The 54844-nt window shown below is 64.7% G+C and carries 53 protein-coding genes (1 of these 53 running past the window's edge); 29 read left to right on the forward strand and 24 right to left on the reverse strand.

Annotation, left to right across the window (positions count from 1 at the left end):
• The 4 genes from glcF to AC1DUB_RS09025 all read left to right on the forward strand — a co-directional run.
• Positions 1–33 carry the final stretch of a glycolate oxidase subunit GlcF gene (glcF, locus tag AC1DUB_RS09010; RefSeq protein ID WP_477729275.1) on the forward strand. Its footprint begins 1212 nt before the window's first position, so only the last 33 of its 1245 coding nucleotides appear in the window; its start codon lies beyond the left edge, outside the window; the stop codon is at positions 31–33.
• A gap of 187 nt (positions 34–220) precedes the next feature.
• The gene (locus tag AC1DUB_RS09015; protein ID WP_477729276.1) at positions 221–592 is read left to right on the forward strand and encodes a VOC family protein; all 372 of its coding nucleotides are present in this window, start codon (positions 221–223) and stop codon (positions 590–592) included.
• Complete coding sequence (locus AC1DUB_RS09020; RefSeq protein ID WP_477729277.1) at positions 589–1110, forward strand: EVE domain-containing protein; 522 nt, start codon at positions 589–591, stop codon at positions 1108–1110. Before AC1DUB_RS09015 ends, AC1DUB_RS09020 begins: the two co-directional genes overlap by 4 nt.
• Before the next feature lie 34 nt (positions 1111–1144).
• A complete protein-coding gene (locus AC1DUB_RS09025) occupies positions 1145–1837 on the forward strand; it encodes a helix-turn-helix transcriptional regulator (RefSeq protein WP_477720228.1) in 693 nt (230 codons plus the stop codon).
• 18 nt (positions 1838–1855) lie between these two features.
• On the opposite strand, the gene AC1DUB_RS09030 is transcribed toward AC1DUB_RS09025, so the two are convergent.
• The 3 genes from AC1DUB_RS09030 to lplT form a co-directional block, all read right to left on the reverse strand.
• Positions 1856–2341 carry a glutathione peroxidase gene (locus AC1DUB_RS09030; RefSeq protein ID WP_477720227.1) on the reverse strand — a complete coding sequence of 162 codons (486 nt, stop codon included), beginning with the start codon at positions 2339–2341 and terminating at the stop codon, positions 1856–1858.
• A gap of 36 nt (positions 2342–2377) precedes the next feature.
• Positions 2378–3268, reverse strand: coding sequence for a DMT family transporter (locus tag AC1DUB_RS09035; protein WP_477729278.1), 891 nt, complete (start codon positions 3266–3268; stop codon positions 2378–2380).
• Positions 3269–3465: 197 nt separating this feature from the next.
• The gene (lplT, locus tag AC1DUB_RS09040; RefSeq protein ID WP_477729279.1) at positions 3466–4746 is read right to left on the reverse strand and encodes a lysophospholipid transporter LplT; all 1281 of its coding nucleotides are present in this window, start codon (positions 4744–4746) and stop codon (positions 3466–3468) included.
• 203 nt (positions 4747–4949) lie between these two features.
• Between lplT and alr the strand changes: the two genes are divergently transcribed.
• Together alr and AC1DUB_RS09050 are read left to right on the forward strand one after the other, a co-directional pair.
• Positions 4950–6044 carry an alanine racemase gene (alr, locus tag AC1DUB_RS09045; protein ID WP_477729280.1) on the forward strand — a complete coding sequence of 365 codons (1095 nt, stop codon included), beginning with the start codon at positions 4950–4952 and terminating at the stop codon, positions 6042–6044.
• 284 nt (positions 6045–6328) lie between these two features.
• Positions 6329–6790 carry an N-acetyltransferase family protein gene (locus AC1DUB_RS09050; protein ID WP_477729281.1) on the forward strand — a complete coding sequence of 154 codons (462 nt, stop codon included), beginning with the start codon at positions 6329–6331 and terminating at the stop codon, positions 6788–6790.
• A gap of 17 nt (positions 6791–6807) precedes the next feature.
• Here AC1DUB_RS09050 and AC1DUB_RS09055 read toward each other — a convergent pair whose 3' ends face one another.
• The 5 genes from AC1DUB_RS09055 to AC1DUB_RS09075 form a co-directional block, all read right to left on the reverse strand.
• Positions 6808–7701, reverse strand: coding sequence for an NAD(P)-dependent oxidoreductase (locus AC1DUB_RS09055; protein WP_477729282.1), 894 nt, complete (start codon positions 7699–7701; stop codon positions 6808–6810).
• A gap of 104 nt (positions 7702–7805) precedes the next feature.
• Entirely contained in the window at positions 7806–8714 is a 909-nt protein-coding gene (locus AC1DUB_RS09060; RefSeq protein WP_477729283.1) for an EamA family transporter, read from the reverse strand.
• Positions 8714–9688 (reverse strand): 2-dehydropantoate 2-reductase, encoded by a 975-nt coding sequence (locus tag AC1DUB_RS09065; RefSeq protein ID WP_477729284.1) that lies wholly within the window; start codon positions 9686–9688, stop codon positions 8714–8716. The genes AC1DUB_RS09060 and AC1DUB_RS09065 overlap by 1 nt, the downstream gene beginning before the upstream one ends.
• 205 nt (positions 9689–9893) lie before the next feature.
• Complete coding sequence (locus AC1DUB_RS09070; protein ID WP_477720219.1) at positions 9894–10880, reverse strand: Bug family tripartite tricarboxylate transporter substrate binding protein; 987 nt, start codon at positions 10878–10880, stop codon at positions 9894–9896.
• An 84-nt stretch (positions 10881–10964) separates the two neighbouring features.
• Positions 10965–11378 (reverse strand): 5-carboxymethyl-2-hydroxymuconate isomerase, encoded by a 414-nt coding sequence (locus AC1DUB_RS09075; RefSeq protein WP_477729285.1) that lies wholly within the window; start codon positions 11376–11378, stop codon positions 10965–10967.
• A 147-nt stretch (positions 11379–11525) separates the two neighbouring features.
• On the opposite strand from AC1DUB_RS09075, the gene radA reads away from it, so the two are divergent.
• The 6 genes from radA (at position 11526) to waaF (ending at position 16794) form a co-directional block, all read left to right on the forward strand.
• Positions 11526–12896: a DNA repair protein RadA gene (gene radA, locus AC1DUB_RS09080; protein ID WP_477729286.1), complete on the forward strand. Its 1371-nt coding sequence runs from the start codon at positions 11526–11528 to the stop codon at positions 12894–12896.
• Between the two features lie 90 nt (positions 12897–12986).
• A complete protein-coding gene (locus AC1DUB_RS09085; protein ID WP_477729287.1) occupies positions 12987–13781 on the forward strand; it encodes a metallophosphoesterase family protein in 795 nt (264 codons plus the stop codon).
• Between the two features lie 135 nt (positions 13782–13916).
• On the forward strand, positions 13917–14351 hold the full coding sequence (locus AC1DUB_RS09090) for a glycerate kinase (protein ID WP_477729288.1): 435 nt from the start codon (positions 13917–13919) through the stop codon (positions 14349–14351).
• Between the two features lie 101 nt (positions 14352–14452).
• On the forward strand, positions 14453–15391 hold the full coding sequence (locus AC1DUB_RS09095) for a branched-chain amino acid transaminase (protein WP_477729289.1): 939 nt from the start codon (positions 14453–14455) through the stop codon (positions 15389–15391).
• Between the two features lie 29 nt (positions 15392–15420).
• A complete protein-coding gene (locus AC1DUB_RS09100; RefSeq protein ID WP_477729290.1) occupies positions 15421–15648 on the forward strand; it encodes a zinc-finger domain-containing protein in 228 nt (75 codons plus the stop codon).
• 81 nt (positions 15649–15729) lie between these two features.
• Positions 15730–16794: a lipopolysaccharide heptosyltransferase II gene (gene waaF / locus AC1DUB_RS09105; protein WP_477729291.1), complete on the forward strand. Its 1065-nt coding sequence runs from the start codon at positions 15730–15732 to the stop codon at positions 16792–16794.
• Here waaF and AC1DUB_RS09110 read toward each other — a convergent pair.
• Both AC1DUB_RS09110 and AC1DUB_RS09115 read right to left on the reverse strand, forming a co-directional pair.
• The gene (locus AC1DUB_RS09110; RefSeq protein WP_477729292.1) at positions 16766–17395 is read right to left on the reverse strand and encodes a carboxymuconolactone decarboxylase family protein; all 630 of its coding nucleotides are present in this window, start codon (positions 17393–17395) and stop codon (positions 16766–16768) included. The genes waaF and AC1DUB_RS09110 overlap by 29 nt on opposite strands.
• Positions 17385–18623 (reverse strand): YbfB/YjiJ family MFS transporter, encoded by a 1239-nt coding sequence (locus AC1DUB_RS09115; RefSeq protein WP_477729293.1) that lies wholly within the window; start codon positions 18621–18623, stop codon positions 17385–17387. The genes AC1DUB_RS09110 and AC1DUB_RS09115 overlap by 11 nt, the downstream gene beginning before the upstream one ends.
• Before the next feature lie 64 nt (positions 18624–18687).
• Between AC1DUB_RS09115 and AC1DUB_RS09120 the strand changes: the two genes are divergently transcribed.
• Entirely contained in the window at positions 18688–19548 is an 861-nt protein-coding gene (locus AC1DUB_RS09120) for a LysR family transcriptional regulator (RefSeq protein ID WP_477729294.1), read from the forward strand.
• A gap of 125 nt (positions 19549–19673) precedes the next feature.
• On the opposite strand, the gene AC1DUB_RS09125 is transcribed toward AC1DUB_RS09120, so the two are convergent.
• The 4 genes from AC1DUB_RS09125 to AC1DUB_RS09140 all read right to left on the reverse strand — a co-directional run bounded on the left by AC1DUB_RS09125 (position 19674) and on the right by AC1DUB_RS09140 (position 24760).
• Positions 19674–20720 (reverse strand): NAD(P)H-dependent flavin oxidoreductase, encoded by a 1047-nt coding sequence (locus AC1DUB_RS09125; protein ID WP_477729295.1) that lies wholly within the window; start codon positions 20718–20720, stop codon positions 19674–19676.
• A gap of 279 nt (positions 20721–20999) precedes the next feature.
• Positions 21000–22220, reverse strand: a complete 1221-nt coding sequence (locus AC1DUB_RS09130) for an ATP-binding protein (RefSeq protein ID WP_477729296.1) — start codon at positions 22218–22220, stop codon at positions 21000–21002.
• Between the two features lie 166 nt (positions 22221–22386).
• Positions 22387–23103 carry a response regulator gene (locus AC1DUB_RS09135; protein ID WP_477729297.1) on the reverse strand — a complete coding sequence of 239 codons (717 nt, stop codon included), beginning with the start codon at positions 23101–23103 and terminating at the stop codon, positions 22387–22389.
• Positions 23104–23299: 196 nt separating this feature from the next.
• Positions 23300–24760 (reverse strand): AmpG family muropeptide MFS transporter, encoded by a 1461-nt coding sequence (locus tag AC1DUB_RS09140; protein ID WP_477729298.1) that lies wholly within the window; start codon positions 24758–24760, stop codon positions 23300–23302.
• Positions 24761–24785: 25 nt separating this feature from the next.
• Between AC1DUB_RS09140 and AC1DUB_RS09145 the strand changes: the two genes are divergently transcribed.
• The 4 genes from AC1DUB_RS09145 to AC1DUB_RS09160 all read left to right on the forward strand — a co-directional run bounded on the left by AC1DUB_RS09145 (position 24786) and on the right by AC1DUB_RS09160 (position 30768).
• Complete coding sequence (locus AC1DUB_RS09145) at positions 24786–25628, forward strand: M48 family metallopeptidase (RefSeq protein ID WP_477729299.1); 843 nt, start codon at positions 24786–24788, stop codon at positions 25626–25628.
• A gap of 138 nt (positions 25629–25766) precedes the next feature.
• Positions 25767–26966, forward strand: coding sequence for an HPP family protein (locus AC1DUB_RS09150; protein ID WP_477729300.1), 1200 nt, complete (start codon positions 25767–25769; stop codon positions 26964–26966).
• A gap of 518 nt (positions 26967–27484) precedes the next feature.
• Complete coding sequence (locus tag AC1DUB_RS09155) at positions 27485–30379, forward strand: PAS domain S-box protein (RefSeq protein ID WP_477729301.1); 2895 nt, start codon at positions 27485–27487, stop codon at positions 30377–30379.
• A gap of 2 nt (positions 30380–30381) precedes the next feature.
• Complete coding sequence (locus tag AC1DUB_RS09160; RefSeq protein ID WP_477729302.1) at positions 30382–30768, forward strand: response regulator; 387 nt, start codon at positions 30382–30384, stop codon at positions 30766–30768.
• A 140-nt stretch (positions 30769–30908) separates the two neighbouring features.
• On the opposite strand, the gene AC1DUB_RS09165 is transcribed toward AC1DUB_RS09160, so the two are convergent.
• The 3 genes from AC1DUB_RS09165 to AC1DUB_RS09175 are packed head-to-tail and all read right to left on the reverse strand — an operon-like array spanning position 30909 to position 32744.
• Positions 30909–31145, reverse strand: coding sequence for a hypothetical protein (locus AC1DUB_RS09165; protein WP_477729303.1), 237 nt, complete (start codon positions 31143–31145; stop codon positions 30909–30911).
• Positions 31146–31203: 58 nt separating this feature from the next.
• Positions 31204–31821, reverse strand: a complete 618-nt coding sequence (locus AC1DUB_RS09170) for a DsbA family protein (RefSeq protein WP_477729304.1) — start codon at positions 31819–31821, stop codon at positions 31204–31206.
• Positions 31822–31877: 56 nt separating this feature from the next.
• The gene (locus tag AC1DUB_RS09175) at positions 31878–32744 is read right to left on the reverse strand and encodes an MBL fold metallo-hydrolase (protein WP_477729305.1); all 867 of its coding nucleotides are present in this window, start codon (positions 32742–32744) and stop codon (positions 31878–31880) included.
• Positions 32745–32866: 122 nt separating this feature from the next.
• Between AC1DUB_RS09175 and AC1DUB_RS09180 the strand changes: the two genes are divergently transcribed.
• Positions 32867–33757, forward strand: coding sequence for a LysR family transcriptional regulator (locus AC1DUB_RS09180; RefSeq protein ID WP_477729306.1), 891 nt, complete (start codon positions 32867–32869; stop codon positions 33755–33757).
• A 135-nt stretch (positions 33758–33892) separates the two neighbouring features.
• Here AC1DUB_RS09180 and AC1DUB_RS09185 read toward each other — a convergent pair whose 3' ends face one another.
• A complete protein-coding gene (locus AC1DUB_RS09185; protein ID WP_477729307.1) occupies positions 33893–34759 on the reverse strand; it encodes an exodeoxyribonuclease III in 867 nt (288 codons plus the stop codon).
• 11 nt (positions 34760–34770) lie between these two features.
• On the opposite strand from AC1DUB_RS09185, the gene pyrE reads away from it, so the two are divergent.
• Together pyrE and AC1DUB_RS09195 are read left to right on the forward strand one after the other, a co-directional pair.
• Positions 34771–35517 carry an orotate phosphoribosyltransferase gene (pyrE, locus tag AC1DUB_RS09190; RefSeq protein ID WP_477729308.1) on the forward strand — a complete coding sequence of 249 codons (747 nt, stop codon included), beginning with the start codon at positions 34771–34773 and terminating at the stop codon, positions 35515–35517.
• Between the two features lie 9 nt (positions 35518–35526).
• Positions 35527–36219: a DUF4124 domain-containing protein gene (locus tag AC1DUB_RS09195; RefSeq protein WP_477729309.1), complete on the forward strand. Its 693-nt coding sequence runs from the start codon at positions 35527–35529 to the stop codon at positions 36217–36219.
• Between the two features lie 63 nt (positions 36220–36282).
• Here AC1DUB_RS09195 and gatB read toward each other — a convergent pair whose 3' ends face one another.
• Genes gatB through gatC form a run of 3 tightly spaced genes read right to left on the reverse strand, consistent with a single transcriptional unit; the run spans position 36283 to position 39577 of the window.
• Positions 36283–37749 (reverse strand): Asp-tRNA(Asn)/Glu-tRNA(Gln) amidotransferase subunit GatB, encoded by a 1467-nt coding sequence (gatB, locus tag AC1DUB_RS09200; RefSeq protein WP_477729310.1) that lies wholly within the window; start codon positions 37747–37749, stop codon positions 36283–36285.
• Positions 37746–39281, reverse strand: a complete 1536-nt coding sequence (gene gatA / locus AC1DUB_RS09205; RefSeq protein WP_477729311.1) for an Asp-tRNA(Asn)/Glu-tRNA(Gln) amidotransferase subunit GatA — start codon at positions 39279–39281, stop codon at positions 37746–37748. The genes gatB and gatA overlap by 4 nt, the downstream gene beginning before the upstream one ends.
• Positions 39278–39577: an Asp-tRNA(Asn)/Glu-tRNA(Gln) amidotransferase subunit GatC gene (gene gatC / locus AC1DUB_RS09210; RefSeq protein ID WP_477729312.1), complete on the reverse strand. Its 300-nt coding sequence runs from the start codon at positions 39575–39577 to the stop codon at positions 39278–39280. Before gatC ends, gatA begins: the two co-directional genes overlap by 4 nt.
• Before the next feature lie 276 nt (positions 39578–39853).
• On the opposite strand from gatC, the gene AC1DUB_RS09215 reads away from it, so the two are divergent.
• From AC1DUB_RS09215 to mrdA, 4 genes are all read left to right on the forward strand, one after another.
• Entirely contained in the window at positions 39854–40897 is a 1044-nt protein-coding gene (locus AC1DUB_RS09215) for a rod shape-determining protein (RefSeq protein ID WP_007872262.1), read from the forward strand.
• An 84-nt stretch (positions 40898–40981) separates the two neighbouring features.
• A complete protein-coding gene (gene mreC / locus AC1DUB_RS09220) occupies positions 40982–41905 on the forward strand; it encodes a rod shape-determining protein MreC (protein WP_477729313.1) in 924 nt (307 codons plus the stop codon).
• Positions 41902–42420, forward strand: a complete 519-nt coding sequence (mreD, locus tag AC1DUB_RS09225; RefSeq protein ID WP_477729314.1) for a rod shape-determining protein MreD — start codon at positions 41902–41904, stop codon at positions 42418–42420. Before mreC ends, mreD begins: the two co-directional genes overlap by 4 nt.
• A gap of 189 nt (positions 42421–42609) precedes the next feature.
• Positions 42610–44691, forward strand: a complete 2082-nt coding sequence (gene mrdA, locus AC1DUB_RS09230; protein WP_477729315.1) for a penicillin-binding protein 2 — start codon at positions 42610–42612, stop codon at positions 44689–44691.
• A 70-nt stretch (positions 44692–44761) separates the two neighbouring features.
• Here the strand turns inward: mrdA and AC1DUB_RS09235 are convergent, their stop codons facing one another.
• The 3 genes from AC1DUB_RS09235 to AC1DUB_RS09245 form a co-directional block, all read right to left on the reverse strand.
• On the reverse strand, positions 44762–45520 hold the full coding sequence (locus tag AC1DUB_RS09235; protein ID WP_477720189.1) for a TSUP family transporter: 759 nt from the start codon (positions 45518–45520) through the stop codon (positions 44762–44764).
• 342 nt (positions 45521–45862) lie between these two features.
• Positions 45863–48115, reverse strand: coding sequence for a response regulator (locus AC1DUB_RS09240; protein WP_477729316.1), 2253 nt, complete (start codon positions 48113–48115; stop codon positions 45863–45865).
• A 120-nt stretch (positions 48116–48235) separates the two neighbouring features.
• The gene (locus tag AC1DUB_RS09245; protein WP_477729317.1) at positions 48236–49978 is read right to left on the reverse strand and encodes a GMC family oxidoreductase; all 1743 of its coding nucleotides are present in this window, start codon (positions 49976–49978) and stop codon (positions 48236–48238) included.
• Between the two features lie 303 nt (positions 49979–50281).
• On the opposite strand from AC1DUB_RS09245, the gene AC1DUB_RS09250 reads away from it, so the two are divergent.
• The 5 genes from AC1DUB_RS09250 (at position 50282) to AC1DUB_RS09270 (ending at position 54718) form a co-directional block, all read left to right on the forward strand.
• Positions 50282–51427, forward strand: a complete 1146-nt coding sequence (locus AC1DUB_RS09250) for an MlaE family ABC transporter permease (RefSeq protein WP_477720186.1) — start codon at positions 50282–50284, stop codon at positions 51425–51427.
• 268 nt (positions 51428–51695) lie between these two features.
• Positions 51696–52484, forward strand: coding sequence for an ABC transporter ATP-binding protein (locus AC1DUB_RS09255; protein ID WP_477720185.1), 789 nt, complete (start codon positions 51696–51698; stop codon positions 52482–52484).
• 23 nt (positions 52485–52507) lie between these two features.
• Positions 52508–53440 carry an MlaD family protein gene (locus AC1DUB_RS09260; protein WP_477729318.1) on the forward strand — a complete coding sequence of 311 codons (933 nt, stop codon included), beginning with the start codon at positions 52508–52510 and terminating at the stop codon, positions 53438–53440.
• Between the two features lie 68 nt (positions 53441–53508).
• Entirely contained in the window at positions 53509–54150 is a 642-nt protein-coding gene (locus AC1DUB_RS09265) for an ABC-type transport auxiliary lipoprotein family protein (RefSeq protein ID WP_477721708.1), read from the forward strand.
• A 13-nt stretch (positions 54151–54163) separates the two neighbouring features.
• A complete protein-coding gene (locus AC1DUB_RS09270; protein ID WP_477729319.1) occupies positions 54164–54718 on the forward strand; it encodes a Crp/Fnr family transcriptional regulator in 555 nt (184 codons plus the stop codon).
• Positions 54719–54844: the final 126 nt, after the last annotated feature.

The raw sequence follows: 54844 nt of genomic DNA on the forward strand, positions 1-54844 counted from the left end.
ATCGAAGTGCTGGACGCTGCGTTGACGCCCTGAGTTGAGTGGAACACCGGACCAGCCAGGGCCGCGGAACTGGCTCCGCCAGGCCGCAGGCGCAGCGCCCCCTCGGGGGGCAGCGCACCACGCGAAGCGGGAAGCGTGGGGGCCAACATCCCTACTGACACCACGTTGTCAGTAGCAGGTGCGCATCATCAAGGCTTCTTCCACACAACAGGAGCCTCCCATGAAAAACGCCATCAGCTGGTTTGAAATCCCCAGCACCCAACTGGACAAAGCCCAGGCTTTTTACGAAACCGTTCTCAATTGCAAGATGCGCCGCGAGGCCATGGGCCCGTCCGAGGGTGCGGTGTTTCCTTATGAAGGGGCGGGCGTGGGCGGCGCCTTGATGGCCGGCCCTACCGCGCCGGCGCTGGCATCCGGCGGTACGCTGGTCTACCTGGACGCCTCGCCTTCGCTTGATGCCGCCCTGGCGCGCGCCGTCAAGGCCGGTGGCAAGGTCGTCTTGCCGCGCCAGGCACTGCCGCCCGGCATGGGTTTTTTCGCCCACATCACCGACCTGGACGGCAACCGCGTCGGCCTGCACGCATTGGCATGAGCCGCAAGAACTGGATAGCGGTCGCCAGCGCCGAGCATGCGCGGCGTGGGTGCGCGACGCCGGACACCGGCTACATGCAGGTGTGCCACGGCAAGTGTGCGCCGCTCGAGCGTGCATCAGCGGGTGATCGCGTGGCTTATTACTCACCCACGCTGGTCATGGGTGGGAAAGACAAATTCCAGCGCTTTGTCTCCATCGGCGTGGTGCAAGCCGGCGAGCCCTATGCCTTCGACATGGGCGGCGGTTTTGTGCCGTTCCGCCGCGACGTGGCCTATGTGGCCGCGCGGGAGGCGTCCATACTGCCCTTGCTCGACGAGTTCGAGTTTGTGGAAAACCGCCAGCGCTGGGGCTACAAGTTCCGGTTCGGCCTGTTCGAAGTCAGCGACCACGATATGCGGCTGATCGCGCGGGCCATGCAGGTGGATCTGGCGGCGCTGGGCCTGCAAGCCGGCGCAGGCCAAAGCCAGGCCCGGCGTTCAGAGGGACCACTGCGCCGGGCGGCGAGACATTGCGCCTGAGGGCCACCCGGTGCTCCCCTATCATTCACACACCATGCGCCGCGCCGACCGCCTCTTTCACCTTGTGCAGCTGATCCGCGGCCGGCGTTTGAGCACGGCGGAATTCCTGGCGAAGCGGCTCGAGGTGTCGGAGCGCACGATTTACCGCGACGTGGCCGACCTGCAGCACCAGGGCGTGCCTATCGAGGGCGAGGCGGGCGTGGGCTACCGGCTGGGCGCGGGCTTTGACCTGCCGCCGCTGATGTTCACGCAAAAGGAAGCCAATGCGCTGGCCGCTTCGGTGCGCTTGGCCCAGGCCTGGCTGGACCCGGCCATGGCGGGCGATGCGGAGGCGGCCTGGAGCAAGATTGTCTCGGTGCTGCCGCCTGCCGCGCGCGCGGCGGCCGAGGGCGTGCCGCTGTACGCCGTGGTGATAGAGCCCGACGCGGCCACGCAGCGCAGCCTGCAGCTGCTGCGCGAAGCGGTGCATGCGCGCCGCAAGGTCAAGGTGCGCTACCTGGATGCGGGCGGGCGCGAAAGCCGCCGCGTGCTTTGGCCGCTGGGCTGTTTTTACTGGGGCAGTGTCTGGACGCTGGGCGCCTGGTGCGAAGCCCGGCAAGACTTTCGCAGCTTCCGCGTGGACCGCATGGCTGCGGTCGAAGTGCTGGACGAGCGCGTGGGCCATGAGGCCGGCCGCACGCTGGCTGACTACCTGCGGTCGGTGAAGGCCAACACCAGGCCGGCCTGAACCGCGAGCCAGGCCGCCTCAGGCCGCGAGCGCGGCCTCGATATCCTTGGCCAGATCGGCCGGTTTGTCGGTTGGCGCATAACGCCGGATGACCTGTCCGTCCTTGCCGACCAGGAACTTGGTGAAGTTCCATTTGATGGACTTGCTGCCCAGCAGGCCCGGGGCTTCGGACGACAGCCACTTGTACAGCGGGTGCGCGGCGGGGCCGTTGACGTCGATCTTGGACATCATCGGGAAACTCACGCCGTAATTGACCTGGCAGAACTCGGAGATTTCGCTGTCGCTGCCCGGGTCCTGCGAGCCAAACTGGTTGCACGGAAAGCCCAACACCGCCAGGCCCTGGCCGGCGTAGTTCTTGTGCAGTTCTTCCAGTCCGCCAAATTGCGGCGTGAAGCCGCACTGGCTGGCGGTGTTCACAATCAACATGACCTTGCCCGTGAATTCGGACAGGGGAACGCTTTGGCCATTGATCTGGCGGGCTTCAAAATCGTAAACGGTGCTCATGGGTTTGCTCCTTGTCGGAGCCGGCTTGGCTCACTGTCATTTTGCGCCAGTTTGCGGCGCGGGCGCCAGCGCGGCCAGCAGGGCGGCCAGCACAATCAGGCCACCACCGAGCAGCGTGCGTGGGCTGAAGTCGGCCACGCCCATCATCGCGGCGGACACGCTGGCGAACAAAATCTCCGTCAGCATCACGATGGCGGTGGTGCTGGCCGCCAGCCGCGCCGCGCCGTACTGAAGCGCCGTGTTGCTGGCGAGAAAGGCGATGCACAGGCCTACTGCCACGCCCAGCCCACCGGCCCCAAAAGCCGGAGCAGGAACAATCTGCCAGGCCATGCCGGCCAGCGCGGTTGCGCAGGCCATCAGCGCACCCCCGCCAAACATCGCCAGCATGCGCGACTCGCTCGGCGTTGAGCCGAGCCTGCGCAGCAGCACATTGGTGACGGCAAAGCAGAGCCCGCCCATCAAGCTGAGCCAGTCGGCCGCGCTTTGCGGCACGGGCCACGGCGTGCCGGGCGACTTCAGCACAATCACCACACCCGTGAGCGCCAGCGCCAGCCTGAACAGCGATGCCGCCGTCGGTTTTTCACCCAGTACGGCCCAGGCGATCAGCACAGACCAGGCCGGCATCAGATAAAACAGCAGCACCACCCGGACCACGTCGCCCACCGTCACGGCCCAGTTGAATCCGACGTTGGTCAGGCCCGCCGCTGCGAGCAGGAGCAGCAGCGCGGGGTACTGCAGCAGGCCACGCCAGGCCTGCGGGCGCCACGCCAACACGCCCAGGGTCGCCACGCTATAGATCAGCGTGGTGGCCCACAGCGGGTGCAGGCCATAGGCCAGCAGCTCGCGAAATGGCCACCAGGAGACGCCCCAGACAAAGGCGTTGATGACGAGTGCGCCGGCGGCTAATAGAGCCCCACGGTCCCTCACTGCGTGTAGCTCCCTGCCCCCGAGGGGCCGTCAGCTGGCTCGGGGCGGCCCTTCGCCGCTGGTGCCCCACGGTCGTTCACTGGGTGTAACTCCCTGCCCCCGAGGTGCCGCCGCTTGCTCGGGGCGGTCCTTCGCCGCGCGTGGTCCCACGGTTGTTCACTGCGGGTACCTTTCACCAAGGCTCGCGTCGGCCGGCATCAGTGGAATTTGTCGCTGCGGGCGATGCTGAGCAGGTGATCCACCTGCTCCTTGTATTTGATGCAATTGCTTTTGTGCCAGCGCTGGATCAGCCACATGAAGCCGGCCACCACCATGCCAAAGGCGGTGATGGCGCCAAAGGCCGACAGGCCCATGCCGGTGGACAGGCTGTAGAAAGCGCCCAGGCTCAGGATGCAGGCCTGTTCGTTGAAATTCTGCACGGCGATCGAGCGGCCCGCGCCCATGAGGTTGTGGCCGCGGTGCTGCAGCAGCGCATTCATGGGCACCACCAGAAAACCGCCCAGGCCGCCCAGCAGGATCAGGAAGGGCGCGGCGACCCAGACATTGCCAATGAAATTCATTAGGATGACCAGCACGCCCATGGCAATGCCCAGCGGCATCACGGTCGCGGCCTGGTCCAGGCGCATGCGCATCGAGGCCAGTATCGCACCGACGGCCGTGCCGATGGCCACCACCCCCACCAGCGAAGAGGCCTGCGTGGTGCTGTAGCCCAGGGCGGCCGCACTCCAGGCCAGGACGATATAGCGCAGGTTGCCCGACACGCCCCAGAACAGGGTGGTGGTGGCCAGCGAGATCTGGCCCAGCTTGTCGCGCCACAGCGCCGCGTTGCAGTTCCAGAAGTCGGGCAGCAACTCCAGCTTGTTGCGCGGCATGGGGCGCATTTCGACGCCGGTGTCGGGGATGCGCGTGTTGAACCAGGCGGCAATGCTGTACAGCAGGATCAGCACGGCAATGGCAGCTTCGGGGGGAGTGTCGACGCCGGTGTTGATGAGGGGGAAGTCAAACGACAGCAGCAGATGGGACACCGAATGGCCCACCAGCTGCCCGCCGAGCAGCACGCCCAGGATGATCGATGAGATGGTCAGGCCTTCAATCCAGCCATTGGCCTTGACCAGCTGCGAGGCCGGCAGCAACTCGGTCAGGATGCCGTATTTGGCGGGCGAGTAGGCGGCAGCGCCGAGCCCGACGATCGCATAGGCCAGCAGGGGGTGCGAGCCAAACAGCATCATCAGGCAGCCAATCACCTTGATGCCATTGCTCACAAACATCACCTGGCCCTTGGGCCGCGCGTCGGCGAAAGCCCCGACAAACGGCGCCAGCACCACGTAAAACAGCGCGAACATGGGAACCAGCGCCGCGGGCTGCCACTTGGGCGCCCCGCTGGTTTTCAGCAGTTCCACGGCGGCTACAAACAGCGCGTTATCAGCCAGCGAGCTGAAAAACTGGGCTGCCATGATGGTGTAAAAACCGCGCTTCATTAAATTATGTTGGTCACTGCCTGAATTGCATCAGCCCGGCTGATACCGCAAGATAAGGGTGAATGTCTCCGAATGATTCCGGTTTATAGCATGGGGGCTGGTGTCAGAATCCGGAAAGACCTTGAAGAGGCACATTAACCGCGGCGGCCCGCGCCGCCTTTGTCCACTAAGTCACGCTATTTCACCTTCTACCAATTTGCGCCATGCCGCGTCCCATTCTTGCCACCATCCACCGCCCGGCGCTCGCCCACAACCTGGCGCGCGTGCGCGACGCCGCGCCTGACGCGCGGGTCTGGGCGGTCGTCAAGGCCAATGCCTACGGCCACGGCATCGAGCACGCCTTTGACGCGCTGCGCAGCGCCGACGGTTTCGCCCTGCTCGACCTGGCGGAGGCGCGGCGCCTGCGCGCGCTCGATTGGCGCGGCCCCATCCTGCTGCTGGAAGGCTGCTTCGAGGCGCGCGACCTGGAGCTGTGCTCCCGCCTGGGCTTGTGGCACGTCATCCATTGCCAGGAGCAGATCGACATGCTGGCCGCGCACAAGACCCAGATTCCACACCGCGTGTTCCTGAAAATGAATTCCGGCATGAACCGCCTGGGTTTCAGGCCCGAGCGCTTTCGCGCCGCGTGGACGCGTCTCAATGCGCTGCCGCAGGTGGACGAGATTTCACTGATGACGCATTTTTCGGATGCCGACGGCCCGAAAGGCATCGCGGCGCAGCTCCGGGCATTTGATGCCATCACCCATGACCTGCCTGGCGAGCGCTCGCTGAGCAACAGCGCGGGCGTGTTGCGCCATGGCGATCAACTGGCGGCCCGCTCCGACTGGGTGCGGCCTGGCATCGCCGTCTACGGCAGTGCCCCCGACTTCCCCGAGCACAGCGCCGCCGAGTGGGGGCTGCAGCCGACCATGTCGCTGTCGTCCCGCATCATCGGCGTGCAAGACCTGGTGGCTGGCGACACGGTGGGCTATGGCTCCAGTTTCACCGCCGACGGCCCGCTGCGCATCGGCGTGGTCGCCTGCGGTTATGCCGACGGCTACCCGCGCCACTGCAGCACGGGCACGCCGGTACTGGTGAACGGCGTGCGCACCCGCATGGTCGGGCGCGTCAGCATGGACATGATCACGGTCGACCTGACGCCGGTACCCGACGCCGGGATGGGGGCGGAGGTGACCTTGTGGGGCCGGTCTTCGGGCGGCGCCGTGCAGCCCATTGACGAAGTGGCACAAGCCGCCGGAACCGTGGGGTATGAGCTGATGTGCGCGGTGGCGCCGCGCGTTCCGGTGGTGACGGAGTGAATGTCTTTGGCTGGAATGTGCGCCTGGCATTCATCTGGGAGTGTCAGATTCACCTGCGATGGTCTCAATGCACATCTTGTGGATATCCTGTGCGATTGATAGGGATTGGCAGCCAAAATATGTGAGTAACTTTGGAATAGCATCGGGATAACTTTTGACGACGATAGTTTTGTCCACGCATCTGGACCTGGTTCAGCTCCTCATGGTTTGGCGGGAGCTCCCATTTGCCATTTGAATTCCTGGTTCGATTTCCCCAACAACAATCAACTCCTGGAGCATTTTTAATGCCGTCCCAAGTCACCGTCCGCCCTATCGCTGCCGCGGACTTCGAGGCCTGGCTTCCCCTCTGGGCGGGTTACAACAAGTTCTATGGACGCTCAGGCCCCACCGCGCTCGCGGACGACATCACGCGCATGACCTGGTCGCGTTTCTTCGATGCGTATGAGCCGGTGCATGCGCTGGTCGCCGAGTCCGACGGCGAGTTGGTGGGGCTGGTGCATTACCTTTTTCATCGCAGCACGACCCGCATTGCGCCCACCTGCTATCTGCAGGATCTGTTCACCACCGAATCCGTCCGTGGCAAGGGTGTCGGCAGGGCGCTGATCGAAGCCGTCTATGCGCGGGTGAAAGAGGCCGGCTCATCCCGTGTGTACTGGCAAACACACGAGACCAACACGACGGCGATGGCGCTCTATGACAAGGTGGCCGAGCGCTCGGGTTTCCTCATCTACGGAAAAGCGCTGTAGCGCGCCAGGGCTTCAGTTCACTGCGGTGCGATCTTCGCGCCGGTGAGCTTCTCCTGCGCCGTCACCAGGGCCGGGACGAACTTCTTGCCCTGGCCCAGGGCGCTGGCGGTGGCCAGGCTCTGGTGCACGGCCTCGCCGACGAGCGAAGGCACATTCACCATTTCGGCCAGGTGGGTGTAGTAGCGCAAGTCCTTGCGCGCATTGTCCAGTTCGAACTTCAGGCCGGTGAAGTCACCATTCAAGGTCTTGGCCATGGCCTGGAACAGGCCCGAGTTCACCGCGCCCGCCGAGACCACGTCGACCAGCTTTTGCGGGTTGATTCCGGCCAGTGCGCCCACGGCAAAGGCTTCGGCCGTGGCCGTGCAAATGGCTTGCCCGATGAAGTTGTTGAGCAGCTTGATGACGTGGCCGGCGCCGGGGCCGCCGACGTGAAAGATGTTTTCGCAATAGGCCGCCAGCACCGGACGGATTTTGTCGAACACGGCCTGCTCGGCGCCCACCATGGTGTTGAGCTTGCCCAGCTCGGCTTCCACCGGTGTGCGCGCCAGCGGGGCATCCACCAGGGTGGCGCCATGCTCCGCACACAGGGCGGCCAGGCGCCGCGTGGACTCCGGCTCGCTGGTCGACGTGTCGATCACGATCAGCCCGGCGCGCGCCCTGGTGAGCACGCCGTTGGGCCCGGACAGGGTCTGCTCAACCTGGGGAGAGCCGGTGACGCAGATGACCACCGCGTCGCAGTCGCCCAGCGCCGCGGGGCTGGCGACCTGTCTGGCGCCGTCGGCCAGCAGGTCGGCCACGCGCTCGGTGTTGCGGTGCACGGTCAGGCTGAGGTCAAAACCCTTGGCCTGCAGGTTGCGCGCAATGCCGTGGCCCATCAGGCCCGAAGCGCCGATCATTCCAATGTGTTTCATGCTTGTCTCCTGTGAAAATTCAATGAACGGGAAGGGTTTTGAGTGCGCACTGTACTCCGGCCAATCAGCAAGGTGGCTTTGGGCACGTGCACGCACGCGCAGGCTCAGCGCTTGCGCAGTCCCAGCACCATCACCGCCCCGACGACCAGCAGCGCCCCCGCCACCTGCACGGGCGCAATGGCCTGGCCCAGAATCAGCCAGGCCAGTACCAGCGCGCAGACGGGTTCGACATTCATGATGGCCGAGTTGCCGACAACGCCAAGCCTGGGCAGCACGGTGAACATGATGGTGAAGGCCGTGCCGTAGAGGCCCGTGAGCGCCGCCAGACCGCCCCAGCCTGCCGGGTGCTGGGGCAGATGAAACCCGCCCTGGCTCGCCACCGCGCTCAAGGCCACCAGCCCCGCGATGGACATCGTGGTGGCCGTGCGCACCCGGCTATCCACATCGGCCGCTTCATGCTGCGTAATCACCAGCGCCAGCCCGAAAGTGGCGGCTGCGCCGAGCGCAAAGGCGACGCCAGCGCCTATGCGTGCCCACTGGCCCGAAGCGTCCAGGCCCGATGCCGCGCCGAGCACATCCAGTGCCAGCGCCAGACCGAGCAGGATGACCGGCATGGCCACCAGCAAGGCGCGCTCGGGCGCCTCCCGGTACACCAGCCAGGCCCACAGCGCCGTCCAGATCGGGTAGGTATTGAACGCCAGCAGGGCCAGCGCCACCGGCAGCCGGGCGACCGATGAGTACAGGCACAGGCTCTGGACGCCGATCAGCAGGCCGATCAGCGGCAGCATCCGCTTGTGGCGCGTGCTGAACTTCACCTGCACGCGCTGCGCCACCAGGATGGCGGCAATCACGCAGGCGGTGATGACGCTGCGAAACACCACCGCGGTGGCCACGTCCACGCCGTGGTTGAAGGCAATGCGCGCCGCCACATGGTTGGCGCCCATCATGAGCGCGATCAGCAGCAGCGTGGCAAAAGCAGTTCCGCTGATGGCTGTGCGGCCGGGGCTGGGCATCAATAAAGCCCGTGCACCCGGGCATGCAGCCGCGCCAGGCCGAGCAGCGCGTCCGTGAAGGGCGTGGGCACCTTGGTCAACCCGCCCAACTCCCTGACCACGGTGACCAGCGCATCCAGCTCGACCGCCTTGCCGGCCTCCACGTCCTGCAGCATGGACGTCTTGAAGGCGCCCAGCTTGAGCGTCACGGCATGGCGGTCTTCGGGGCGCTGGTCGATGTGTATGCCGATGCGCGCGCCGATGTCCCTGGCTTCCAGCATCACGCTGGAAACGAAACCGCGCACCAACTCATCGTCCATGATGCGGTCGGTGGTGGCGCCGGTCAGCGCGCTGATCGGGTTGACCGTCATGTTGCCCCACAGCTTGAACCAGATGTCTTTCTGGATCTGGTCGGACACCGGGGCCTCGAAGCCGGCCTTTTCCAGCAGTGCCGCCAGCTGCCGCACCCGGGCCGTCTTTTCGCCCGCGGGCTCGCCCACGATGAGCTTGTTGCCGAAGTGATGGCGCACCAGACCCGGTTCGTCCAGGGAGCAGCTGGCATGCACCACGCAGCCCACGATATGCCGTGCGGGAATGGCCTCGGCCAGCGCGCCGTCCGGGTCGACGGAGGTCAGGCGCGTGCCTGCCAGCGCACCGCCAAACCCCTGCAAAAACCACCACGGCACGCCGTTCATCGCGGTCAGGACCATGGTGTCCGGGCCGATCAGCGGCGCGATATGGCGCACGACCTCCGGCAGTGACGGCGCCTTGACGGCCAACACCACCAGGTCCTGCACACCGAGGTCGGCCGGCAAGGCACTGGAGGCCACGGCCTGCGAACTCACGCGCCCGCCCTGGTGCAGGCGCAGGCCATGCAGCTGCAGGGCATCGAGCGTGGCACCGCGGGCCACCACACTCACGCTGCAGCCGGCGCGCGCCAACCCACTGCCAATCCAGCCACCAATGGCGCCCGCGCCGTAAATGCAGACTTTCATGCTGGGGTCCGTCAAGTTGTTAAGGGAAATTGGTCCCAAGGGAAATGAGCCCCTCGGGGGCAGGGAGTTACACGCAGTGGGGAGCGTGGGGTCCAAGACTATTCCAGCAGGGGCCGCGGAACCGGCTTCGCCGGGCCGCAGGCGCAGCGGCCCCCTCGGGGGGCAGGGAGCTACACGCAGTGAGCGACCGTGGGGGCCACATTCTCTAGCCTTCCGGCGTGAACCCAACGGCTTTCACCAGCGGGCCCCAGAGTTCGGTGTCGGCTTTCAGCATCGCGGCCAGCTGGGCGGGCGATGTGGGCATGACTTCCAGGTAAGACACCGCCAGGCCGTCAATCACGTCCTGCGATGCCAGCGCCGCACGGATGGCGCTATTCAAGCGCTGCACCACGTCCTGCGGTGCCTTGGCGGGCAGGAAGAAGCCAAACCATTCGGTGAACGCCATGTCCTTGAAGCCCTGCTCGAGCAGCGTCGGCGTATTCGGCGTGAACTTGCCCCGCCTGGGGCCGCTGGTGGACAGCAGGCGGCATTTGCCGGCGGCTACATGCTGGGTGAACTCGCCGGTCGGGCCGGACACGGCGGCGATCTGCCCGCCTATCATGTCCAGCACCGCAGGCTGGGTGCCGCGAAACGCCACATGGCGCAAATCGACGTTCGCCGCTCGGCCCAGCAGGGCGCCGATGAAGTGTGGCGACGAGCCGGCGGCGGGTGAGCCGAAATTGGCCAGGGTCGGGTTGGCCTTGCACCAGGCCAGGAACTCGGGCACGGTCTTCACGCTGGCCGGCACCATGGGGCCGACGGCAAAGCCGTAGTCGAACACGGCGGCGGCCGAAACCGGCGTGAGGTCGGCTACCGGGTCGTAGGGCAGCTTTTTGTAGGTGTGCGGGTAAATGCCCAGCATGGACATCGGCGTCAGCAACATGGTGGCGCCGTCAGGCGCGGCGTTTTTGACAAACTGCACGGCGATCTGGCCGCCGGCGCCGGTCTTGTTTTCCACCACTGCGCTTTTGGCATAGCCGGGGTGCAGCTTGTCGGCCACGCGGCGCGACACGATGTCGGCGGTGCCGCCGGGCGCAAAACCGGCGATGACTTTGGCGTTGTCAATGGCCTGGGCCCAGGCCTGCTGGCCGATGCCGGCGAGCAAGGCGGCGGCGCTGGAAGACTGGATGAGCTGGCGGCGTGAGATGTTCATGGTGTGTCCTCGAAAAGTCGATGTAATCGTTGGTGAACCCGCAGATATTGTCCATGGCAAGCGGGCAGGTTGTTCGGATGTTGTTCAGCCCTGGGCAGTATTCAGGTGCGCGGCCAGGTTGTTGCGCTTGCCTTCGTACGCCGGCGCGCCTTCGTCGATATGCAGCGTGAGGCCGATGGCGTGCCCGGCAAACACCGTTTCCAGGTGGGCGCTGGCACTTGCCAGCACCGCATCGCCGGCGCGCTTTTTCAGCGCCTCGCTGCGGCCCGGCATGATGCGCAGGCTGAGGTAAACAAAGGCCCGGTCGGGCTGGCCGTCGGCCACGGCAAAGTACGGTGCCGGCCACGCCATCACGCGCGTGCCGGCGACCGGGAACAGCGGCGCCACTCCGTCTTCTCCGCGCAGTGCCACCAGCGTGGCAGCCAGGGTTTTGCACAGGGCGTTCATGTCGGTGACGCTGTCGAGGTTGGCGGTGTATTGAATGTTCAGGTGAGGCATGGGGATCCGGAGGGGGAACAAGCCGAAGAAGCCAGGAAGCCGAATAAGCCGGCCGGGTCAGTGATTATTCACCTGCCCGCAAAAACAGGTGGCGCGCCCTCATCGTCAAAGCGACGATACTGGTTGTTTGTACAGTAATATTCGCCCATGGCCAAAGAAAAAACGATTTACACCTGCACGGAATGCGGCGGTACCAGCCCCAAGTGGCTGGGCAAGTGCCCGCACTGCACTGCCTGGAACACGCTGATCGAGTCGGTCGCCGAATACAGCTCACCTGTCAAAAACCGTTTTGCATCCCTGGCCAAGGCCTCCGAGGTGACCACCCTCTCCGACATTGAAGCCACCGACATGGCGCGCACACCCACGGGCCATGAGGAGCTGGACCGGGTGCTGGGCGGCGGCATTGTGGACGGTGGTGTGGTGCTGATCGGCGGCGACCCCGGCATTGGCAAGTCCACGTTGCTGCTGCAGGCGCTGGACTCCCTGCAACGTGCCGGCCTGAACACGCTGTATGTGACGGGCGAGGAAAGCGGGGCGCAGGTTGCGCTGCGCTCGCGCCGGCTGGGGCTGGATGGCTCGCAGGTCAAGGTGCTGGCTGAAATCCAGCTGGAGAAAATCCTCGCCACGCTGGAGGCAACCCGGCCGGCGATTGCCGTCATTGACTCAATCCAGACGGTGTACTCCGACCAGCTCACCTCGGCACCCGGCTCGGTGGCGCAGGTGCGTGAATGCGCGGCGCATTTGACGCGCGCGGCCAAGTCCAGCGGCGTGTGCATCGTGCTGGTCGGCCATGTCACCAAAGAGGGCGCGCTGGCCGGCCCGCGCGTGCTGGAGCACATGGTCGACACGGTGCTGTACTTCGAAGGCGACACGCATTCGAGCTTTCGCCTGGTGCGCGCCATCAAGAACCGCTTCGGCGCGGTCAATGAAATCGGCGTGTTTGCGATGACGGAGAAAGGCCTCAAGGGGGTGACCAACCCGAGCGCGATTTTTCTGTCCCAGCACAGCGAGCCGGTGCCCGGCAGCTGCGTGCTGGTCACGCTGGAAGGCACACGCCCGATGCTGGTCGAGATCCAGGCGCTGGTCGACAACGGCGGCCCCAGCCCGCGCCGGCTCAGTGTGGGCCTGGACCGTGACCGGCTGGCCATGCTGCTGGCCGTGCTGCATCGCCACGCCGGCGTGGCCTGCATGGATCAGGACGTGTTTGTGAACGCCGTGGGCGGCGTGCGCATCAGCGAGCCGGCCGCCGACCTGAGCGTGATGCTGGCCATCACCTCCAGCCTGCGCGGCAAACCGCTGCCCAAGGGCTTCATCGCCTTTGGCGAGGTGGGGCTGGCCGGCGAGGTGCGCCCCGCGCCGCGCGGCCAGGAGCGCCTGAAGGAAGCAGCCAAGCTGGGGTTTAGCGTGGCGGTGGTGCCCAAGGCCAATGCGCCGAAAAAGCCGATCGAAGGGCTGACCATCCATGCCGTGGAGCGTGTGGAGCAGGCCATGGAAGTGGTGCGCAGTCTGGCAGTTTGAACTGAAAGCCGATTGGTCCTAAAGTCATGCCTATGACCATCACAAGCATCACAAGCATCACAAGCATCACAAGCCATCTCAGGCCACTCCATGAAAATTGCGATCATCTCGGACATCCATGGCAATCTGCCGGCCCTGCAGGCGGTGCTGGCCGACATTGCGCGTGTGGGCGTGGACCAGACGGTGAACCTGGGCGATATCCTGAGCGGCCCGCTGCAGGTCGCCGAAACGGCCGACCTGCTGATGGCCCGGAACTTCCCGACCATCCGGGGCAACCACGAGCGGCAGCTGCTGGCTGTGCTCGGTCAGCCCGCCGGGCAGATCGATCCGCTCGACAGCGACGGTTACGCCGCCACCCAGGTGTCGCCGGCCCACGCGGCGTGGATCAACGCGCTGCCCGTCTCGATGGCGCTGGACAGCGATGTGTGGCTGTGCCACGGCACACCCGGCAGCGACCTGCAGTACTGGCTGGAGACGGTGGTGCCCGGCTTTGAGCAAGGCCAGGGTCCGGGGGTGCGCGCGGCTACCCCCGAGGAAGTGGCCGAGCGCCTGGGCGGCGTCGCTTTCCCGGTGGTGCTGTGCGGCCACACGCATGTGCCGCGCCTTGTCCAGTGCGGCGACACGCTGGTCGTGAACCCGGGCAGCGTGGGCCTGCCGGCCTATGACGACAACCATCCCTACCCGCACGTCGTTGAAAACGGCGCCCCGCACGCGCGTTACGCCGTGCTGGAAAAATCCCGCCAGGGCTGGCAGGTTGAGTTGCGCGCCGTGCCGTACGACCATCTGGCGCAGGCCCGGGTCGCCGCCCATCATCAGCGCCCCGACTGGGCCCATGCGCTGGCGACGGGCTTCATGCCGCGCCCGGTCAGACCTGTGCCGCCCTGAAAATGGCAGCGGCTTGTCCCCGTGACGGCCGGGCCAGGGGCCTGGGATGCCTGGAAATCACGCCTGGAAGGCGTTCCGGGCGGCTACGCACTCCCCACAGCGCCTGTCCGGCTTGGCGGCTGCGAAAATAGCGCCATGAACTTCCAAAAAATTCTCGTTCCCGTGGCCGGCGTTGCCGTGGTGGTGCTGGCTTACCGGTTTTACGGCTGGATCGGCGTCGCGGCAGCTGCCACCGCGGTGGTGATGTGGGTGCTGCTGCACTTCACCCGGATGATGCAGGTCCTCAAGCGCGCCGCCAACCGGCCCATTGGCCACGTCGAGAGCGCCGTCATGCTCAATGCCAAGCTCAGGCCGGGCATGACGCTGCTGCATGTGATTGCCATGACCCGGTCTTTGGGTGAGCTCAAATCGGCCAAGGGCGAGCAGCCCGAAGTGTTCCGCTGGACGGATGGCTCCGAGTCGCATGTCACCGCGACCTTTGTGGCGGGCAAGCTGGCGCACCATGAGCTTTTCAGACCCGAGGTACCCGATTCCCGGCCGGCGCAGGACACCCCGCCGGTCGCCCCGTAAAATCAGCGTTTCGGTTGTAACCGCCTGTCCCGGCACGGGCCGGGCGGCTGCCCCGATTTTCCGCCCTCATTTCAAGACACTTACCACACAGGATCAGCACCATGTCCCCAGTAGTACCCTCCATGGCAGACCGCGACGGCAAAATCTGGATGGACGGCCAGATGGTCGACTGGCGCGACGCCAAAATCCATGTGCTGAGCCATACCCTGCATTACGGCTGCGGCGCTTTTGAAGGCGTGCGCGCCTACAACACCGCCGACGGCACGGCCATCTTCCGGCTGGAAGAGCACACCGAACGCCTTTTCAACAGCGCCAAGATCCTGCGCATGAAGATTCCCTTCAGCAAGGAAGAGGTCAATGAGGCGCAAAAGGCCGTGGTGCGCGACAACAAGCTCGAAAGCTGCTACCTGCGCCCGCTGACCTGGATCGGCTCGCAGAAGCTGGGCGTGTCGCCCAAGGGCAACCAGATCCACCTGATGGTCGCCGCCTGGGCCTGGGGCGCCTACCTGGGCGAAGAGGGCATGAAGCGCGGCATCCGCGTCAAGACCTCCAGCTACACGCGCCACCACGTCAACATCACCATGACCCAGGCCAAGGCAGTCAGCAACTACACCAACTCGATCCTGGCCAACATGGAAGCGCTGGACGACGGCTACGACGAAGCGCTGCTGCTCGACGCCTCGGGCTTTGTCAGCGAAGGCGCGGGCGAAAACATTTTTGTCATCAAGGGCGGCGTGGTTTATACGCCCGATTTGTCGGCCGGCGCCCTCAACGGCATCACGCGCAACACCGTGCTGCACATCTGCAAGGACCTGGGCCTGGAACTGGTGCAAAAGCGCATCACGCGCGACGAGGTCTACATCAGCGACGAAGCCTTCTTCACCGGCACTGCCGCTGAAGTCACGCCCATCCGCGAACTGGACCGCATTGAAATCGGCGCCGGCTCACGCGGGCCGATCACCGAGAAAATCCAGAGTGCCTTCTTTGACATCGTCAATGGCCGCAATCCGAAGTACGCCCACTGGCTGGCCAAGGTCTGAAGCGCTTACCGATTACTGAAAACCCGAACATGAGCACCCCCACGACGACCACCCATTCCTCCCCTGTGGAGTTGCTGGCTTCCGACCTGAACGCCCAAGGCGGTGTCTACTGCCCCAGCCCCAAGGCCGACATGAAAATCTGGAACAGCCACCCCAAGGTCTACCTGGATGTGGCGCGCACCGGCCAGGCCAAGTGCCCCTACTGCGGCACCGTCTACCAGCTCAAAGCCGGCGAACACTTTGGTGGTGGACATTAGGCCCCCACGCTTTTCACTGCGTGTAATGCGCTGCCCCCCGGGGGGGCTGGCCTTGCTTGGGGCGGCCCTGCGCTGCGGCCGATGACAGCGAAGTCGGAAACGGCCAATTCGCTTGTCATTGCGCCGCAATGGATAGGCGACGCGGTGATGACCGAGCCCTTGCTGCGCCGGCTGCATGCACGGGGTGAGCGCATCACGGTCGGGGCCTTGCCCTGGGTGGCGCCGGTGTACCGGGCCATGCCGCAGGTGGCGGAAGTCATCGAGTTTCCGTTTGCCCATGGCGGCCTGCAGTTCAAGGCCCGCCGCGCCATTGCCAAGCGTATCGAAGGCCAGTTTGACGCGGCGTATGTGTTGCCCAATTCACTGAAGAGTGCGCTGTTGCCCTTTCTGGCCAGCATTCCGAAGCGCGTGGGTTACCTCGGTGAGGCACGCGTCGGCCTGCTGACCCATCGCCTGAAAAATCCAAAGAACAAACCGCCCATGGTGGCGTTTTACTCAGCCCTGAGCGGCGAGCAGGACGTGGCCGGGGACCGGCCGCAGCTGCAGATGAATGCGGCCGATGTGGACCGCGCATTGGCAGAGCTCGGGCTGGCGCGTGGCGCTTACTACGTGTTTGCGCCGGGGGCCGAGTACGGCCCGGCCAAGCGCTGGCCGGCGCGTCATTTTTCGGAGCTGGCGGCGAAGCTGGACCGGCCGGTCGTGTTGCTCGGCTCCGGCAAGGAGGCCGGGCTGTGCGACGAGATTGCGGCGCCGGTGAATGCGGCGCAGGCCGGCAAGTGTCTCAACTTTGCCGGCCGGACCTCGCTGCTCCAGGCACTGTGCCTGATCGCCGCCAGCAAAAGCACCGTCAGCAACGACTCCGGTCTGATGCATGTTGCGGCCGCGCTGGGCGTGCCCCAGGTGGCGATTTTTGGCTCATCAAGCCCGCTGCACACGCCGCCGCTCAGCGACAAGGCCACCGTGCTCTGGCTGAAAGCCGACCCGGCCTACCAGCCGCCGCTGGACTGCGCCCCCTGCTTTGCGCGCGAGTGCCCGCTCGGCCACATGCGTTGCCTCAACGACATCTCTGCGGGCCGCGTGCTGCAGGTGTTGGCGCAGGGTTCCGCTGTCACCGATATCACGGCGGGAACGCCGCCAGCGCGCTAAAGCCCGGCACGCCTTGCGTCGGCGTGCGCGCGACGTTCATGACCCAGCAGACGGTCACGAAGTAACCCACCAGGCTGACCAGCTCCACCACGCCCTGCTCGCCAAACAATGCCAGCGCTTCGGCATAGGTCGCGTCGCTGGCGCCGTGGTGCTGCAACACCTCCTGCGTGATCTCGACCGCCGCCAGTTCGTCGGCGGGCAAACCGCGCGGGTGTTTGCCGGCAGCGATCGATTCGAGCGTGGCCGCGGCTACCCCGGCTTGCAAGGCCAGCGGGGTATGCATCAGCCACTCGAACTGGTTGGAGACCGTGCGCGCCACCACACACATGGCCAGCTCGCGAATGCGCACCTCGAGCACGCTCTCAAAACGCAGGTACTCGCCCACTTTGCCAAGCCGGCCCATCAGTTCCGGGCTGCGCAGCAGCGGGATGAAGGGGCCGAAGACCGCCTTGCGCGGCCCGGCAATCAGGGCGTCGGCGGCGGCCTGCTGCGCTGGCGTCATGTCAGCGCGCGCCGTCAGCGGCAGCCGGTCCTGCGGCTGAGGTGAAAAACCTTGTGGCACGGCAAATGTCTGGCCAGCTTGCTTGTCTTTAGTGTCCATGGGTGAAGTCCTTGGGTTGGTGAACTGGTGGCTCGGGCCGCAGCAGCCATAAGGCACTTGCGACCAGCACCAAAGTGGCGACGACCAGCGCGACGCGAATGCCGTCCATGGCCCCCGCAAAGCCCAGGCCCAGCAGGGCCGAGGCGATGGGCCCGGCAATCTGGCCGACGGCAAAAGCCGCCGTCATTTGCCCGAGCAGCCTGGTGGCCTGCGCGCCAGCGCGCGCCCTGGCTTCCTGCAGGCCGGCCATGGTGACGACCATGAAGGTGCCACCCACCAGGGTGGCCGATATCAGCACCGTGGCAGCCGACGGCCACAAGGCCGGCAGGGCCGTGCCTGCCGCCATCAGGAACTGGCTGGCCACCCAAAGCTGGATGCGCGACGTGCGGGAAAAATGGCGGCTCGCCAGCCAGGTGGAGGCCGCCGCCGCCAGCCCGAACACCGGCCAGGCCCAGCCGAAAAACGCCGGGTTGTCCAGCACGGCGCGCGCCATGGCGGGCAAGAAAGTGGCCGGCAAAATGTAGCCAAACCCAAAGCAGCCATAGGCGATGACGAGCCGGTACTGCGCCAGAGGTGAAGGAGCGGCTGAGGCACCGGATGCAGCCACCGGTGCGGCGGCACGCTCTTTGGCGTCGGGCGCGGGAACCAGCAGCAGTACGGCCACACCCAGCAGCGCGGCCAGCGCTCCCAGGTGCCACCAGAGCGTCGGGGCGGACAGTTGCAGCCCGGCACCCAGCAGGCAATAGATGCCGGCCAGGCTGATGCCCGTGCCGACGCCGGCGTAAAGCACGCCGCCGAGCGCCGGACGGCCGCTTCGCGCCAGCTCGGCGAGGCACCAGGCACTGGTGCCGACCAGCACCCAGGCGCTCAGCACGCCGGCCCCAAAACGCAGCGCGAACCACCAGGCCATCTGGTCGGTCCAGCTCATCGCCACCGTGAGCAGGGCGATCAGCGGCACACTCGCACGGATCAGCGTTTTGGGGTTCAGCCCCAGCCGCGCCACTGTACTGGCGCCGGCGAAATAACCCAGGTAGTTGGCGCTGGCCAGCCAGGCACCGCCCGTGAGGTCCAGCTGGTGGGCGGCCTGCATCAGTGGCAGCAGCGGCGTAAAGGCAAAACGCCCGATGCCCATGGCAATCACCAGCGCCACAAACCCCGCCAGGCAGGCCCGGCCGGCGCTCATGGAGGAAGTGGCAACGTTGGTGGCAAGGGCTTGCGGGGCTGGCATGGGCCCATTAGAGCGAGCCACGTTAAAGTTGGCAAATGAATAATTATGAATTTTCATTCTGTTTATGAGAATGCTTGACCTGGACTCGCTGGAGATTTTTCGGGCGGTCGTGAGCGAAGGCGGCATCATCCGCGCCGCGCGCAAGCTCCACCGGGTGCAGTCGAACGTGACGACGCGTGTGCGCCAGCTGGAAGAGCGTCTGGGCGTCGCGCTGTTTCGCCGGCAGGGCCGCTCGCTTGTGCTGTCGCCCGAAGGGCAGTTGCTGGTGCAGTACGCCGACCGCCTGTTCCGCCTGGCCGATGAAGCGCAAAGCGCCTTGCAGGCCGGGCAACCGCGCGGCGTTTTCCGCCTGGGTTCCCTCGAAAGCACGGCCGGCAGCCGTTTGCCCGCCGTTCTTTCGCGTTACCACCTGGCGTTTCCGGCGGTGACGGTGGAGCTCGTGACCGGCACCACGGCGGCGCTGGTGCACAAGGTGGTGAACTACGAGCTTGAAGCGGCGTTTGTTTCCGAACCCTTCACGGCGCCTGAACTCAGTTCGCGGCCACTTTTCAATGAAGAGTTGGTGCTGATCACCACGCACGGCCACCCAAAAATCGCCAAACCGGCGGAATTGCACGGCGCCACGCTGATTGCCTTTGCCAGAGGCTGCTCCTACAGAAAGTGCCTCGAAGACTGGCTGGGGCGAGCCCGCGTGATGCCGGGCCGGGTGCTCGAGTTTGCCTCTTACCAGGCGATGATTGCCTGCGTCTCGGCTGGCACGGGCGTGGCCATCGTGCCGCGCTCCCTGCTGGCCGCGCTCAAGGCCACCGACGACGTGCAGATGCATGAGTTGCCGCTGCGACTCAAGCGCAACCGTACCCATCTGGTCTGGCGCGGCGTGCCCTCCGTGGCGCTGGCCGGGCTGATGGATTTGCCGATGGCCTAGGGGTTGATGTGCAATGGCTTGTTTCCGCGGAGTCGGGAGGCTGGGGACTTCTATCTCAGGGCCGAATGGGGCCGCGATCACGGCCGATCAGATGCTGCAAAAATTACAGCAACCCAAGCCCTGATTTATTGGGATAGACGCTGTTTCTCTTCAAAAACTTCAACGGCATCGGCGCTCATGCGGGCAATCACCTCGGCGGCCGGCGCCAGGTTGCCAATCAGGCCGACGGCCTCACCCACGGTGGCCTGAGCCCGGGAAAAGTCGCCGGCCCTGACACCTTCGTCATAGTCGGCGCGGGCGGCGGCAGGGTCTGCCCGCAGGACGTCCAGGCGGGTTTCCCACTGGCGATGCAGGTCGTTGCGGATGGCGCGGAAATCGTAGGGCTCGGGCCAGTTCTTGCGCCGCAGGATGTCGAACACGCTGCTGCGGGCCGTGCCATCGCCGGTGGTGGCCAGTGCCAGGCCTTTCGCCCCCTGGGCGGCCAGGCTTTCGGCGGTGGCCCACAACCGCGAGCCCACCAGCGCGCCGTCGGCGCCCAGCACCAGCGCCGCGGCCAGCGTGCGCCCGTCGGCAATGCCGCCGGCGGCCAGCAGCAGTGTGTCGGGCGCATGGACGGTCAACCAGTCCGCCAGTTCGGGCACAAAGGTGATGGTGGAGCGGTTGTTGAGGGCATTCATGCCGTGGCCACCGGCCTCGCCGCCCTGGGCGACGATGATCCGCGCGCCGGCTTCGAGCGCCTGAGGAACCTGATCCATGCGCTGCACCTGGCAGATCAGGGCCGCGCCGGTGGCGGCGATGCGGGCCGCATAGGGCCGCGGGTCGCCAAACGACAGCATGATGGCGTGCGGTTTGTCGGCGGCCGGATGCGCCAGCACCCAGTCGAGCGCGCTGGCGTCCTCGTCAAGCTTCCACGTGTTAAAGCCGCAGCCGAGGCGGGCCCGGTCGCCGCTGGCGCTGGTGCCTTCCAGCGCCAGTGTGTACTGCGCCTGCGTCCAGGCCAGATCGCCATAACCGCCGCCGACCAGCCCGAGCGTGCCGGCCCTGGCGCAAGCCGCAGCCAGCGCACCTCCCGAGGCCAGCGCCATCGGCGCCAGCACCAGTGGCGTCTGGAGGCCAAACTGGCGGGTCAGGCGGGTTTGCAGGCGGGGGTATTCGGAGATACCGGTGTTCATCTGTCCATTATGGGAACCCAGCCAAAAAAAAGCCACCTTTCGGTGGCTTTTTGAAGTCCTCCTGAGAGGAGGACGCCGTTGGGAGATCAGATGAATGGTTCGCCGACGTTTTGTTTTTTCTTCCCTGAATTCCCTGGAACTTCTTTGACTTCTATGTTGTGACAGCAACAGTGCAACTGTAGGCCAGGCCTTTTGGTATGACCATCCCCTAAACAGAGGAGAAAAGAGTAGAAAACAGACTTTTTTTGAGCCGGTACCCCTGAATTTTTTGGACTGGCCTCAGAACCTCTGGCTGGCGGCGGGGAGTTCCACAATGAATGACGCGCCGCCGCCCGGACGGGCTTCGCAGCGCACGGTGCCGCCATGGCGCAGGCTGATGGATTTGACCAGGGCCAGCCCCAGGCCCACACCGCCCTCGCGCTCGCTGGCGCCGGGCAGTCGGTAAAACGGCTCAAAAATGCGTTCGCGCTGGCCGGCAGGCACGCCCGGCCCCCGATCGTGCACCCGGACGACGGCCAGTTGCCGGATACCGACGCGAATTTGCGCCAGCTCCAGGCTGATGTCGCCATTGCTGTAACGCCTGGCGTTTTCCAGCAGGTTGCGGATCAGCCGGCGCAGCAGCCGTGGCGAGCCCTGCACCGTCAGGCTGTGGCCGGAGGGCGCAATGCCCAGGCCGGTGCCCAGTTCGGCCTGCAGCTCGGCATTGACACGCGAGCACTCCTCGGCGGCCAGCCCGGTCAGGTCCACGGTTTCAAAAGGCTCGGCATCGGCCTGCTTGGCATCCAGCCGGCTGGCCAGCAGGATCTCGTCGATCAGCTGGTCGAGCTCGTTGATGCTGCGCGAGATTTCCATGCGCTGGGGTGATGCGGCATCTGCGCCTATTAGTTCCAGTCCCATGCGGATGCGCGCTAATGGCGAGCGCAGCTCATGGGAGGCGTTGGCCAGCAGGGATTTGTGCGACTCCATCAGGGTTTCAATGCGTTCGGCCGCATGGTTGAAACGTTCGGCCAGGAAAGCGACCTCGTCACGCCCATCGGCATTGACACGTGCCGACAGGTCGCCGGCGCCCCAGCGCTCCACGCCGCGCTGCAGGGCTTCGAGCCGCAAGGTCAGCCGCCGCATCACCGGGTAGGCGCCCAGCGCCACGGCCAGGCCCACGAGGACCAGCATCCAGCCAAAACCGAAGCCAAACGGGGGACGCATCCACGGCGGGTTGCCGGGTGGCCGTTTGGGACGGGGCAGCAGCAGGTTCAGGCTCTGGCCGTCTTTGGTCACCACATCAAATTCGAGGTCGTCGCCGAGTTTTCGGTCCGGCCGGGTTTGCGCCGTGCCGATGACTTCGCCCGCTGCGTTGTGAACCAGCACCTCGCGTATGGGCAGCTGCGGCGGGTCGGCGCTCAGCCGCCAGGCCGCGCCCACCAGGAAGGTGAGCACCACCACGGTCGCCACCACGGCGAGCCAGATGCGCACATAGAGGTGGGAGGTAAAACGGGACCACATGCCGAAACTCCTATCAATCCAATTTTCGGGCGCATGGCGGCGTTGCCCGGTGCTCGGAATCCTCATGCACACGAGTGCATTCCGGTGTCCTGCGCGCCGTGCGCCTTGCCCTGCATCCCGAGAATTGAATTTCCAGAAGTTCCATAAAACGCCCTCCCGATCAATCCTACTGCTTGGCAAACACGTAGCCCACGCCGCGCACCGTGAGGATGCGCTTGGGGTCCTTGGGATCGGCCTCGATCGCGCTGCGGATGCGGCCCATGTGCACATCAATGGAGCGGTCAAATGCTTCCAGTTCGCGCCCGCGCACCGCTTCCATGATCTGGTCGCGGCTGAGCACCCGTCCGGCGCGCTCGGCCAGCGCCACCAGCAGGTCGAACTGGTAGGAGGTGAGCTCGCAGAGATTGCCGGAAATCGACACAGTGCGCGCGTCGCGATCGATTTCCAGAGAGCCGAAGCGCATCACCTTGTGGCCGCCGGCCGCAGCGGCGCCGGCGGCACCGGCCTCACCGCCGCGGCGCAGCACGGCGCGGATGCGTGCCAGCAGTTCGCGTGGCTCGAATGGCTTGGGCAGGTAATCGTCCGCGCCGATTTCCAGGCCGACGATGCGGTCCATCGGGTCGCCCTTGGCCGTGAGCATCAGCACGGCGGTGTGCGCCGACTCGCCGCCCTGGCTCTTGATGCGGCGGCAGACTTCCAGGCCGTCCATGTCGGGCAGCATGAGATCCAGGATGACCAAATCCGGGGGGCTGGCCTGCAGGGCGGCCAGGCCGCTGGCGCCATCGGCCGCATGGGTAAAGCCGTACCCGGACTGACGCAGGTATTCGCCCACCATGGCGGCCAGGCGGGAGTCGTCTTCGATCATCAGGAGTTGCTGCGTCATGGTCGGGTCCTCGGTTGCGGGGGTTTTCCCTTCGGGTGGATCACGGTGAAGCTGATGCTGCGCGCGGCGCAACAAGCCTGCTTGAAGCCATCGTAAAGTTACGGTAAACCGCGACGGCGTTCTGGCAGCATACCCTTTTGCTTCCTTTTTGCGCGGGGCCGCCGGCCGCAGGAATTGCTATGGAATCAGCAGCAATTCATGTGGATCTGGAGGTGGAAGCGGGAGTGGAAGGCGGGGTGGGGGTGGAGCTGGATGGGGCTGAGGGGGATTGCAGCCTTGAAGCCAGCGTAACCAGCAGCAGCACGGGCAAACCGAGCAAGGCGCTCGCCGTGAAAAAATGGCCATAGCCGAAGGCATCCACGTATTTGCCGGAATAGCCCGCCAGGAACTTGGGTAGCAGCAGCATCATCGAGCTGAACAGAGCGTATTGCGTGGCCGAATAGTTGACGTTGGTCAGGCTGGACAGGTAGGCAATGAAGGCGGCCGAGGCGATGCCGCTGGAGAGGTTGTCGGCTGAAATCACAAAAATCAGCGCATTGACGTCGTGCCCGCGCGTGCCCAGCCAGGCAAACAGCAGGTTGCTGCCCGCGCTGAGGATGGCGCCCAGCATCAGCACCCGCATCACGCCAACGCGCATGGACAGCGCGCCGCCGACAAAGGCGCCGGCCAGCGTCATGATGACGCCGTAGATCTTGGTGACGGCCGCTACCTCGTCCTTGGTGTAACCCATGTCTACATAAAACGGGTTGGCCATGATGCCCATGACGACGTCGCTGATGCGGTAAATGGCGATCAGTGCCAGGATGAGCGCGGCATGCTTGCCATAGCGGCGCAGAAAGTCGGCAAATGGCTCGATCAACACGCTTTTAAGCCATTCGGCAGCATTGCGCGAAGGTTTCAATACTTGCGCCACGGGTTCCGGTGACAGCAGCACGGTCGCCACGCCCAGCAGCATCGACGCGGCCATTGCCAGGTAGGCGGCCTGCCACGCGCCCTGCTGGTACACCGCGCCGCCCGCGACTTCTGCACGCGCGGCAATCCACAGCGCGCCGGCGCCTGCCCAGATCATCGCAATGCGGTAGCCGGTCTGGTAGGCGGCCGCCAGCGCGGCCTGGCGCGGCGTGTCGGCCGACTCAATGCGGTAGGCATCCAGCGCGATGTCCTGCGTGGCCGAGCCAAACGCCACGGCCAGCGCGCACCACACCACCGGCTCCAGCGCCAGCCGCGGGTCAGTCAGCGCCATGCCCACCAGCGCCGTGATGATGGTCGCCTGGGCCAGCAGCAACCAGCTGCGCCGTCGCCCCAGCAGGCGGGTCAGCAGCGGAATCGGCAGGCGGTCGACCAGCGGCGCCCACACCCATTTGAAACCGTAAGCCAGACCGACCCAGCTCAGGTAGCCAATGGTGGTGCGGTCAATGCCGGCCTCGCGCAGCCAGAAGCTCAGCGTGCCAAATACCAGCAGCAGCGGCAGCCCCGCCGAAAAGCCCAGCAGCAGCATGCGCAGCGTGGCGGCCTCGGTGTACACCAGCCAGACATCGCGCCACGGGGTCTTCTTCGGCTCGCCGACCGGAGGGGCGGCTGCCAGCACGGCGGAGGACAGCGGCAATTCGGAGGAAGCGGAGGAGGCGGGGGAGGGGGTTTTGTCTGACATGGGCATTTCAATTAGTGACTATTATTGACCCATGTGCTTTTTATGCGAGGCCAAACATGCCGCCTGGCCAGGCCGCCGGGCATTTCTGCTGGCCGCTGCGGGCGCGGCTGCTGCGGGGGGCGCGACCCCCTTGATCGCCCAGGTTGATGTGGGAGCGTCGTCGGGCCTGCGCAAGCTGGTGCCGGCCGACGAACTCGAGGGCGCCGCCACGCAGGAATATGCCAAGCTGATCGCCGATGCTCGCTCCAAAGGCGCCTTGGCGCCCGCCGATCATCCCCAGTTGCAGCGGCTGCGCGCCATTGCTGCGCGCCTGGTGCCGCATACCGCTCAGTGGAACGACCGTGCCAGGCAATGGCGCTGGGAAGTCAACCTGATTGGCAGCAAGCAGATCAACGCGTTTTGCATGCCAAGCGGCAAGATCGCTTTTTACACCGGAATTCTCGACCAGCTCAAGCTCACCGATGATGAAGTGGCCATGGTCATGGGCCACGAAATGGCGCATGCCCTGCGCGAGCATGCGCGCGCCCGCATCGCCAAAAGCCAGGGAACCGGCACCTTGCTGTCGCTGGGGGCGCAGTTGCTGGGTCTGGGTCAGCTCGGCGATGTGGCGGCCAGCATAGGCACGCAATTGCTCACGCTGCGTTTCAGCCGCGAAGACGAGACCGATGCCGACCTGGTGGGGCTGGAACTGGCCGCGCGCGGCGGCTACAACCCGCAGGCTGCGGTCAGCCTCTGGGAAAAAATGGGGCAGGCCGGCGGCGGGGCGAACGGGCCGAGCTTTTTGTCCACCCATCCTTCCGGCCCGGCGCGCATCCAGCAGCTTCAGGCCAATGTTCCCAAAGTCCAGGGCCTGTACCAGCGTGCCCGCAGTTAAGCCTGCAATCCGGGCGTTATCTGCCGGCCTGTGGCTGGCCGGCTTGTGCGGCGAAGACGCCATGCCTGGTGTTCCGGGCGCGGCCTTTGCCGCCACTCACCCGCCTTCGTCATTTTCAGTGAATGTGGTGCGTTCCTCATGAGTTCACCTTCGCCTCTGCCGCTGCGCCCCGATGCGCGTCCCGCCCGTGGCGGTCTGCCGACCATTTTCAGCCGGGCCTGGCGTGATTTTCGGCCTCCCCGCCCCGGCATCAGTCTGCGCGAGTGCCTGCGTCTGGTCATCGGCGCACTGGTCGGCATTTTCCTGACCGCACTGTTATGCCGGCTGGCCGGCAATACCTCGGCGCTGCCGTGGCTGGTGGCGCCGCTCGGGGCCAGTGCGGTGCTGGTATTTGCGATGCCGGCCGGCCCGATGGCGCAGCCCTGGGCGGTGGTGGGAGGCAACACCCTGTCGGCGCTGGTGGGCATTGCCGGCGTGCATGGCGTACATCTTCTGGGCTCACCCGAGCTGGCCGCAGCGCTGGCGGTGGCGAGTGCCATTGCCGTGATGCTTGCCCTGCGTTGCCTGCATCCACCGGGTGGAGCGACCGCGCTGATGATGGTGCTGGGCGGCATTGGCGATCCGTCCTTTGCCCTGTATCCCGTCCTGCTCAACTCCCTGCTGCTGGTGTTGGCGGGCATCGCCTACAACCATGCAACTGGCAGGCCCTATCCGCACAGGCAGCTCCCCCCTGCGGGGGCTTCGGGAGCGGCTGTGGACTCGGACCTGGATGCCGATCTGGACGCGGTGCTGGCACGCTACAACCAGGTGCTGGACGTCAGCCGGGACGATCTCAAGTCCTTGCTGGCCCAGACCCAGCTGCGCGCCTACGATCGCAAGCTGGCGGAATTGCGCTGTGCCGACATCATGTCGCGCGAACTGGTGACCGTGCAGTTTGGCACCCCTTTGCAGGAGGCCTGGGCGTTGCTGAGGAGCCGCCGCATCAAGGCGCTGCCTGTGGTGGACCGCGCCTCTCGCATCGCCGGCATCATCACGGTGGCCGACTTCATGCGGGCCGCCGAACTCGACATCTATGAGGGCTTCGAGGACAAGTTGCGGACGCTGGTTCGCACCACCCGCAGCGTTTACGCCAGCAAGCCGGAGGTAGTGGGCCAGATCATGACGCGCAATGTCAGGGTGGCCGGCGTGCAGCGCCGCCTGCTCGACCTGATACCGCTCTTCGGCAGCACCGGCCATCACCATATCCCGATCATTGGGGAGGGCGAGCGGCTGGTTGGCATGATCACGCAGTCTGACGTGGTCGCCGCCCTGGGGCGGGCTGCCGACCCAACCGTCTGATGCCCATACCGCCATGCACAGCCTGCCTCACCGACGTCACCTGGTTCTCCGAGCGGCACCGTCGTGCAGTGCCGGCCGGTGTGAGGCGAAGTGCGCCCGAGCTTCCTTTTTTGGGACGGCCGGGCTTGTATTTTCAGTCGAGGCCCTAGAATCGCGTGGCGAGGGCTGGTGACCCTTGCGGCGAAGTAGCGCCACGGCCTATGGCGCTGGAGCGCCTTTGCAACCTTTGCCGCCTCGGACATGTTCGGGGTCCTTTTGGTGATGTGCCTCTTTTTGGGAGTGTCTTCATGCCACAAGCGAGGTTCGCGACCCCGGTCGCCGTTCAGGATCAGCACACCGTGCGGGGCATGGCAGTCGCAGCCATGGTTCAGTTGCCATGACCGTGCGCGAGCCGGCTTTTCTTGTGGTTTTGGCGCAGCCACGCGCCGATGACCCCGGCCTGCCTGGGCGGGGTTGAGCCGTCCGACCGGTTGCACAGCCCATCGCGGTACCCACAAGCTCATCTACCGGATTACCCCATGCGCTCCACCCCTTTCCTCGTCAAGATCAAGCTGGCCTTGGGCGTTGGTCTCATTCTGGTGGCCGCGGTAGGCGGGGCCTCCTACGTCACGATCAACCGGTTGGTCGAGTCCGCCCAGGCGCGGGTCCGGACCGAAGACACCCTTGTCTTGCTGGAGCGTATCGCCTCCAGCCTCAAGTCCGCCGAATCGCTGGTGCGCCAGTACCTGCTGACCGGCAGCGCGACGGATCTGCAGAACGTCGAGGCAGCACGTGCCGCCCTGCGCGAGGCCATTGGCCGTGTGCGAAGTGCGGACCTGCTGCTGGACCAGCCAGCTTTGGACGATCTGATCGCCCAGCGCAGGACGGCGACCAACCAGGTGATTGCAGTCCGGCAGAGTGAGGGCCAGGAGGCCGCGGTGGCTATCCTCAACAGCGACGCCAACCTGCAACTCAGGCAGCGTACCGACAGCCTGCTGGACAAGGCCCGCAGCCGGGAGAACCTGGCCTGGCAGGGGGCGCAGGCCGATGCCGAGCGGAGCGCTGAGCGAGGCCAGCACTTCATCATTGCCGCAGGCGCGCTGTTCCTTGCCATGCTGGGCTGGATGGTGTACGTCGTCACCCATTACGAGGAAGTCCGCAAGCGCGTGGAATCGCAACTTCGCGACAGCGAAACCATGACCCGCACCATCACCGAATCCATGGCCGATGCGGTGATCACCACGACCGACCATGACATCGTGTTGCAGGCCAATGCAGCAGCGCTGCAGCTGTTTGGTTATGAAAAAAATGAGCTCATAGGGCGTGACGTTTCCGAGCTGGTGCCCGAGCGCCTGCGTGCCCAGTACAAGAGCTTCACTGCGGCGCTGCGCGCGCGACCCGAACCTTTCAGGATGGCCAACCAGGACGTACAGAGCATGCGCAAGAACGGCACTGAATTCCCGGCCAGTGTGTCGTTTGGCGACGTGCATGTGGGCGGGCAGCGTCTTTTCACGGCGCTGATCAGCGACAACACCGAGCGCAGGCGCATCACCGAGGCCTTGCGCGCCAGCGAATCCCAGTTGCGCCAGATTACCGACACGGTGCCGGCCCTGATCGCCTACCTCGATCTGGAGCAGCGATTTCGCTTTCACAACAGGGCGTACGAGGAAGTGCTGGGCCTGGAATTTGAACAGATTGACGGCCATCTCTTGGCCGATGTGCTCGGCCCGCAGCTCTACGAAGGCGTGCAGGACAAGGTCGATGAGGTATTGCGCGGCTATGCCGTGCAGTACGAGCGTGTGCAGGTCACGCGGCAAGGCGACCGCAAAAACTACGCCATGCAGTATTTCCCCCGCTATGGAGAGGGCGCGGACGAAGGCAAGGTCGTGGGATTTTTCTCGCTGGGAACCGACATCACCGAACTCAAGCGCATCGACCGCATGAAGACCGAGTTTGTTTCGACGGTCAGCCATGAACTGCGTACGCCGCTGACCTCGATCCGTGGTTCATTGGGGCTGATTTCCGGCGGTGTGGCCGGTGAGTTGCCCGTGGCCGTGAAGAGCCTGGTGGCCATCGCCACGAGCAACTGCGAGCGCCTGATCCGGTTGATCAACGACATGCTGGACAGCGAGAAAATCGAGTCGGGCAAGCTGCGCCTGAATCTGCAGGCCGCGCAGCTCAAGCCACTGCTGCAGCAGGCACTGGCAGCCAACGAGGGGTTTGCCGCCCATCACGGTGTCAGGCTGCGCTTGCGCGCGCCCGACGCGGCGCTGCAGGCACGCATTGACAGCGACCGGCTGATGCAGGTAATGACCAACCTGCTGTCCAATGCGGTCAAGTTTTCTCCGGCGGGCAATACGGTGGAGGTGATGCTGTCACGTACCGCCCGGCAGGTGCGAATCGAAGTCTCGGACCAGGGGCCCGGTATTCCGGAGGCGTTTCGCAACCGCATCTTCCAGAAGTTTTCGCAGGCGGATTCGTCCGATACCCGACAAAAGGGCGGTTCCGGCCTCGGCCTCAATATTTCCAGGGGGCTGGTTGAAAACATGGGCGGCCGCATCGGCTTTAACAGCAACGCGGGTGTTGGCACCACGTTCTTTTTTGAATTGCCCGAATGGCGGGAGCCCGCCCAGCTGCTGCAGTTGGTGAAGGCGCGGTCCGCATCGTCACGGCCGCGCATCCTGATTTGCGAAGACGATCCCGACGTGGCCCAACTCATCAGCATCATGCTGGGCAAGGCCGGTTTTGACGCCGACCAGGCGCACAGCGCCGAGCAGGCACTGGCCTGCCTGGCGCGCAAAGACTACGACGCCATGACGGTGGACCTGAAGCTGCCCGGCCAGAACGGCCTGGCCTTCATTGGCGCGCTGCGCCGCGAAGAAAAAACGCGCAACCTGCCTGTGGTGGTGATCTCCGCGAAGGCGGGGGAGGGAGAGCTGCAGTTCAAGCGCAAACCCCTTGCGGTGTCGGACTGGCTGGAAAAACCGATCGATGAGCACCAGCTGACCCTCAGCGTCCGCCGCGCCGTGGCCGGTCTGCAGGCCCGCAAGCCGCGTATCCTGCATGTGGAAGACGATCTCGACATCCAGCATATTGCCGCGGCCATTGCCGAGAACTTTGCAACTTTCGAATTTGCCGCCACGCTGGAGCAGGCCCGCGCCCGGCTGCGGGAGCAGCGGTTTGATCTGGTGTTGCTGGACCTCACGCTCGGTTCGGACTCCGGCTGGGACCTGTTTGAGGACATCGATGCGCTCGATCCCCGGCCGCCGGTGATTTTGTTTTCGTCCAGCGACGTGGACCCGGAAGACAGTCAGATGGCCGAAGCCGTGCTGGTCAAGGCCCACACCTCCAACACCGAGCTGTTAAATACAATTCAGCGTATCCTTCAGATTCCCGGAGACCCCGGCCCCACCCGACCCCAACCTCTGATTTGACCATGCCCGCACCTCTCCATCGCATTTTGTATGTTGAAGACGAGCCCGACATTCGTGTTGTGGCGCAGATGGCCCTGGAGGCTGTCGGAAAGTTCACGGTGATTCCCTGCGCCTCCGGACAGGAGGCGCTGAGCATGGCCCCCGGCGCCGCGGCCGACCTGCTGCTGCTTGACGTCATGATGCCCGGCATGGACGGCCCCAGCACGCTCAAGGCCTTGCGCGAAATGCCTGCCACGTCCAGGACGCCGGTGATCTTCATGACCGCCAAGGTGCAGGCCTCGGAAATTGCGGCGTACAAGGCGCTGGGCGCGCTCGATGTGATTCCCAAACCCTTTGACCCGATGGAGCTTTCCGCGCAGATCCAGCAGATCTGGGCCTCCCAGGGTTGAGCGCGGCGCCGCTCTTGCCGGTTAAATGTGTCGATAGCTTGCACAAAAAAAGTCCGCGATAGCGGGTTATCGGAATGCAGCGTATCCAAAGTTCTATTTAACTGGAGTCTCAACCTGGCACTTCCGGGTTGACCTCGGCGCTATTCCAATAAAGCAGTCTCGAAACGCTCCAGCTCTTCATCCGGCGTCCCCCGGTTGCGGAAATTCCGGTTGGCCTTGCCGTACCAGTACTCGGCATCTTCCAGATCACCCTCCTGAATATGCAGGATGCCGTGCAGCCAGGCGCTCAGCAGCGAATCATCGCTCTGGACAAGATGGTGTGCTTCGTTCCAGCGACCCGCGCGCATATGAACCAGGACTTGGCGGAGCGTGTTCATCGAGAGCTTCTCCTGATAGGTTGGTTTGAACCGGCCATATGCGCCTGCTGCGGTCTCTTCAGGCCGCAGCAATGTGGCTGAACAGGCTATCAAAGCTGCCGTACAGCGCATTGCCGCGCAGCAGCCGGCTGCCGTTGTCGTCCTTGACCACCAGGGCCGGTACCCCCTGCGCGCTTAAGGTTTGCATCAGGCCTTGCGCATTCTGGATACGCGCAGCGTTGGCGGCCAGTAGCTCAGCGTCGCCGGTGACCAGGCGGTCGGCGGCGGTACTCAGCCCCATGTCACGCAACAGCTTCTCCACCACGGGCACAGCACTGGTGTCCATCGCATGCACATATCGGGCTTCTTGCAAGACCTTCAACGTTTCCAGCTCACATTGCGGTTCGCTCAAAGACACCGCTGTCAGCGCAAGCGTAGAGGTGGCCGAATCGAAGCGGCTGCCAGGCTTGCCCAGCACATTCTTGCGGTAATCCTCGGTGAAACGCTGGCCGGTGAGCTTTTCAATACGCACGTCGTTGGACCACGCATAGTCCGCAAACGCCGCATCCATGGTGCGCCCGCCGCTGCCCGCAAACAGCCCGGTGGGGAGCAGCTCCAGCTGGATGCTGCTTTGCCGCCCCAGGCGCTGGATCGCGGGCGACGCGCCGTAGCACCAGCCACACAGGGGATCGAACAAATACGTAACAGCAGTGTGTGCCCGGCAACCCACGGTGCTATCTCCGTGCCACTTTTTTACCACTTCATTTCGCCTTTGTTGACCTTGGCACCGATGTCCAGTGACAAGGCGCCATCGGTCACTTGCGGGTAGGCCTGCTTCATGGCATTGATCAGCTCGCCGCTGTTTTTGGTGGCAGCCAGGTTCTTCTCGAACGTATGCAAATAGTCCTTGGTGAAGGTAATGGCGCTGGCGTCCACCCTGGTGCCCGTCTTCATGTGGCCAGGAACCACCAGCTCGGGCTTCAAAGCCGACATTTCGTCCAGCTGAGCCACCCAGGCGGCACGTTCAGAGGCAGTTTGCGTATCCGCAGTCCACACGTGCATGTTGCCGAAGACGCCGATATTGCCCACGATGGCCTTGATCGAGGGAATCCAGGCATAGGGGCGGTGGGCCAGCATGCCCTGCGTGCCGCGGATTTCAATCTTCTGGCCTTCCAGTGTCAGGGTGTCGCCTTGCAGAGCGCGGGGTACCACCGGCTTGCGCGGTGCATTGGTGCCCATCTTGGGGCTCCAGAATGCCACCTTGCCTGCCAGCTTGGGCGCCAGCTTTTCCAGCACGGCGGAGGTCGTCACCACATCGGCTTGCGGGAAGATCTCTTTCAGGAATTCCACGCCAAAGTAGTAGTCCGGGTCGGCCTGGCTCACGTAGATGGTGGTGAGCCGTTTGCCGCTGTCGAGCACGTTGGCGGCAATGCGCAGCGCATCGGCGCGGGTAAAGCCGGCATCAATCACCATCGCTTCCTTTTCGCCATAGACCAGCGTGGAGTTGACATTGAAGCTGTTGCCGTCAGCGTTGTAGACCTTGACGCTCAAGGGCTGGTCTGCGTGAGCGGAGCCGAAAGCGATGGCCAGGGACGCGGCGAGAACGGTGATACGCATCATGGTGAACTCCTGTAGTGTTTTAAAAAAAGACGCTCTGCAGCGTTGAAACGAACTGTAGTTTCAATATTCGCGCAGATAAACGCCATAATTCGCCCATTACTGTTTCGTAAATCGAGCGAATCATGGACCGTTTGACTGCCATGCAGGTGTTTGTGGAGGTGGCCGGCACGGGTAGTTTCAGCGCGGCTGCCGACAAGTTGGACATGTCGCGCGCCATGGTCACCCGCTATGTGCTTGAGCTGGAGCAGTGGCTGGGTGCACGGCTGTTGCAGCGCACCACCCGCAGCGTCACGTTGACCAATGCGGGCGAGAGCTGCCTGCGCCGTAGCCAGCAAATGCTGGCGCTGATGGAAAACGTGGAAGAAGAAACCAGCAGCCACGACGGCGCCCTGCGCGGGCAACTGCGCATTACTTGCAGCATGTCGTTTGCGTATGCGCAGATGGCGGCGGCAGTGGCCGACTTCCTGAAGCGCTACCCGCAGCTCAAAATTGACCTCAACGCCAGTGAGAGCGCGCTCAACCTGGTGGAGGCGCGCATTGACCTGGCTATTCGCATCAGCGCCGAGCCGAACCCCGCACTCATCGGCCGGGTGTTGGCTCCGTGCGATTCCGTGCTGGTGGCCTCACCCGGGTACTTGGCCACCTACGGGGTGCCGACCTTGCCCGCTGAACTGGCGACCCACCGTTGCCTGAGCCATGCCAATTTCGGTAAAAGCGTGTGGAGGTTCACCCGTGGTGAAGAACAAGCCCAAGTGAGCGTGAGTAGCCACTTCAGCGCCAACGAGGCCACGGCTTTACTCCGCGCTGCTTTAGCCGGTGGTGGCGTGGCTTTGCAACCCACGTATCTGGCCAGCCCGCACTTGGCAAATGGCAGCTTGCAGGTCGTACTTCCGGACTGGAAACTTCCCAGCATGGCGATCTATGCTCTCTATACCTCACGCAAGCATTTGCCGCCTGCGGTACGCGCGTTCCTGGACTTTTTAGCGGATCGGTTTGCCAAGGTGCCCTGGTAGCCGGCTCGTACCACGTCAGTTCCACCAAACCGGTGATCGTTTGGCCATGGAGCAATCGCACGTGGAGTCGGGGTTTATAGGACCGGCCAAGACGGCCTATATCCGGGGCTGATCAAGAGGAGGAGCGCCTCCGGCTCACAGGCTCAGTGCGTAGTCCACCGTGATGGGCGCGTGGTCTGAAAAGCGCTGGTCCTTGTAGATGTGCTCGGTCTTGGCGAGCACGGCCATGGCCGGCGTGGCCAGGTGGTAGTCGAGCCGCCAGCCCACGTTCTTGGCATAGGCCTGGCCGCGGTTGCTCCACCAGGTGTAGGCCGCGTCGGTGGTGGTGGGCTGCAGCTTGCGGTAGACATCGACCATGCCGCCGCCTCGAAGCGATGGCCCGGTGCGCTCGATCAGTTCTTCCGCCGCTTCGTTGGCCAGCTCGGCGTCCTTCAGCAGCTCCGTCATCCAGGCGCGTTCTTCGGGCAGGAAGCCGCTGTTCTTGCGGTTGCCCTTGAAGTTTTTCAAATCGATTTCCTGGTGCGCGATGTTGACGTCGCCGCACAGCACAAAGTCGCGCGTTTCCTTCAGCGCCAGCAGGCGCGGGTAAAACTCGGCCAGAAAGCGGAACTTGGCGGCTTGCCGCTCCTCGCCCGACGAGCCGCTGGGGAAGTAGCAGCTGATGATGGACAGTTTGGGCGCGTGCTTGCGGCCCGGCCGGTCAAAGCGCAGCTCCACATAGCGGCCTTCGGCGTCAAATTCGGACGAGCCATAGCCCACGATCACGTCGCTGGGCTCGTGGCGCGTGTACACCGCCACCCCCGAATAGCCTTTTTTCTCGGCAAAGTGAAAATGTCCCTTCAAGTCGGCCAGTGCTTCGAAGCGACCGCTCACATCCGCAGCTTGCGCCTTCAATTCCTGCACACAAATACAATCCGGTAGGGTCTGGGCAATCCAGTCCTCCAGGCCTTTGCTGGTGGCGGAACGGATACCGTTGAGGTTGAGGCTGGTTAATTTGAACAAGGACATCTCCAATGAGTACGGCAGGGCAAACAGATAAGGCGCAGGCAACTTCCGCAGACACCGCACTGGCACAGGAATTCGTGCAGTTTGCGCTGGAATCGGGGGTGCTGCGGTTCGGCGAATTCAAAACCAAGGCCGGGCGCCTGAGCCCTTATTTTTTCAACGCGGGCCTGTTTGACGACGGCGCCAAGCTGGGCCGCCTGGCGCAATTTTATGCGCGCCACCTGCTGGCCGAGGCCGAGCGCAGCGGGCTGGAGTTTGACATGATTTTCGGCCCCGCGTACAAGGGCATTCCGCTGGCCGCCGCCGTTGCCGTCGAGCTGGCGCGGCAGGGGCGCAATGTGCCGTTTGCCTACAACCGCAAGGAGGCCAAGGACCACGGCGAAGGCGGCACGCTGGTCGGGGCCCCCGTCAAGGGGCGCGTGCTGATCATTGATGACGTGATGTCGGCCGGCACGGCCGCGCGCGAATCGATTGCCATCATCCAGGCCGCCGGCGCCACGCCCCATGCGATGGTCCTCGCGCTGGACCGGCAGGAAAAAGCCACCGAGAATGGCGTGGATGTCAACCACAGCGCAGTGCAATATGTAACTAATCAGCTGGGTTTGCAGGTTTGCGCGATTGCGCGCCTGACCGACTTGCTGCAGTATCTCTCCAGGCAGGGTGACGTGTCGACGCCAGGGGCCTCTGGCGCGTTGTCCTTAAAAGCCCACTATCAGGCTGTGCTGGCTTATCGGGAGCGCTATGGCGTGGAATGAGGAGTCGAATTGCTTTTGCAAACAGCGTTGACGGCGGGGCTGGTGCTTGCCACCTGCCTGTGCGGTGAGGCGGCGGCCCAGAGCATCTACACCTGTGTCGATGCCAAAGGCCGCAAGATCACGGCGGACCGTCCAATTGCCGAGTGCATGGACCGCACGCAGCAGGAGTTGACGCGTTCCGGCCGGCTCAGGCGCGAGGTCGGGCCGTCGCTCACGGCGCAGGAGCGGGCAGCGCAGGAAGAAAAAGAGAAGCTGGCGGCAGAGGCGCGTGCGCGCGAAGTCGAAGAAAAGCGCCGGGACCGGGCATTGCTGCTGCGTTACCCGGCCCGCCCGGTGCACGACCAGGAGCGCACGATGGCACTGGCCCAGATCGACGAAGTCATCAAGGCCGCCAGCAAAAGAACGGTGGAACTCGCCGAGCAGCGCAAGGCCATCAACGACGAATTCGAGTTTTACGCGAAAGACCCGTCCAGGGCACCTGGCTCACTGAAGCGCCGGCTGGAAGAAAACGACAGCAGCGCCGCCGTGCAAAAGAGATTCATTGCCGATCAGGAGCAGGAGAAAAAACGCGTCAACCTGCGTTTCGACGAAGAGCTGGTCAAGCTCAAGCAACTCTGGGCACTGGCGGGCGCGGCACCTGCCAACGCGGCTTCAGGCGCCGCCGGCCCTGCGGGCCACCCCAAGGCCGCCGCCAAAAACTGACTTTCTGGCGTTCAATGGCAGGCTGAAAATGAAGCGCAGGCCGCACGGCGGCCGCGCCGTGCGTCACGCCAGTTTTTTCCGCAGCAGTTCGTTGACCTGCGCCGGGTTGGCCTTGCCCTTGGTGGCCTTCATGGCCTGGCCGACCAAGGCGTTGAAGGCCTTGGCATTGCCGGCTTTGACCTCTTCGACGTTTTTGGCATTGGCCGCCAGCACGTCGTCAATGATTTTTTCCAGCTCGCCGGTGTCGCTCATCTGTTTGAGGCCTTTGGCTTCGATGAGGGCGTCCACGTCGCTGCCTTCGCCGCTCCAGAGCGCATCAAACACCTGTCGGGCGGCGTTGTTGGAAATTGTGCCGTCGGCAATCCGGACTATCAGGTTGGCCAGCTGATCCGCGCTGACGGCTGATGCTTCAATGGATTTTTCTTCTGCATTGAGGCGACGCGACAGCTCGCCCATCACCCAGTTGCTGGCCAGCTTGGGCTGCTTGCTCGCCGTCGCCACGGCTTCGAAGTAGGCCGCAGTCGCCTTGCTCTGCGTGAGTTGGCCCGCGTCGTACTCGGGCAGGCCGTAATCGGCCACAAAGCGCGCCGCCATCACGCGCGGCAATTCGCTCATCTCGGCGCGCGTGCGCTCCACCCATTCCCGGCCGATCACCAGCGGCGGCAGATCCGGGTCGGGGAAGTAGCGGTAGTCGGCCGCATCTTCCTTGGTGCGCATGGCTCGTGTCTCGCCGGTGTCCGGGTCAAACAGCACGGTGGCCTGCTGGATGGCGTGGCCGTCTTCCAGCTGCCCGATCTGCCAGCGCACTTCGTAATCAATCGCCTGCTGCATGAACTTGAAGCTGTTCAGGTTCTTGATCTCGCGGCGCGTGCCCAGCTCGGCGCCGGGCTTGCGCACCGACACATTGGCATCGCAGCGGAAGCTGCCTTCCTGCATGTTGCCGTCGCAAATGCCGATCCAGGTCACAATCTTGTGCAGCTCTTTGGCATAAGCCACGGCTTCGGCTGACGAGCGCATGTCGGGTTCGGTCACGATCTCCAGCAGCGGCGTGCCGGCGCGGTTCAGATCAATGCCGCTCATGCCGATGAAGTCTTCGTGCAGTGACTTGCCGGCGTCTTCTTCCAGGTGGGCGCGCACCAGTCGCACCGATTTCTTTTCACCGTCCAGGAAGAACTCGACGACACCTCCCTGCACCACGGGAATCTCAAACTGGCTGATCTGGTAACCCTTGGGCAGGTCGGGGTAAAAGTAGTTTTTGCGTGCGAACACGCTCTGCTCGGCAATGTGCGCATTGACGGCCAGGCCGAACTCGATGGCGCGCTGCACCGCGCCCTTGTTCATCACCGGCAGCGCGCCGGGCAGCGCGAAGTCCACGGCCGAGGCCTGCGTATTGGGCTCAGCGCCAAACGCGGTGGAGGCGCGGCTGAAGATTTTCGACTGCGTGGTCAGCTGGGTGTGGGTTTCAAAGCCGATCACGACTTCGTAGCCCTGCACCAGCGGGGATGCGGGGGTGCTTGCGATGTTGCTCATGCCGACAATCCTGCCTTGTCTTCCGGTTTCATTTGATGCCAGTCGGTGGCCAGCTGGAAATGGTGGGCGGCGCCCAGCAGCTGGGTTTCCTGGAAATAATTGCCGATCAGCTGCAGGCCCACCGGCATGCCGTGCGCGCCCAGGCCCGCCGGAATGCTCATGCCGGGCAGGCCGGCCAAGCTGGACGACAGCGTGTAGATGTCGGCCAGGTAGTTGGCCACCGGATCGTCGGATTTTTCGCCGATCTTCCAGGCCACGGTGGGCGACACCGGGCCGGCAATCACGTCGCATTGCGCAAAGGCCGTCTGGAAATCCTGCGCAATCAGGCGGCGGATTTTTTGCGCCTTCAGGTAATAGGCATCGTAGTAGCCGTGCGACAGCACATAGGTGCCGATCATGATGCGGCGCGTCACCTCGTCGCCAAAGCCTTCGGAGCGCGATTTTTTGTACATGTCGGTGAGGTCGCCGTAGCTGGCCGCCCGGTGCCCATACCGCACGCCGTCATAGCGGCTCAGGTTGCTGCTGGCTTCCGCCGGCGCGATCACGTAGTACACCGGAATGGACAATTCGGTGAGCGGCAGGCTGACGTCGACCAGCGTGGCCCCCAGTTTTTCAAATTCCGCCAGCGCAGCACGAACTGCCTTCAGCACATCGGCGGAGCAGCCCGCGCCAAAAAACTGGACGGGCAGGCCGATTCTCAGGCCCTTTAATGGCTCAGGCCCTGTCTCCCGGTTGCCTGTAGCTATTAATTCGGTAGCGTAGTTGGTGACGGGGAGGTCCAGCGAGGTCGAGTCGCGGTCGGGGTCGGGGCCGGCCATGGCCGAGAGCAGCAGGGCGCAATCGAGTGCGCTGCGCGCCATCGGGCCGGCCTGGTCCAGGCTGGAGGCGAAAGCCACCATGCCATAGCGTGAGCAGCGGCCATAGGTGGGCTTGATGCCGGTGATGCCGGTGAGCGAGGCGGGCTGGCGGATGGAGCCACCGGTGTCGGTGCCGGTGGCTGCCGGCACGAGGCGTGCCGCCACGGCCGCGGCCGAGCCGCCCGAGGAGCCGCCGGGCACGCGCGCCGTGTCCCAGGGGTTGTGCACCGGGTGATAGGCGCTGTTGTCGTTGCCCGAGCCCATCGCGAACTCGTCGCAGTTGAGCTTGCCCAGGGTGACCATGCCCGCGCCGCCGGGGGCGACGCCGAGCCGGCTGACCACGGTGGCATCAAACGGGCTGYGGTAGCCGGCCAGCATTTTCGAGCCGGCCGTTGTCGGGAAATCACGGGTGACGAACACGTCCTTGTGCGCCAGCGGAACGCCCAGCAAAGGCGTGCGCTCACCGGCAGCCAGCCGCGCATCGGCAGCCCGGGCCTGCGCCAGCGACACCTCCGGGTTGGTGGCGAGGAAGGCGCCCAGGCTCTCATGCTGCTGGATGCGGGCGAGGAAATGCCGGGTCAGCTCGACGCTGGAGACCTCGCGGGCGGCCAGCCTGGCGGCGAGCTCGGCGACGCCAAGGTCGTGCCAATCGGGGTTGCGGTCGGTGGAACTCATTCGATCACCTTGGGCACGAGGAACAGGCCGCGCTCCACGGCGGGCGCGCTGGCCTGGCTGGCCTCGCGCTGGTTGGGCTCGCTGGCGATGTCGTCGCGCAGGCGCAGCGCCACCTCGCCAATCACCGCCGCAGGGTGGGCCAGTGGCGCCACGCCGTCGGTATTGACGGCGGCCATTTGCTCCACCAGCGCGAAAAAGCCGTTGAGCTGGCTCAGGGTGTGTTCGGTTTCTTCGGGACGCAACTCCAGGCGCGCCAGGTTGGCGACGCGTGCGATGTCTTGGGATGTCAGTGCCATGAGGTGGTGGGTAGGTGCAGGGAAAGGAACAAAAAGACGCAGGTGGAAACGAGGTGTAAAGCTGAAAAAACGCCGCAGCGGCGCCATTGATTCACAGGGGATGCGTTATTATCCCGCCTTTGGTGTGAAATCATGGCTGGATGCACTCCGTAGGCGCTTTTTGAGTGCTGGAGACAAGCTTTCGGACAGCTTTGGCCCCACTTTCTCATACTTGGTTCATCATAAAAAAGCGATCGGGCAACCCAGTTTGCTCATGCACCAACCGGATTCCTGCATATGTTTGAAGCATTCCGTCGGTATTTTTCTACCGACCTGGCGATTGACCTCGGTACCGCCAACACCCTGATTTTTGTACGTGACCGCGGCATTGTGCTTGATGAGCCTTCCGTGGTGGCGATTCGCCATGAAGGCGGCCCCCAAGGCAAAAAAACCATCCAGGCTGTCGGCCACGAGGCCAAGGCCATGCTGGGCAAGGTGCCCGGCAACATCGAAGCCATCCGCCCGATGAAGGACGGCGTGATTGCCGACTTCACGGTGACCGAGCAGATGCTCAAGCAGTTCATCAAGATGGTGCACCCGCGCAGCCTGCTCAAGCCCAGCCCGCGCATCATCATCTGCGTGCCCTGCGGTTCGACCCAGGTCGAGCGCCGCGCCATCCGTGAAAGCGCCCTGGGCGCCGGCGCCAGCGACGTCTATTTGATTGAGGAGCCGATGGCCGCCGCGATTGGCGCGGGCCTGCCGGTGTCCGAGGCCAGCGGCTCCATGGTGGTCGACATCGGCGGCGGCACCACCGAAGTCGGCGTGATCTCGCTGGGTGGCATGGTCTACAAGGGCAGCGTGCGCGTCGGCGGCGACCGTTTCGACGAGGCCATCATCAACTACATCCGCCGCAACTACGGCATGCTGATTGGCGAGCCCACCGCCGAGGCCATCAAGAAAAGCATCGGCTCGGCCTTTCCCGGCTCCGAGGTCAAGGAGATGGAAGTCAAGGGCCGCAACCTGTCCGAAGGCGTGCCGCGCAGCTTCACCATTTCGAGCAACGAAATTCTGGAAGCCCTGACGGATCCGCTCAACAACATCGTCAGCGCCGTCAAAAACGCGCTCGAACAAACCCCGCCCGAGCTGGGCGCGGACATCGCCGAGCGCGGCATGATGCTGACCGGCGGTGGCGCCCTGCTGCGCGACCTGGACCGCCTGCTGGCCGAAGAAACCGGCCTGCCAGTGCTGGTGGCGGAAGATCCGCTGACTTGCGTGGTGCGTGGTTGCGGCATTGCGCTGGAGCGCATGGATCGCCTGGGTTCCATCTTCACCTCGGAATAAGGCCCGACCCGACCGCCGTCCTTCACCAGCCCGCCTTCGCCCATACGCACATCGCATGAAGCAGGGCCAGCCTGACAGCGCACCATGCCCTTAGGAACCCTAGACAGATCCCCGCCGCCCTTTTTCAAGCAGGGGCCGTCGGCGCTGTCCAAGCTGATGTTCTTCAGCGCGTTGTCGCTGTTCCTGATGGTGGCGGACACGCGCTTTCGCATCACGCAGCCGGTGCGCGCGGCGCTCGCTACCGCACTCTACCCGGTGCAGTGGCTGGCGCTGCAGCCGGTGCGTGCGGTCAAGAGCGGCAGCGACTATTTCATCGGCCTGAACCAGGCCCAGTCCAGCAGCGAGGACGCCCGCAAAAAACTGGCCCTGCAATCGCTGCGCGCCGGCCAGGTGGAGCAGCTGACGCAGGAGAACAGCCGATTGCGCAAACTGCTGGGCCTGCGTGAGCAGCTCGCCACCCAGGTCGTGGCCGCCGAGGTGCTGTACGACGCGGCGGATCCTTACACCCGCAAGGTCATCATCGACAAGGGCATGGCGCAGGGCGTAGACCTCGGTTCGCCCGTGGTCGATGAGTCCGGCGTGCTGGGTCAGGTCACCCGCGTGCACCCGCTGGTGAGCGAAGTCACACTCGTGGTGGACCGCGACCTGGCCATTCCCGTGCTCAATGTGCGGACGGGCGCGCGCAGCGTGGCCTATGGCGACCCTGTCCTGGGGGGCAGCGGTCTGGAACTGCGCTTCATGGGCAGCAACTCCGACGTGCAACAGGGCGACATGCTGACCACCAGCGGGGTCGACGGCGTCTACCCGCCGGGCCTGCCGGTAGCGACCATCACCCGGATTGAGCGGCGCGCCGAATCGGCTTTCGCCAAGATTTACTGCACGCCGCAGGCGCTGGTGACAGGTGCGCGGCATGTCATGGTGGTCAAGCCCGTCTCGGGCCAGATAGTGCCGCGGCCCGAGGCCGATGCAGCGCAAGTCGTCGGCAAAAAGAAGGGAGCCGCCAAATGATCATGCGCTCCGGCCAGCAGCTGCTGCTGCCCGCCAACCCGGTCTTCATCTGGTTCAGCCTGATCGCGGCCTTGCTGCTGGACATGCTGCCGCTGGGGCGCGTGCCCTGGATGCCCGACTTCATGGCGCTGGTGCTGGTCTTCTGGAACGTGCACCAGCCGCTGCGCGTGGGCATTGGCCTGGCGTTCATGTTTGGCCTGGCCATGGACGTGCACCAGTCTTCCCTGCTGGGGCAGCATGCGCTGTCCTACACCGCGCTGAGCTTTTTTGCGACCATGATTCACCGCCGCCTGCTGTGGTTCTCCGTGCCGTCGCAGGCGGTGCAGGTGTTGCCGCTGTTTGCGGTGGCCCATGGCGTGGAACTGATCATCCGCATGATCGGCGGCGGCATTTTCCCGGGCTGGATCATGCTGCTGGCACCGCTGGCCGAAGCCCTGCTGTGGCCCGTCGTCAGCATCTTGCTGCTGGTGCCGCAACGCCGCGCCCCGAACCCGGACGAGAACCGGCCTCTGTAATGGCCCCCACGCTTTTCACTTCGTGTAATACGCTGCCCCCCGAGGGGGCCGCCCCGCCTGCGGCCCGGCAAAGCCGGTTCCGCGGCTCGGACTGGCCTTCGGTCGGCTCGCTTCGCATTGCCTTTGCGTTTGCAGCAGAAAAGAACGGGGATTGCGGGCACTTTGCTGCGGCTGTAGAGTCGCATTGCCATGACTGAGCTGCGCAACGTCGAGGCCGACCTGTTCCGCTTTCGCGCGCGCGTGCTGATTGCGAGCCTGGCCGTGCTTTGCGCCTTTGCGCTGCTGGCGGCGCGGCTGGTTTACCTGCAGGTGTTCCGCCACACCGACCTGAGCGAGCAGGCCGAAAGCAACCGCACGGCCATCGTGCCCATCGTGCCCAACCGCGGGTTGATCCTGGACCGCAACGGCGTCGTGCTGGCCAGCAACTACTCGGCCTATACGCTGGAGATCACGCCTTCCAAGGTGGAGAATCTGGAGGAAACCATTGCGGCGCTGGAAAAGGTGGTGGACATCCAGCTGCGCGACAAGCGGCGCTTCAAGCGCCTGCGCGAAGAGGCTAAAAATTTTGAGTCGCTGCCCATCCGCACCCGCCTGACCGATGTGGAAGTGGCCCGGTTTGCCGCGCAGCGTTTTCGCTTTCCGGGCGTCGACATCAAGGCGCGGCTGTTCCGCAGCTACCCGTACGGCGAGCTCGGCAGCCATGTGGTGGGCTACATCGGCCGCATCAACCAGAGCGAAAAAGAGCGCATTGACGAAGGCGATGACCAGGGCAACTACCGCGGCACGGACTACATCGGCAAGCTAGGCGTGGAACAGAGTTTTGAAAAGCAGCTGCACGGCATCACGGGGGTCGAGCAGGTCGAGACCTCCGCAGGTGGGAGGGCCGTGCGCCGGCTGGCCAGCAATCCGGCCATCCCCGGCGACACGGTCATGCTGTCCATCGACATCAAGCTGCAGAAGCTGGTGGAAGACATGTTCGGGGACCGGCGCGGCGCGCTGGTGGCGCTGGATCCGAAAACCGGCGACGTGCTGGCGTTTGTGAGCAAGCCGACCTTCGACCCCAACCTTTTTGTCGACGGTATCGACTCCGAGAGCTGGGAGGCCCTCAACGAATCGATTGACAAGCCGCTGCTCAACCGGGCATTGCGTGGCACCTACCCGCCGGGCTCCACCTATAAACCGTTCATGGCCCTGGCCGCCCTGCAGCTCGGCGCGCGGGCCCCTGGAACCCTGATCAACGACCCCGGTTTCTACATGTTCGGCGGCCGCCGGTTTGGCAGCCCCGAGAATGAGAAGGGCGGCATCATGGACATGCACCGGGCCATTGTGGAGTCGAGCAACGTTTACTTCTACTCGCTGGCCAACGAAATCGGCGTGGATGCGATGCACGACTTCATGAAGCCGCTGGGCTTTGGCCAGATCACCGGTATCGACATCAATGGCGAAGTGCGCGGCGTGCTGCCCAGCCAGGCCTGGAAGCGCAGCTACTTCAAAAGGCCGGAACAGCAGAAATGGTTTGCCGGCGAAACCATTTCGCTGGGTATTGGGCAGGGCTACAACAGTTTCACCATGCTGCAACTGGCGCAGGCCACCGCTGCGCTGGCCAATAACGGGATTAAATACAAGCCGCGCCTGATCATTGGCACGCAGGACCCGGTGACGCGCACGATGCACCCGCTGCCGGTGGCCCCTCCTGAAGATCTGGGCTACAAGCCCGAGAATGTGGCGGTTATCCGCAAGGCGCTGGCGGGTGTTGTGCAGGGGGGAACCTCGGCCAGGGTATTTGCCGGCGCCGGCTACCTGAGCGGCGGCAAAACCGGTACGGCCCAGGCCGTGGGGGCCCCGAAAGGCAGCAAGTACAACAGCGCCAAGATGGAAGAGCACCAGCGCGACCACGCGCTGTATATCGCCGTGGCTCCCGCCGAGGCTCCCCAAATCGCACTGGCGGTGATCGTGGAAAACGCCGGCTGGGGTGCAGGCGCGGCCGCGCCCATTGCACGCCGGGCCTTTGACTACCTGCTGCTGGGCCAGTACCCGAGCGAGGAGGACATGGCTGCCGTGCAAAAAGGGCTGGCCGCAGCACCCATTGGCAAGCCGCGCCGCGCGGCCGACATCGCGGCCTTGCCGGTAGCCGGTGTGCCGGCGATGCCGGACGCACCCGGCGCGGAGGCGCCGGCGGCGGCTGCTGTCGCCAAGACCGAGGGCGTGGTGCCGGTGGCTGGCAAGCCCGCGGCGAGGCCTGCGTCGGCCCCGGGCATCCCGCCGCGCTAGTATCCGGCGGGGCTGACCGGCCCTGTTCGGCCCTGTTGCGCTCGCGAGTATGTGGGTGCTTACATGGGTGCTATTTCAGAAAAGCATCAAACGCTGTCTTCAGAATCAGCGCGCTGACCACCACAATAAAAATGCTGCGCACAAAGCCGGCGCCATGCCGGAGTGCCAGCCGGGTGCCCAGCAAACTGCCCACCACGTTGGCCACGGCCATGGTCAGGGCGAAATGCCACCAGACATGGCCTTTCCAGGCAAACAGCGCCAGCGCGGCCAGATTGGTGGCGATATTGAGCAACTTGGCGGAGGCCGCCGCATTCAGGAAGTCGTAGCCCAGCCAGCGCACAAATAAAAATACCAGGAAGCTGCCGGTGCCGGGGCCAAAAAACCCGTCGTAAAAGCCCAGCACCAGCCCGATGCAGCAGGTCGCTGCCGTTTCGGCGCGGCCGGTAAAGCGCGGTGTATGGTGGCGCCCCAGATCCTTGCGGGCCAGCGTGTAGATCAGCACCCCTACCAGCACGAGGGGCAGGGCCTTGCGCAAAAAGCCCGCCGAAATGAGGGTCACCAGCCAGGCGCCGGCCAAAGAGGCGGCAAAACCGGCCGCTGCAGCCGGCAGCAGGGCCGCCCAGCGCATATCGACCCGGCGCGCAAACTGGACGGTGGCCACCGCCGTGCCCCAGACGGAGGCCCCCTTGTTGACGCCAAACAGCGTGGCCGGCTGGGCGGTGGGAAAGATGGCGAACAGGGCGGGCACCAGAATCAGGCCGCCGCCTCCGACGATGGCATCCACAAAACCGGCCAGCAGGGATGCGCAGGTAACAATCAGCAATTCCATGACTGCCGATTGTCTCATCGCACCGAAATGGTTCGTTGCTATTTAATTGATAGCTGACGACTACAGTGGATCATGGGTCACAGGGGCTTTTGGGTAAAGCGAGTGGCAGGCGAACGGGCATAAAAAAAGCGCTGGGGTTGCCAGCGCTTTGTCAAAAAAACACCTTGTGGAATGTTTGTTTGCTTTGTAATTGCTCTTCGTGTCTCCTCGGCTCCTCGCGTTGCGAGCAGCAGGGCTCGTCAGCAAGACCCTTAATATAGCCTGCGCACTGAGACAGTGCATTAGGAGTTTCCCGAACCTTTTCGGGCGACATCGGTCTTTTCACGCCAAGACGCTTTCGCTTTAGCTGCCCAGCGTGAAGTAAAAGCGCGCACCCTGCTCGGGCGCCGATTCGGCCCAGATCCGTCCGCCGTGCCGCGTGACGATGCGGTGCGCCATCGCCAGGCCAATGCCGGCGCCTGAAAACTCCGAAGGGGAATGCAACCGCTGGAAGGCACCAAACAGCTTGTCGACATAGGCCATTTCAAAACCGGCGCCGTTGTCCGCGATGCAGTAAACCGTCTTCCCGTCGGAGTCGGGCTGGCTGCTGACGCGGATGAGGGCGCTGGCCTGCCGGGACGTGAACTTCCAGGCGTTACCGAGCAAATGCCCGAGCAGGTGCTGGAGCAGGCTGGCATCGCCGTCGGCTTCCAGCGGCGCCTCGACCTCGGTTTGAACGTGGCGCCCCGGCTCCTTGGCCTGAAGCGTGGCCAGCACGGTGGTGCAGATTGCCGCCAGGTCCACCTTTTCGGGTCGGGTCGTCGCCTGCGACAGCTGGGCCAGCGACAGCAGGCTGTCGGTGCGGTCGTTCATCTGGCTGACGCCGGCGCGTATGCGGCTCAGGTAATCCTTGCCGCGCGCTGTCAGGTGGGCCGCCATTTCCCGCTCCAGCAGGCTCGCCAGGCCATTGATGGCAATATAGGGTTGCCGCAGGTCGTGGGCCAGCGAATGCGAAAAAGCCTGCAGTTCCTGGTTGGCCGCTGTCAGCGCAGCGGTTCGCCGTTCCACCCGTTGTTCGAGTTCGGTGTTGAGCCGCATGATGTTGTCTTCGGCGACCTTTCGCTCGGTGATGTCGCGCAAGATGATGCTGCCCTGGATATCGCCGTGGCTGCTGACGTGCTGCGATGCTGAAATTTCGACCGGAAATTTCACGCCGTTGCGACGCACGCACATGAGCTCGCCCCGGTATTTTTCGGGACTGTCCCGCATGTCCTGCAGGCCGGCGTCGTCCACGAGGCCGGCGAGCCCGGCATGGCGCAAGTCCTGCTCGGTCATGCCAAACATGTTGCAGGCGGCCTGGTTGGCCGAGACAATGGTGCCATCCGCCTGCGTCTGGATGAAACCGTCCAGGCTGGTTTCAAAGACCAGGCGAAAACGCTCTTCGCTGATGCGCAGCGTGTCTTCCGCGGCCAGCAGGCTGCGGTAGCGACGCGCCCGGCTTTGCGCCGCCGCGATCAGGTTGGCGGGCTCGACGGGCTTGATGATGAAGTCGTCGCCGCCCTGCTTGAGCGCCTGCGACTGCTTGTCCAGGCTGGTCTCCGTGGAAAGAAAGACGATGGGGATGCGGACAAACTCCTCCTGCTGGCGAATCAGCGCGGCCAGTTCCATGCCGTTGCAGTCGGGCATGTAGATGTCGCAGGTGATGAGGTCGGGACGAAACGCCGTGAGCGGGCCCGTCACGGTGGTGGGATCGGTCACGATGGCGGTTTCCATGCCGGCCGATTGCAGCACCTCGGCATAAAAACCGGCCAGACGTTCATCGTCCTCGATGATCAGCACGCGGTAAGGCCTGGACGGCTCGTCGGAGGTGATGCGGTCCAGGAAACCGAGCAGCGAACGCACATCCAGTGGGTGGGGCAAATAGCCGACACCGCCCGCCCTTACGGCACGCAGCCGGGCCTGGAAATCCGTATTTCCCGCCATGAAGATCAACGGCACCCCCGCCGAAGCGCCGGGGCCGGGCCGGGCCAGCGCGCGCAGCACGAGTTCCTCCTCTTCGGGCAGGCTCACGTTGGCCAGGATGGCCGCTGCCGCGCTGCCGGCCGGGCTGGCGGCCAGCTTTGAGGGACTGTCAAAGACCCGGCCGCGATAGCCCGATTGACCCAGCTGGCGCACCAGGTCGTCGGCCACGTCCGGATCGGGTTCGATGATGTCGATCAGGCGGGCAGGGGGCTGCGCGTCTGGCGCGGGTTTTGATGCCTGCGAAGCCGCCGCTGGGGGCCCGGCTTGCGCCAGCGCCAGCGCGGCCAGCAGCGCTTGCAGGCCGGTGTCCAGCAGGCCGGCGTCCTCGGGTCCGGGTGCCAGCCCCGTGTCCTGGCAGCGCACCAGCGCCTGCTCCAGCGCGCCGGCGGCCGCGCTGATCTGCGGAAAACCAAAGGTGCCGCCAGAGCCGGTGAGCTTGTGCGCCCGCGCCAGCGCGTCGGTGCGTGCGTCGGTGTCGTCGTGCTGTCTGAACTGGCTGAGCGCGCCCTGCAGCTGCTGCACCTCCTGCGGCAACCTGGACAGGTAAAGCTGCCGCAGTTTCTCCAGTTCCAGCGAAAGTTGACGGTGGGGCATGGGGCATCGAGGTGTTGCGGGGGCTCAATGGGGGCTGGCGTCCATTATTGCCCGCCAACGCGGCTTATGGAACAAACCAGCGACAAACCAGCCATGCCCCCGGCCGCCCGCCCGGCGGATTCACACCCCTTCGCGTATCCATTGCGCCGCCTTCTCCGCGATCATCAGCGTGGGCGAGTTGGTATTTCCGCTGGTGATCAGCGGCATCACCCCGGCATCGACGACGCGCAGGCCACGAACGCCGCGTACCCGCAGGTGCGAGTCCACCACCGCGAGGGGGTCGTCGCTGCGGCCCATTTTGGTGGTGCCGACCGGGTGGAAGATGGTGGTGGCAATGTCGCCGGCCAGCCGCGCAAGTTCTTCGTCGGTCTGGAACTGCACGCCCGGCTTGAATTCTTCAGGCCGGTATTTGGCCAGCGCGCTCTGGCTGACAATGCGGCGCGTCACGCGCAGCGAGTCCGCTGCCACCTGGCGGTCCTCCGCCGTGCTCAGGTAATTGGGGGCGATGGCCGGGGCGTCCTCAAAATGGCCGCTCTTGATGTGCACGGTGCCGCGGCTGGTCGGGTTGAGGTTGCACACGCTCGCCGTGAAGGCATTGAAATTGTGCAACGGTTCGCCAAAGGCATCGAGCGACAGCGGCTGCACGTGGTACTCGATGTTCGGGTAGGGATGCTCGGGCGAGCTACGCGTGAAGGCGCCCAGTTGCGACGGCGCCATGCTCATCGGACCGGTCTGGCGAAACGCATATTCGAGCCCGATGCGGGCCTTGCCCCACAGCGAGTTGGCCATGGTGTTGAGCGACAGGCCCCAGCGTTTGCCGCCTTCCAGGGCCTGCACCTTGTAGACCGAGCGGATCTGCAGGTGGTCCTGCAGGTTGGCGCCGACACCGGGCAGGTCCTGCACCACGGGAATGCCGTGCTGCTGCAGCAGGGCGGCCGGGCCGAAGCCCGAGAGCTGCAGAATTTGCGGCGAGCCGATGCTGCCGGCGCACAGGATGACTTCGCCCATGTGTTCCGAGTCCCGGGTGGCCAGCGCGGTGATGCGCCCCTGCCCGGTCCACACCTCGACTCCGGTACAGCGCTGGCTGCCATCGGGCTGCGGCTCGATCACCAGCTTGCACACCTGGGCGCTGGTCCAGAGTTCAAAATTGGGCCGGCCATAGCAGGCCGGCCGCAAGAAGGCCTTGGCGGTGTTCCAGCGCCAGCCGTTTTTCTGGTTGACCTCGAAGTAGCCCACGCCTTCGTTGTCGCCCCGGTTGAAGTCCGGGGTGGCCGGAATGCCGGCTTGGGTAGCAGCCTCGGCAAACGCATCCAGGATGTCCCAGCGCAGCCGCTGTTTTTCGATGCGCCATTCGCCGCCCGCATTGCGGTGGCGCAGCAGCTTCTGGTAGGGGTTGAGCTTGTCCTGCATCAGCTCGGGGGCGGTGCCGCGTGCGCCGTGCATGGCGTCCGCGCCCTTGTAGTAGTCTTCATGCAGCTTGAAATGAGGCAGGGCGTTGTCCCAGCGCCAGGCGCTGTCGCCGGTCAGTTCCGCCCACTGGTCATAGTCGCGTGCCTGGCCGCGCATGTAAATCATGCCGTTGATGCTCGAGCAGCCGCCCAGCGTCTTTCCGCGCGGGTAGCGTAGCGCCCGGCCATTCAGGCCGGCGTCCGGCTCGGTGTTGTACAGCCAGTCGGTACGCGGGTTGCCAATGCAGTGCAGATAACCCACGGGAATGTGGATCCAGTGGTAATCGTCCTTGCGGCCGGCCTCGATCAGCAGCACGCGTTTGGAGGCGTCGGCGCTCAGGCGGTTGGCCAGCAGGCAACCGGCCGTGCCGGCGCCAATGATGATGTAGTCAAAAACCTGGTTCTCGTCTTGCATGGGTGTGCTTCTGGTCTTGCGGCCCCGGTGGGGGCTGTGGGGTGACTTGTTTTGGGCGGGGTAGCGGGGGATACTGCCTGCCTTGCCTAACGCAGAACTGACCAGCTTCAGATTGTGGCAAAAGCTGGCCGGCCCCGCGGCGGGGATTACCCGCTGGCCCCGGTGGCGGCAACCCTGCTGTAGGACCAGAGCGACAGACCGTGCGCATCTGCCCGAATGGGTATTGGCAGCAGTTACCATGACAATTTTGCGCTGGACGCATATGCAAAGGTCGCCGGCCCGCGTCCCGGCTCATTCATGCTTATGGAAGAATCCACTCCCCGCATTGAACAGCAGGACACGCCCGAAGGCCGGCTGTTTGTCGTGCGCGGGGCGTGGACGGCGTCGGGCCTCACGGGCCAGCCGGTGTGGGACGCCCTGACAGCACAGTTCGACACCCTGCGTCGCCATACCGCGCCCTCTGGCGAGGCGTCAGCCGTCCGCTGGGATTTGAGCCTGGTCGACAAGCTCGACCACCTCGGTGCGCAGGTGCTGTGGAATCACTGGGGCCGCGACTGGCCGGCACAGCTGCAGGTCGAACCCAGCCAGCGCGCGGTGCTGGAGACCGTGGCCAAATTCGCGGTCGACCCGCCAAAACCACGCGGGTCCGACTGGAAGGACCTCCTGGTGGTGCTTGGCAACCGGGCGCTGGGCCTGGTCGACCACAGCAAGGGCCTGGTGCGCCTGGTGGGCCAGTTGCTGCTCGACATCATCCGGCTTGTCCGGCACCCGAGGGAGGGCCCCTGGCGTGACCTCTCGGGTCACCTGTACCACATTGGCGCCACGGCGCTGCCCATTACCGCGCTGGTGGGATTTCTGATCGGCGTCGTGCTGGCCTACCTGATTTCGCAGCAGCTGCGCCAGTTCGGAGCAGATGCCTACATCGTGAACATTCTTGGCATCTCGCTGATCCGGGAACTCGGGCCGGTATTGGCGGCCATTCTTATTGCGGGGCGCTCCGGCTCCGCTATCACCGCCCAGATTGGCGTGATGCGCGTGACCGAAGAACTCGATGCCATGCGGGTCATGGGCATCGCCCGGGGCTTCCGGCTGGTGATGCCGCGGGCGCTGGCATTGGCGGTGGTGATGCCGCTGATCAGCGTCTGGACCACGATTGCCGCCCTGCTCGGCGGCATGCTGGCCGCCGACATTTCCATGGGCGTGACGCCCTCGTACTTCATCAACTCGCTGCCGCGGGCAGTGGATGCCGCCAACCTGACGCTGGCCACTGGCAAGTCGGTCGTGTTCGGCGTGCTGATCGCCATGGTGGGATGCCATTACGGCCTGCGTGTCAAACCCAATACCGAGAGCCTGGGGCAGGGCACCACCGCCTCGGTGGTCACGTCGATCACTGTGGTGATTCTGGTGGACGCGCTGTTTGCGGTCGTGTTTAAAAGCGTGGGCATATGAAGTATTGCCCCCACGTTCGCTCACTGCGTGTAGCTCTCTGCCCCCCGAGGGGGCCGCTGCGCCTGCGGTCTGGCAAAGCCAGTCCCGCGGCCCCTGCTGGGGTGGAGAGCCCCCACGCTTGTCACTGCGTGTACTGCGCTGCCCCCCGAGGGGGCCGCTGCGCCTGCGGTCTGGCGAAGCCAGTCCCGCGGCCCCGGCTGGGGTGGAGAGCCCCCACGCTTGTCGCCCGGATGCGAGCCGCCATCACTTTTCAGGTACGGGTTTCGATATGACTGACGCTGTCGTTGAAATCAAAAAGCTGTGGACCGTTTTTGAGAACGGCGACCGCAAAGCTGTGGTGCACAAGGACCTCGATTTGACGGTCGTGCGTGGCGAGGTGCTGTCGCTGGTGGGTGGCTCCGGCACCGGCAAGACGGTGTTGCTGCGGCAGATGCTGGGACTCGAAACGCCGACGCGTGGCGAGATCACCGTGCTGGGCAAACCGGCCGCTGAACTGGGCAAGCGCGGCGCGGCGCGGCGTGTCGGCATGCTGTTTCAGCAGGGGGCGCTGTTTTCGGCCTTCACCGTGCTCGAAAACATCGCTTTCCCGTTGCGCGAACTCAAAACCCTGCCGCTGGCACTGATCCGTGAAGCGGCCATGGTCAAGCTGCAGATGGTGGGCCTGAGCCCGGATACGGCCGACAAGATGCCCAGCGACCTGTCGGGCGGCATGGTCAAGCGGGTAGCGCTGGCCCGCGCCCTCATCATGGATCCACCGCTGCTGCTGCTGGACGAACCCACGGCGGGGCTGGACCCCGACAGCTCGGACAGTTTCTGCTCCTTGCTGCGCGCGCTGCACCGGGACATGGAGCTGACCGTGGTGATGGTCACGCACGACCTCGATACGCTGTTTGAACTCAGCAGCCGCATTGCCGTGCTGGCCGAGCAGCGTGTCATCGTGAACGATGTGCCGCGGGAAGTGGTGGCTTTCCCGCATCCTTTCATCCATGAATTTTTTCTCGGCGAAAGGGGCCAGCGCGCGATGGAACTGCTGCGCGAATACCCCTTCACGGTCTAGCGCAAACCAGAAAGGTCTTCAAGATGGAAAACAAAGCCCATGCCATGGCCGCCGGCGCCTTTGTGCTGGTGGTTACTGCCCTGCTGGTGTTGCTGGCAATCTGGCTCACGCGCGACAACACCCAGCGCGACCTGTATGAAATGAGTACCGGTGAAAGCGTCTCGGGCCTGCAGCCCCAGGCCGCGGTGCGTTTTCGCGGCGTACCGGTCGGCAAGGTCGAGTTGATCGGCTTTGACGACAAGGTCAAGGGCAATGTGCTGCTCCGTGTGTCCATAGACCGCAGCGCGCCCGTGACGAAATCGACGTTTGCCACGGTGGCCTCCCAGGGCGTGACGGGACTGGGGTTTATTCAGCTCGACGACGATGACTCCTCGCCGGAACGCCTGGTGCCCAACGACGAAGACCCGCCACGCATACCGCTCAAGCCGGGCGGCTTGGACAAGCTGCTCAAGCAAAGCGATGTGATCTTTGACCAGGTGGAGCAGGCCAGCACACGCCTGAACAAGCTGCTGTCCGACGAGAACCAGGCCGCCGCGACCTCTGCCATCACGCAACTCGGCGAGGCGGCCGGCAGCCTCAACCGCGTGGCCAAGGGTCTTGAGCCCACGGTGGCGACCTTGTTGGGCCTGTCACGCGACGCCACCGTCACGCTGAAATCCGTCAAGACGGCCGCAGACGACGTCAGCACGACAGCCACCCGCTTGAGCGAAAAAGGCGGAGCGCTCGACAAGCTCTCTGAAGGCGGGACGGCCCTGGCCGCGGGCGTGGAAACCTTCGGTGCCGCCACGCTGCCCAAGCTGGGTGAAGTGGCTGATGAGGCCGCGCGTGCCATGCGCCAGTTGCGCCGCACCGTGAACGCGGTGGACGACAACCCGCAGTCCCTGATTTTCGGCAATGGCCCGCCCGTACCCGGTCCCGGCGAGGCAGGATTTTCCGTCAACGGAGAAAAAAAATGAGGCTGATTTTTTTCAAATCCCATCAAGACGTTGCGAATTCAATAGCTGATGCCGGGCGGTTTTACTGGATGAAATATCTTTTTTGTTCGGTGGCTGTGGCCTTGGCGCTGGGCGGCTGCTCGGCCCTGCCGGACAAGCCAACGCGCGCCACCATGTACGACTTTGGGCCCGGTGCGCTGTCAACGAATCCCGGCACACGCGAGGCGCCCTTGCCGCCGCTGGCGATCGACGACATCGGAACCAGTGGCGGCGCGCTGGACAACATGGCGCTGCTCTACCGCCTGGCCTATGCGGACGCACAACAGCTGCGCCCCTATTCCCAGGCGCGCTGGAGCATGCCGCCCGCACAATTGATACGCCAGCGCCTGCGCGAGCGGCTGAGCCAGCGCCGCGCGGTGTTCAACGCCGGCGAGAGCGCGGCCCTTAACCGTACCCAGAACGCGGTGCTTCCGCGGCTGCTGCGGCTGGACCTTGAGGAGTTCAGCCACCTCTTCACCGCACCCGATGCCAGTGTCGGCCTGATTCGCCTGCGCGCCACGCTGGTGGACGTCACGCCCGCCGGCGAAAAGCTGGTGGCGCAGCGCCATGTGATCGTGCAGCGTCCCGCGCCCAGTGCGGATGCCCCCGGCGGCGTGCGGGCGCTGACGGCGGCCACCGATGCGGCGATCGAGGAGCTGGAGCAGTGGTTGCAGCAGGCGCCCGCGCGCTAAACCAGCGGCACGCATGAAGACACTTCAAGAGCAACTCGACGCTGCCGGCCTGCGCGTGTTTGGCTGCTGCGAGCGGCTGAGCGCCTATGGTCCCGGCCTGCTGCAGAATTCTCCGCTGCTGCAGGACTTCACCCCTGCGGAGGCAGATATCCTGGGCGCCTCCATGCTGCTGGTGCGTGCCGAGCCTGGCCAGGTCATGATCCGGGAGGGCGAGTCGGGTGACTGGATGATGCTGATCCTCAAAGGCACCGTCGACGTGACCAAGCGCGTCGAGCCGCAGGGCGATGCGGCGGACGCAGGTGCGCCGGCCCAGGTCTCGCGGGTGGCCGTGGTGCGCAGCGGCGCGGCCGTGGGTGACATGTCCATGCTCGACAACGAGCCGCGCTATGCCAGCTGCACCGCGATCGAAGCCGTAGAGGCCGGTGTGTGGGGGCGCCATGAGATTGCCCGGTTGATCCGCGACCACCCCGGCGTGGGCGCCAAGCTGTTGGTGAAAATCACCCAGCTGATGGCGCAACGCTTGCGCAACACCAGCAACCAGCTGGTCAAGCTGCTGAGAAAAAAATAGACCACCCCCGTCCGGGCTCACTTCGTGTAGCCCGTTCCCCCCTCAAGGGGGCGGCGCCTGGGGCCGGCGAAGCCGGACCCGCGGCCCCCACTGGTGAAATACCCCACTGGTCGCGCCCACAGAACT

This window comes from Polaromonas sp. P4_F9 (assembly GCF_056401235.1).

What these genes read in the sequence shown, in the direction of transcription:
- AC1DUB_RS09015 (WP_477729276.1), top strand. Translation starts at nt 221, where the DNA reads ATGAAAAACGCCATCAGCTGGTTTGAAATCCCCAGCACCCAACTGGAC.
- AC1DUB_RS09020 (WP_477729277.1), top strand. Translation starts at nt 589, where the DNA reads ATGAGCCGCAAGAACTGGATAGCGGTCGCCAGCGCCGAGCATGCGCGG.
- AC1DUB_RS09025 (WP_477720228.1), top strand. Translation starts at nt 1,145, where the DNA reads ATGCGCCGCGCCGACCGCCTCTTTCACCTTGTGCAGCTGATCCGCGGC.
- AC1DUB_RS09030 (WP_477720227.1), bottom strand. Translation starts at nt 2,341, where the DNA reads ATGAGCACCGTTTACGATTTTGAAGCCCGCCAGATCAATGGCCAAAGC.
- lplT (WP_477729279.1), bottom strand. Translation starts at nt 4,746, where the DNA reads ATGAAGCGCGGTTTTTACACCATCATGGCAGCCCAGTTTTTCAGCTCG.
- alr (WP_477729280.1), top strand. Translation starts at nt 4,950, where the DNA reads ATGCCGCGTCCCATTCTTGCCACCATCCACCGCCCGGCGCTCGCCCAC.
- AC1DUB_RS09050 (WP_477729281.1), top strand. Translation starts at nt 6,329, where the DNA reads ATGCCGTCCCAAGTCACCGTCCGCCCTATCGCTGCCGCGGACTTCGAG.
- AC1DUB_RS09055 (WP_477729282.1), bottom strand. Translation starts at nt 7,701, where the DNA reads ATGAAACACATTGGAATGATCGGCGCTTCGGGCCTGATGGGCCACGGC.
- AC1DUB_RS09060 (WP_477729283.1), bottom strand. Translation starts at nt 8,714, where the DNA reads ATGCCCAGCCCCGGCCGCACAGCCATCAGCGGAACTGCTTTTGCCACG.
- AC1DUB_RS09065 (WP_477729284.1), bottom strand. Translation starts at nt 9,688, where the DNA reads ATGAAAGTCTGCATTTACGGCGCGGGCGCCATTGGTGGCTGGATTGGC.
- AC1DUB_RS09070 (WP_477720219.1), bottom strand. Translation starts at nt 10,880, where the DNA reads ATGAACATCTCACGCCGCCAGCTCATCCAGTCTTCCAGCGCCGCCGCC.
- AC1DUB_RS09075 (WP_477729285.1), bottom strand. Translation starts at nt 11,378, where the DNA reads ATGCCTCACCTGAACATTCAATACACCGCCAACCTCGACAGCGTCACC.
- radA (WP_477729286.1), top strand. Translation starts at nt 11,526, where the DNA reads ATGGCCAAAGAAAAAACGATTTACACCTGCACGGAATGCGGCGGTACC.
- AC1DUB_RS09085 (WP_477729287.1), top strand. Translation starts at nt 12,987, where the DNA reads ATGAAAATTGCGATCATCTCGGACATCCATGGCAATCTGCCGGCCCTG.
- AC1DUB_RS09090 (WP_477729288.1), top strand. Translation starts at nt 13,917, where the DNA reads ATGAACTTCCAAAAAATTCTCGTTCCCGTGGCCGGCGTTGCCGTGGTG.
- AC1DUB_RS09095 (WP_477729289.1), top strand. Translation starts at nt 14,453, where the DNA reads ATGTCCCCAGTAGTACCCTCCATGGCAGACCGCGACGGCAAAATCTGG.
- AC1DUB_RS09100 (WP_477729290.1), top strand. Translation starts at nt 15,421, where the DNA reads ATGAGCACCCCCACGACGACCACCCATTCCTCCCCTGTGGAGTTGCTG.
- waaF (WP_477729291.1), top strand. Translation starts at nt 15,730, where the DNA reads ATGACAGCGAAGTCGGAAACGGCCAATTCGCTTGTCATTGCGCCGCAA.
- AC1DUB_RS09110 (WP_477729292.1), bottom strand. Translation starts at nt 17,395, where the DNA reads ATGGACACTAAAGACAAGCAAGCTGGCCAGACATTTGCCGTGCCACAA.
- AC1DUB_RS09115 (WP_477729293.1), bottom strand. Translation starts at nt 18,623, where the DNA reads ATGCCAGCCCCGCAAGCCCTTGCCACCAACGTTGCCACTTCCTCCATG.
- AC1DUB_RS09120 (WP_477729294.1), top strand. Translation starts at nt 18,688, where the DNA reads ATGAGAATGCTTGACCTGGACTCGCTGGAGATTTTTCGGGCGGTCGTG.
- AC1DUB_RS09125 (WP_477729295.1), bottom strand. Translation starts at nt 20,720, where the DNA reads ATGAACACCGGTATCTCCGAATACCCCCGCCTGCAAACCCGCCTGACC.
- AC1DUB_RS09130 (WP_477729296.1), bottom strand. Translation starts at nt 22,220, where the DNA reads ATGTGGTCCCGTTTTACCTCCCACCTCTATGTGCGCATCTGGCTCGCC.
- AC1DUB_RS09135 (WP_477729297.1), bottom strand. Translation starts at nt 23,103, where the DNA reads ATGACGCAGCAACTCCTGATGATCGAAGACGACTCCCGCCTGGCCGCC.
- AC1DUB_RS09140 (WP_477729298.1), bottom strand. Translation starts at nt 24,760, where the DNA reads ATGCCCATGTCAGACAAAACCCCCTCCCCCGCCTCCTCCGCTTCCTCC.
- AC1DUB_RS09145 (WP_477729299.1), top strand. Translation starts at nt 24,786, where the DNA reads ATGTGCTTTTTATGCGAGGCCAAACATGCCGCCTGGCCAGGCCGCCGG.
- AC1DUB_RS09150 (WP_477729300.1), top strand. Translation starts at nt 25,767, where the DNA reads ATGAGTTCACCTTCGCCTCTGCCGCTGCGCCCCGATGCGCGTCCCGCC.
- AC1DUB_RS09155 (WP_477729301.1), top strand. Translation starts at nt 27,485, where the DNA reads ATGCGCTCCACCCCTTTCCTCGTCAAGATCAAGCTGGCCTTGGGCGTT.
- AC1DUB_RS09160 (WP_477729302.1), top strand. Translation starts at nt 30,382, where the DNA reads ATGCCCGCACCTCTCCATCGCATTTTGTATGTTGAAGACGAGCCCGAC.
- AC1DUB_RS09165 (WP_477729303.1), bottom strand. Translation starts at nt 31,145, where the DNA reads ATGAACACGCTCCGCCAAGTCCTGGTTCATATGCGCGCGGGTCGCTGG.
- AC1DUB_RS09175 (WP_477729305.1), bottom strand. Translation starts at nt 32,744, where the DNA reads ATGATGCGTATCACCGTTCTCGCCGCGTCCCTGGCCATCGCTTTCGGC.
- AC1DUB_RS09180 (WP_477729306.1), top strand. Translation starts at nt 32,867, where the DNA reads ATGGACCGTTTGACTGCCATGCAGGTGTTTGTGGAGGTGGCCGGCACG.
- pyrE (WP_477729308.1), top strand. Translation starts at nt 34,771, where the DNA reads ATGAGTACGGCAGGGCAAACAGATAAGGCGCAGGCAACTTCCGCAGAC.
- gatB (WP_477729310.1), bottom strand. Translation starts at nt 37,749, where the DNA reads ATGAGCAACATCGCAAGCACCCCCGCATCCCCGCTGGTGCAGGGCTAC.
- gatC (WP_477729312.1), bottom strand. Translation starts at nt 39,577, where the DNA reads ATGGCACTGACATCCCAAGACATCGCACGCGTCGCCAACCTGGCGCGC.
- AC1DUB_RS09215 (WP_007872262.1), top strand. Translation starts at nt 39,854, where the DNA reads ATGTTTGAAGCATTCCGTCGGTATTTTTCTACCGACCTGGCGATTGAC.
- mreC (WP_477729313.1), top strand. Translation starts at nt 40,982, where the DNA reads ATGCCCTTAGGAACCCTAGACAGATCCCCGCCGCCCTTTTTCAAGCAG.
- mreD (WP_477729314.1), top strand. Translation starts at nt 41,902, where the DNA reads ATGATCATGCGCTCCGGCCAGCAGCTGCTGCTGCCCGCCAACCCGGTC.
- mrdA (WP_477729315.1), top strand. Translation starts at nt 42,610, where the DNA reads ATGACTGAGCTGCGCAACGTCGAGGCCGACCTGTTCCGCTTTCGCGCG.
- AC1DUB_RS09235 (WP_477720189.1), bottom strand. Translation starts at nt 45,520, where the DNA reads ATGGAATTGCTGATTGTTACCTGCGCATCCCTGCTGGCCGGTTTTGTG.
- AC1DUB_RS09240 (WP_477729316.1), bottom strand. Translation starts at nt 48,115, where the DNA reads ATGCCCCACCGTCAACTTTCGCTGGAACTGGAGAAACTGCGGCAGCTT.
- AC1DUB_RS09245 (WP_477729317.1), bottom strand. Translation starts at nt 49,978, where the DNA reads ATGCAAGACGAGAACCAGGTTTTTGACTACATCATCATTGGCGCCGGC.
- AC1DUB_RS09250 (WP_477720186.1), top strand. Translation starts at nt 50,282, where the DNA reads ATGGAAGAATCCACTCCCCGCATTGAACAGCAGGACACGCCCGAAGGC.
- AC1DUB_RS09255 (WP_477720185.1), top strand. Translation starts at nt 51,696, where the DNA reads ATGACTGACGCTGTCGTTGAAATCAAAAAGCTGTGGACCGTTTTTGAG.
- AC1DUB_RS09260 (WP_477729318.1), top strand. Translation starts at nt 52,508, where the DNA reads ATGGAAAACAAAGCCCATGCCATGGCCGCCGGCGCCTTTGTGCTGGTG.
- AC1DUB_RS09265 (WP_477721708.1), top strand. Translation starts at nt 53,509, where the DNA reads ATGAAATATCTTTTTTGTTCGGTGGCTGTGGCCTTGGCGCTGGGCGGC.
- AC1DUB_RS09270 (WP_477729319.1), top strand. Translation starts at nt 54,164, where the DNA reads ATGAAGACACTTCAAGAGCAACTCGACGCTGCCGGCCTGCGCGTGTTT.